The organism is Ureibacillus aquaedulcis (assembly GCF_030418165.1).
Taxonomy (GTDB): domain Bacteria; phylum Bacillota; class Bacilli; order Bacillales_A; family Planococcaceae; genus Ureibacillus; species Ureibacillus aquaedulcis.
The window spans coordinates 57672-115342 of sequence record NZ_JAUHTQ010000005.1 but is presented as its reverse complement, the minus strand read 5'-3'; the positions used below and the strand labels follow the sequence as shown (position 1 = coordinate 115342).

The following is a 57671-nucleotide window of genomic DNA, read 5'->3' as shown; positions in this document are numbered from 1 at the left end:
CTACCCTTCAACAAATGCGCTATATTACCCTCCCCGCACTAATGAGTACAGTCGTCACTTTATTTATTCTAAATTTGGGATTCTTTATGAGTGCAGGATTTGACCAAGTATTTAACTTGATGAACGACTCGGTACTAAGTGTGATCGATATCTTGGATACGTATGTTTATAGAATTGGGATTCTGAATGGTCAATATTCATATGCAACAGCAGCAAGCTTGTTTAAGGGTGTCATAGGCTTGATATTGATTTTGGGTACCCATTTCTTATCAAAACGCTTAACCGGAAAAGGCGTATGGTAGAGGGGGAGTGAAGGTGAGGCGATTTGGCATCACAAAGGCGGTTATTCAATTAATTTTATTTATTTTTACCTTGGCTGTCTTAATTCCTTTATTTAATATTCTCGCAATGTCGCTATCCGATCCTGCAAGAGTCAATGAATTATCGGGTCTTGGAGTGATCCCCAAAGGCTTTTCGCTTATTAACTATGAAATTATCATGTCCAATCCGTTTATAGTAAAAAGTATTTTCAACTCGGTTTTTATAACAATCGTGGGGACCTGTCTAAACCTATTTTTAACAGCCATTACAGCCTATGTTCTGGCCAGAACCGAGTTTGTAGGCAAACGACTCGTATTGGTTGTCCTGATTGCCATTATGGTTTTTGAACCATCAATGATTACGGAGTATTTGTTAATGAAGGATCTGCATTTGCTAGATTCATATGCTGCCGTCATTTTCTATAAAGCGATTAATGTCTATTATTTATTCATCTTGATGCGTTTCTTCCAGGAAGTCCCTAACAGTATATTGGAAGCGGCCAAAATCGATGGGGCAGGACATTTCCGAATATTCACGAGAATTATGCTGCCCCTGTCAAAGCCGGCCCTTGCCACATTAGCTTTATTTTATGGCGTTTATCATTGGAATGAATATTTCCGAGCAACAATCTACTTGTCAGATCCAAATAAATGGCCGCTTCAGGTGGTGTTGCGACAATTCGTTGTAACGCAGGATAATACGACACTGTTGAAGGGAGTAGAAGGTATGACACCTGAGCTGCTGGCTGCTCTTGATTTTGGCTCCCTGCAATCAGCCACGATTGTGGTGGCTGTTATTCCGATGTTATTACTTTATCCACTCATCCTGAAGTATTTTACAAAGGGGACAATGGATGGTGGAGTGAAGGAATAAAGGTGAATCTTCCAGCATTGGAGGATTTGCGAATCCAAAATGATCACTACAAAATTTAGGTGGGGGGTTTTAAGGTGAAGAAGATGTTAGGGGTAATCTTACTTGGATTGTTTGCGGTTCTGTTGGTCGCATGCAGCGATAAAGCGGAGGAGGAAGCTATTGAGCCCGAAGTAACAGAGGATGGAAAAACGGTCATCACGATTGCCTATAAAGATGATGGACCTTCGAGTGAAGCTTCCGTAAAATACTACGATGCTTTGGAGGCAGCATTAAAGGAACATCGGGACTTGGATGTAGAATTTAATATTGTTGAAATAGCCCAAGGTGATTATGCAGAAAAATTAAATTTGCTGCTTTATAGCGGAGAGATTCCCGACCTTATTTATTTCCAAGGCAGTGATGAACAAATAGCGGCACAGGGATTGCTGGAGGATTTAACGCCATATATCAAGGATTCCGAGTATTTAAAAGATATTTTGTATGAACATAATGCTACTAGATTAGATAACTATCCATATCTATTATGGGTCAAACCAATCAATCATAAGGTACCGGTCGTACGTACAGATTTCTTGGAGCAATTAACTACTTCTGAAAGCTTGCTTGCTGATCCTACAGTTGAAAACTACCAAGCTTTCTTTAAGGAGTTGGTAGATAAAGGACTGTCCGAATATGGGATAACTGTAGCTGGTGATATAGCGGAGCTGGATTTCATTTTTAATCGGGCATTTGGTGTTACTTCCACTTGGTTGGAGGATGGTACTGGTGGTTATGTGTACAAAAAAGTATCCGATGCCGAAAAGGAAAAACTCGCTTTTTATGCGGAACTTTACGCAGGTGGTCTACTGGATAATCAGTATTTAACAAAACAATGGGATGTAAAAGAAGATGATTTTTATAACAACAAAGCTGGGGTAATTGTCGGTACAAATGGTAAAGTTATTGATTTATATAATACCCGTACCAAGGCGGTCAATGGGGACAGTGCAGAGTTAACCGTATTGCCGAGTGCTGCCGGAGTTTCATCCGGCTATGCAGCGACCAGCGTTACCAAGGAGCCGCGGGGGCTTGCAATATCGTCACAATCGCCAAACAAAGGAATCGCATTTGAAATTTTGGATTTCCTTGCGAGTCCTGAAGGGATGGAGCTTGATTTGCTGGGTTATGAGGGGGAGCACTACAAGATCGAGAATGGTGAAGTTGTGTTAACAGATAAATTTTATTCTGAATGGTTCTCCAGGTTCTGGGAGCCTCAAACTGTAACGCTGGATACACCATTAAGTTCGGAAACACCATTATTAAGTCCTCCAGGGCAAGCATCCACAGATGCAGTAGTGGACACTTATGTGGCGGATAATGACTTCACAATTCCAGAAGAGTACATTAGCCAGTGGGATGCAATGGAAAACTTATATAAAGAATTTGCTGCCGATATTATTACAGGAAAAGTTTCAATTGATGAGTTTGATGCTTTTGTAGAAGAGTGGTACGGGGCCGGCGGAGAAGACATCACAAAATTGGCGAATGAAACGGTAAAATAAAGGACTGTTAAAAATGAATGCATTTGAAGATCGTGTGAAAGGTGTTTTAATTTCAGCGGCACTGGGCGATGCGCTCGGTGCTCCTGTTGAAAAACTGTCACGGGAAGAAATTGAAAAGGAATATGGCTATGTAACCACTTTGAAAACACGGTGGTATAAGGAAGCATTAGGGGAAGAGGCAACACTTGGGAAGCGACGCGGAAATGGAATTATTACAGATGATACCCTGATGACTATTGCCCTTTGCCGTGTTTATAAGAAGGAAAGGCGTCATCTGGATGCCTATGATTTAGCCAATGAATTTACGAAAGAAATTGCTTTTCGAAAAACTTTTATACCTGAGTTTGGTCGTGATTCGCTCATATTGGACCGCTTATTTTATCCGGAAAAACATATTTTCCTTCGCCATGCGCTGGCAAATTGCGAGCCCCGTGAAGGTGGAATCGGTAATATGGTGAACTGTGGTGCAGCGATGTATATTGCCCCCATCGGAATTGTAAACGCAGGAAACCCACTTGCTGCATATAATGAAGCAATAGCATTTGCTTCGGGGCACCAAGTAAGCTACGGCCTTGAAGCGGCTGGGGTATTGGCAGCATGCGTGGCGTGTGCATTCATACCCAATGTTACGGTGCAAGAGGTTGTTGATGCAGCAATATCTTTAGCCAAGGATGGTACAAAACAAGCAATCATAGCGCTTACAAAAGAAGCGAAAGAATTAAGGAAACGTAAGTGCTCCTACCGGGAGTTGGTGAAATGTTTGCATGAAAGCATTTCACCCTTTTCGCCAATGGGTGATGATGTGCATCGCAAAATAGAAAAGGTCGGTATTCCTTCAAATCATTATACACCCAGCCGATTGTTCTCTATTGAAGAATTGCCGCTTGCATTAGCCTTTATCGTATATAACGATGGAGAATATTATAAATCTATTTTGGATGGCATCAATTCCGGAAGAGATACAGATTCGATCGGTGTAATGGCGGGAGTGATCTTGGGAGCGATGTATGGAACGAAATATATTAATGAAGATGACATTCACTTACTTTCCAAGACCAATCAACTGGACTTTAATGAGGAAGCGGCTTCTTTTGCGGAAGTGGCAAAAGAAATTATCCTAAGAGATTTGCAAATCATTCGCAAACAGGAAGGAATTATTGGGCATTAATGGGGGGGCCATATGATGATCCCAAAAAATTATCTCGAAAAGGTTTATGGAAGTATTCTAGCGATGAATGCCGGTATACGTTTAGGTGCGCCGGTGGAACCACCTGAATGGACAGCGGAAATGATTCAGGATGTTTTTGGAGAAATTAAAGATTATGTGAAGGTATATAATGTTTTTTCGGCAGATGATGATGCAAACGGTCCCATATTTTTTATAAGGGCATTACTGGACCATGCAAAGAATCGTCACCTACAGCCAGAAGATGTTGTGAAGACCTGGTTAAATTATTTGCGTGAAGGGTTGGGCATGATTTGGTGGGGAGGCGACCAAATCAGCACGGAGCATACAGCCTATTTAAATTTAAAAAAAGGAATTGGAGCTCCACGTTCCGGGTCTATAGAACAGAATGGAGAGACCCTTGCTGAACAAATTGGCGGTCAAATTTTTATTGATTCCTTTGGTCTAATCTTTCCAAATAACCCTAGTATGGCGGCTCAATATGCCGAGATTGCAGCGAGTGTATCCCACGATCGAAACGGGATATACGGAGCTCGTTTCATAGCCGCCTGTATTGCTTTGGCATTTGCAAAAGAAACTGTTCAAGAAGTAATCTCGGAAGCGCTAAAACAAATTCCAGAAGAATGTACGTATGCAAAGGTAGTTCAAGCAGTGGTTGATTTTCATAAAACGAATCCCACTGATTTCCGTTCTTGCCTCAAATATTTGGAAGAGGAATGGGGATACGATAAGTACGGAGGAGTCTGCCATATCATTCCGAATGCCGGGGTGTGTATTCTAGCTCTTTTATATGGCGAAGGGGATGTCAGCAGAACAATCGAAATTGCCACAATGTGTGGATGGGATACTGATTGCAACGCTGGTACAGTTGGTTCAATTGTGGGAGCATTAACCGGGATAGATGGAATTGCTCCTAATTACCGTAAGCCCATCAATGATTCCATCGTTGCTTCGAGTGTGTCGGGTTATTTAAATATCGTGGATTTGCCAACATTTGCAAAACAGATAGCCTTACTGGGCTACCGTAAAGCAAATGAAGAACCGCCCGCCCATTTAGTAAAAAGCTATAATGAGAAGGAAATCTATTTTGATTTCACTCTACCGGGTTCAACCCATGGATTTTGCACAAGTTATCCCTTTAAGACATTTTTGCGAAACTCGGCGAATAAAGGATATTCCACAAGCGGCTCCTTGGAAATTATCGTATTTAGGATGTACGAGGGAGATTTATCCACGGTTTTTTATCGAACGTTTTATAGGCGAAGCCTTTTCATGGATGAAAAATATTCACCGACCTTTGCGCCGACAGCCTATAGTGGGCAAACTGTTTCCATGAAAGTAAGGGTAGAGCGGTTACATGGGAAAGCAGTTATTTTAACGCCATATGTGCGTACTACCTTCGATAAAAAAATAATCAAGACAAAGGAATTCATAATTGCCAATAATATTTGGCGAACGATTGAATTTATAATTCCCGATACTAAAGGTGATTTAATAGAAGAAGTGGGTTTAATGATCCATTCTGACTCTTCAAGAACAGAAAGGGCATTCAGTAAAATCTTCCTGGATGAATTTCGTATCCATGGGAGTCCATCCTATGAAATTGATTTCAGCAAACAAGCTGTTGAGTTTAGGTGTGTGACGCCGTTTGCCCACCATCGGGGAAAATGGAAGCTGGAAGAGGATAAAATGAAAATGGAGAGCAATGAAAGTTGCTTTAGTTTCACTGGGCATTATTATATGGAAGATGCGAGCATTGAAGCGCAGATCATTCCGGAAAGCGGAAATTCTCATGGAATTCTCTTTAGATCTCTTGGTACAGAACAATTCTATTATGCAGGTTTCGACTCCGAAGACAAAGTATCAATAGGTCTGAAAAATTTTGATGCGACTGTACTGGCCACAAAAAACTATAAGTGGCAGCACGGTGAGTTGTATCATTTAAAAGTGAAAGCAATGGATAATATTTTATCTTTATATATAAATGATGAGCTTTTATTGACTGTACAAGACGATACTTATCAGCATGGCATGTGGGGGTTTTATGCTTTTGAAGGTGGAGAATGCTCCTATGGCAATATTAAAGTAAATTAAAGAGAAGGTATAGCCCAATCTAATTTTTGGGTTATACCTTTTATAATGCAAATCTAAACATTGTTTTTTTAAAATAGGATAAAAGATACACAATTTACTACTATCTATTAATATAACTTTTGTTGTACTATATAAGAAATTAAGTGAAAAGAGGAATGGAAAGTTGTACAAAGCAAATCAATTGATCCAAAATATACTTCTAGCATTCGTCATGTCTTGTTCCATCACATCTATATTCAAAGCAACGTCCTATACATGGTTGAAAGCTGAAGTAATACATATTCCCTTATTGTTTATTGTGATGTTCGGTCTTTCGTTATTCATTGTGGAGGATGTTCGAGATAGCTTTAAAAAAGTATTGAAATTTGAAAGCAGAAAAGACAAAAGACCAATTTGGCAAGTTGGTGTAGGGATGATTTTTTACTTCACACAAGTAGGAATAGTAGAGGTATTTGCCCGCAGCCTAATGGTACACGATCTTGGTGGAATGCCGCTTTATCTAGTTTTCGCCTTCATGAACGCATTTTTACTGACAGTAATATACGAAGAAATTTTTTATCCGAAATTATCAAAAACTCAGTCTCCCAAAATACATGGTTGAGTTATTCAATAATCGTCCCTTATAGCACGTATTGGTCGCATTTTCGACTGATACGTGTTTTATAATGGAAAAAAGACGGTCGAAAGGATAAAGTAAAATAGAGACATTTTATATAAGAAAAAGATTTGTTTTGGATGAAGGAGAGCGTTTAATGACTAAAGATAAATTATTATTGCTAGATGGAAATAGCTTGGCATATCGTGCATTTTTTGCGTTGCCGCTGCTGGCGAATGACAGTGGGATTCATACGAATGCTGTATATGGCTTTACAACGATGCTGCAAAAAATACTAGAAGAAGAGAAACCGACAAAAATGCTTGTTGCTTTTGATGCCGGTAAGACAACCTTCCGTCACGATTCCTACGGGGAATACAAGGGCGGGAGACAGAAGACGCCGCCAGAGCTTTCGGAGCAATTTCCGTATTTGCGAAAGCTGATTGATGCCTATCAAATCAAGCGATATGAAAAAGAACTTTACGAAGCGGATGATATTATAGGCACCCTTGCAAAGCAAGCTGAAAATGAAAAAATGGATGTCATCATTGTTTCAGGTGATAAAGACTTAACTCAGCTCGCTACGGATCAAGTAACGGTTTATATCACCCGTAAAGGCATGACGGATATCGAAAAATATACACCTACGCATATAGAAGAAAAGTACGGGCTCTCGCCGTCTCAAATCATTGATATGAAGGGGCTGATGGGCGATGCTTCCGATAATATTCCGGGCGTACCGGGTGTTGGCGAAAAAACAGCCATCAAATTACTGAAGGAATATGGTTCTGTTGAGTCTTTATATGAACAGATTGAAGACATGAAGAAGTCGAAAATGAAAGAGAAGCTAGTGGAGAATGAAGAATCGGCAAAGCTATCCAAAAAGCTTGCTACCATTTTCACGGAAGCGCCTATTGATATCAAGCTGGAGGATTTAAACTATCCAGGACCAAATGAAGAAGAACTTTTAAATGTATGGCAGGAACTGTCTTTTAAATCATTAATTGAGAAAAGCGACTTCCAAGCAGAAGAAATAGAGACGGCTGAACTGGATTTTGACATTGCCCAGGAAGTGACGGAGGATATGCTGAAGGATGTAATGGCTGTTCATGTTGAAATTGAAAATGAGCATTACCATTCATGCAGAGTTTTGGGCTTTGCCTTTACGGATGGAGCAGAAACATTCTATCTTTCTTTTGAAGCGATGCAACAAAACGAAGCAATAAAAAATTGGTTGGAAGATGAAACGAAGAAAAAGTATATGTCAGATAGTAAATCAGCCCAGGCCATTTTAAATCGTGTAGGGATTACGTTGCGTGGTGTTGAATTTGATATGTTGCTGGCAGCTTATATTGTCAATCCAGCCATATCCGGTGATGATATCGCTACACTTGCAAAAGAGTTTGGCTATACGGATATTCAAGCCAACGAAACGATTTATGGAAAAGGTGCAAAATGGGCGGTACCAACAGAGAAGGTACTAGCTGAGCATGTTAGCCGTAAAGCCTTTGCCATCTGGTCGCTACAGCCGATTCTTGAAGAGAAGCTAAAGGAAAATGAACAGTTCGCGCTATATTACGATTTGGAGCTTCCACTTGCGTCAATTCTCGGATCTATGGAAAGTAAAGGAATCAAGGTTGATATTCCGACACTTGAAAAAATGGGCGAAGACCTGGAACAGAAAATTAGCGCTCTTGAAAAAGAGATTCACGACCTTGCAGGAGAGAAGTTTAATATTAATTCGCCTAAGCAATTAGGTGTCATTTTATTTGAGAAGCTGGGTCTTCCGGTAGTGAAGAAAACAAAAACGGGTTATTCAACAGCTGCTGATGTCCTGGAAAAGCTGCAAAGTGAACATAAAATTGTTCAATATATTCTAGATTATCGTCAATTGGCGAAGTTACAGTCCACTTATATTGAAGGGCTTATGAAGGAAGTTCACTGTGAAGACAGCAAGGTGCATACTCGCTTCCAACAAGCATTAACTTCTACCGGCCGATTAAGTTCAACAGATCCAAACCTTCAGAATATCCCGATTCGCCTGGAAGAAGGTCGAAAAATTCGGCAAGCATTTGTCCCATCAGAAGAAGGATGGGTATTATTTGCAGCAGACTATTCACAAATCGAATTGCGTGTACTGGCTCATATGTCCAATGATGAAGCTTTAGTGGAAGCTTTTAATGAAGGGATGGATATTCATACTCGTACGGCAATGGATGTGTTCCATGTGTCGGAAGATGAAGTGACTTCAAATATGCGCCGTGCCGCAAAAGCTGTTAACTTCGGTATTGTTTACGGGATCAGTGATTACGGCCTGTCCCAAAGCTTGAATATTACACGAAAAGAAGCCGGAGAATTTATCGAGAAATACTTGGAAAGCTTCCCGGGTGTAAAAGAATATATGGATACAATTGTACAAGAAGCGAAGTTAAAGGGGTATGTAACGACAATTTTAAATCGCCGCCGTTATTTACCGGATATTACGAGCAGAAATTTCAACCTTCGCAGTTTTGCAGAGCGTACTGCCATGAATACGCCAATTCAAGGGAGTGCAGCCGATATTATTAAAAAGGCGATGATTGATATGGATGCTCGCCTAAAAGATGAAGGCTTGAAGTCAAAATTATTACTGCAGGTACACGATGAATTAATTTTTGAAGCACCAAAAGAGGAAATTGAAATTTTAGAGCGAATTGTACCGGAAGTAATGGAACATGCAATCGAACTGGCAGTCCCGTTAAAAGTTGATTTCAATTATGGTCATACTTGGTACGATGCGAAATAAGGAAGTGGAATTATGCCTGAATTACCGGAGGTAGAAGGTGTTGTTCGGGCACTGGTGCCTGCTGTTGAAGGGAAGACCATTATGAAAGTGGAACTCTCGGACACGATCTACGCCTCTTTTGGACTAGGCAAACAATGCATTGTCAAGAATATTGAGCCGAACCTATTTGAGGAAGTAATGCAAGGAATGCATATCCAAAAAGTTACGCGTCGATCGAAATATATTTATTTTCATATAGAGAAAAATCAGGAAAGCTTTCTTTTTGTCAACCATCTTGGAATGACCGGAGCATGGTTTGTTGTTCAGACTTTGGGCGATATCACGGAAGAGAAGTTTCGTAAGCATGTGCATGCAGTATTTACGCTGGAAACGGGAGAACTTCTAGTGTATTCGGATATCCGAAGATTTGGCGAGCTTCGATTTATTAAAAAAGTCGAGGAGCATCCGCCACTTCTTCTAATGGCACCAGAACCATTTGATAGTGTCGCATGTGAATTCTTTTTAGATAAATGTGCGCTGCCAAAATATCAAAATAAGCCTATTAAGGAAGTCATCATGGATGGCCAAGTCATTTCGGGCTGCGGCAATATATATGCTACAGAGGCTTTGTTCAAGATGGGCATTCATCCTGCTCGGAAAACGAACCGCATTAGCAAAAAACGAAAAATTGAATTGTTCGAAGCAATTCGGACAATTCTACAGGAAAGCATCGAGATGGGTGGTTCTACAATCTCGGACTACCGCAATATTAACGGGGAAGCCGGGGGGATGCAAAACCGTTTGAAAATGTATGGTAAGAAATTTTGCCCTCAATGTAATACAGCTACAAAAGCATTAAGTATAGGTGGACGTACTTCGGTATATTGTCCAAAATGTCAGCATTAAAGGGTGTAGTGGAATGATTATTGGGTTAACAGGCAGCATTGCAAGCGGTAAAAGCACCGTTGCCAATATGTTGAAGGAGTATGGTCTGCCTATTGTCGATGCAGATGTAGTTGCTCGACTTGTAGTGGAACCGGGAACACCGACTCTCCAAAAAATTGTAGAGCTATTTGGTGAAGAGGCCCTGACTGAAAACGGTGCTATGAATCGCCAGAAAATCGGCGCCATCATATTTAATAACGAAGAAAAAAGAAAAGAGCTAAACAGCATTATTCATCCAGCCATCAGGCAAGAAATGCTTCGCCAACGCGATGAGCATGTTAAAAATGGTGCAAAAACGGTGGTTATGGATATTCCTTTATTGTTCGAAAGTAAGCTGCAGCATTTTGTAGAGAAAATATTGGTTGTATCTGTTTCAGAAGAAACGCAGTTAAAACGGTTAATGGAGCGCAATCAATTAACGGAACGGGAAGCCAAGGCACGTATTGAATCCCAGCTGCCGCTAAGTGTGAAAGAACAAGGAGCAGATGCGGTCATTAATAATAATGGAACAATCGAACAGACTGCAAAACAGTTGGGAAACATATTGCGTAATTGGAATGTTATTTAGCAATTAGAGCAATTTCTTGTACTTTAGGTGGATTATTTAGATAAATAGGTTATACAATTGGTCGACTGGATGGTCGGCCTTTTTATTTTCAAAATAAAGTTATTAATGGTAGCTTAAAGGGTAACTATAGAGTAAATAGGCTACCACTTGTGAAAAGGTTTAGTTCTATTCATACACTTTGCATTTTTTCAGAAAATAGAAACTTTTTAATTCTGAATAAATTGTGTTCACCTTTTAGGTAAATGTGTTATACTAATTGCAAGAGATAGAATAATATATTACTAACTGCAAATACAGGAGGATTTACAAACAATGACAGTTTCTATTGCTATTAATGGGTTTGGCCGTATTGGACGCATGGTTTTCCGCCAAGCAATTGCTCAAGATGAATTAAATATCGTTGCGATAAATGCTAGTTATCCATCAGAAACGTTAGCACATTTAATTAAGTATGACACAAATCATGGCCGCTTTGAAGGTACAGTCGAAGCGGAAGAGAATGCTTTAATTGTCAATGGAAAGCGTGTTCAACTGATTAGTGAACGTGATCCATTACAATTGCCATGGAAACAACTAGGTGTAGATCTTGTAATTGAAGCAACAGGTAAATTTAATGATCGTGAAAAAGCAGCAATGCATTTAGAAGCTGGTGCGAAAAAAGTTATCTTAACTGCTCCGGGTAAAAATGAAGATATAACACTTGTAATGGGTGTAAACGATGAGTTGTTGGATCTTGACAAGCATGACGTAATTTCAAATGCTTCTTGTACAACAAACTGCCTGGCTCCTGTAGCAAAAGTGTTGAATGATACATTCGGTATTGAAAACGGTTTAATGACAACTGTTCACGCCTATACAAATGACCAAAAGAACTTAGATAACCCACACAAGGATCTGCGTCGTGCGCGTGCATGTGCGGACAGCATCATCCCAACTTCAACAGGTGCTGCAAAAGCACTATCACTGGTATTGCCTGAACTAAAAGGCAAATTGCACGGAATGGCTTTGCGTGTTCCAACTTCTAATGTTTCACTGGTTGATCTAGTAGTGGATCTTCAAAGAGATGTAACGGTTGAAGAAGTAAATGAAGCATTCAAGGCAGCAAGTGAAGGTCCATTAAAAGGAATTTTAAACTTTACAATGGAACCATTAGTTTCAACAGACTATAATACAACAACATACTCATCTACAATTGACGGTCAGTTGACAATGGTTATGGGTACTCGCAAAGTGAAAGTGCTTGCTTGGTATGACAATGAGTGGGGATATTCTGCTAGAGTAGTAGACTTAACAAAGAAAATTGTAAATGCTTTAGAAGCAGTTAACGCGTAACTGTTTGTGCAACAAATCACAAAAAGGTAGGGGCATATGCTCCTATCTTTTTTGTTGTGAAGATATTCCACTTAGTTATCCGTTGTACTAATAAAAATACTAATAATTGTCCGATAGGTGCGTGGACGTAGCACACAAGCCGCAGAGCCAACTTGTGACTGTCTCTTCGATTTGTCTTTGGGGCCAATACGACGTTGGTCATGGTAAAAATGCAACACGATGTTGAGTTGTTGTCAGCGGCTTTTGTGAAAGGTCCACTCAGGCATTGTTAAACCTTCTTCTGAACCTTCTAGAGATATTGCGCAGCTTACATAGTAGGCTGCGCCTTCTCTTACAGATGCCTAATCTGGATATTTTATCCTAATTGTCTTTTATTTTTCATCACCAGAAAGTTAATAACTGCATGAAAGAAGAAAAATGTTAGAAAACCATGTTTTTCTGTTGCAAAATGTATTAGAATTGACTATTACGAACACAAAGTAACTGCTATTTTTCTATATAAATAAGATTTGTTATAATGGGAGTATAAGAGAACTTGGTTAAGTCGCCATTTAGCGATTCGCCTTAGTTGCAATTATACAGGCAAGACAGTTGTATAATTGCTTATCTGTCTAAAAAGAGTGAGACGGGAGAAATACTATGAGATGTCCAGCTTGTCAATATAACGGAACACGTGTTGTGGATTCAAGACCTGTTGATGATAATAAAGAAATTCGACGACGCCGGGAATGTGAGTCCTGTGGCGTTCGTTTTACTACGTTTGAAAAGATTGAAGAAACGCCTTTAATCGTCGTTAAAAAAGATGGCTCGAGGGAAGAATTTAGTCGAGAAAAGGTTTTGCGCGGACTGATTCGTGCTTGTGAAAAACGCCCGGTAACTTTGGATACTTTAGAAGGAATTGCCTTGTCCGTAGAAAAAGATTTAAGAAGAATAGGCAACTCCGAAGTGCGTTCTGACGATGTTGGCGAGAAGGTTATGAATTTGCTGGCAAAAGAAGACGAAGTGGCCTATGTTCGTTTCGCTTCCGTCTATCGCCAGTTTAAAGATATTAATGTATTTATTGCAGAAATGAAAGAACTGCTTCAACGTCAATCAGATTTGAAAAAATAAAGGTTTTTGGAGGGAATTAAATGGTTCATTTGTATAAGGAAGTACAGCCAACGGATCATTTTGAAATCAGTCTCCCTCATTTTCTTTCAACGAATGAACGCCAATTGTTAACATTATTCTATCAACCCTTGACTGGCCCTGAACCAATCAGTCTTTACTTAACTTTATGGGCTGAGGGGGAGGATTTACATAACAATCATCCGATGACCCATTACTATTTAATGAATGTTTTAAATATGCCGATCGGGAAAATATTTGAGGCACGAATTGCCCTTGAAGCGATTGGATTACTGCGGACCTGGCGAAAAGATGAAGATGATAGCCGCCAGTTTATTTATGAGTTAATTCGTCCGCTCGATGCACCGGCATTTTTTCAAGATCCCTTGCTCTCGATGTTCTTATTCTCAAAGATAGGTGAACAAGCTTATCGAAAGCTGCGCAGACGCTTTACGAGGGCCATCAATAAAGACACGTTCAAAGAGGTTTCCCGTTCGTTTATGGATGTGTACAAGCCTGTTCATATGAATGTGCCAAAGGATTTTGCCGAGGTGAATGAAGGAAAGAAACAGGATTACCCGTTTTATTTCGAACAGTTTGATTTCAATTTGCTGATGTCGGGGTTATCGGAAAACTTGATTCCTTCCAGCAGTATCACCGCTGAAGTAAAGGAAGTAATTGCAAAGCTTGCCTTTCTTTATCACCTATCGCCAATGGATATGCAAAAGGTTGTGATTTTGGCGCTGGATGATAACGTGCATATCTCGATTGACCGACTTAAAAAAGCAGCTGCAGACTATTATAAGCTGACTGTGTCGAAGGATGCCCCAAAAATGGAAAAGACCTTTGTTCAAAGTGAAAAGCCGCAAATGGCGCAAAAAACATCCAAGGAACAAGAGCTTCAAATCTATCTTGAAACAACGCCGCCGCTTCAAGTTTTGAAAGATATAAACAATGGCAAAGAACCGCTGCCATCTTCGGTTGAATTGGCCGAGGATTTAATTATGAAGCACGGGATGCCGGTGGGCGTAGTAAATGTTCTTCTGGAATATGTGATGCTCACAACGGATATGAAACTTCCGAGAAAATATGTGGAAAGAATTGCGGACCACTGGATGAGGAAAAACCTCAAAACAGCTAAAGAGGCAATGGATTTGGCACGAACTGAAAGAGATCAGTATACAAAGTGGAAAAACGAAAATAACACTAAAGCCACTGGTGCAAAGCAAAGTGGCACTGGCTATAAAAATCAAAGTAGACAAAGTAAAGAAATAATCCCCGAGTGGTTTTATAAGCGAAACAAACAGGAAGAAACCAAGCAGCCTGATATTGAAAAACAGAAGTCAACTGAGGAACGACGCAAAAAGATCTTAGAAGCGTTGGGACAATCAGATGGAGAGGTGAATTAAAATCGAACCTATAAATAAAGCCCTGAATAGAGTGATAAATATGCCCTCTTTTCAGGAACGATATGAGAAAATGAGACGTGAAATTCTTGAAAATGAACAAGTTCAAAAGTTTCTGGAAGAAAATGACACACTGGTCAATAAGGATATGGTCGAGCGGGGTCTGACAACATTACATGAATATATTACCCAAAACCCTTCTTGTTGCGGTTGCGACAATACGGATTATTGTACAAACAATTTAAATGGCTTCGTACCTAAGCTATCAATCATCCGTAATTCAATAGAAATTGAATACTATAAATGTGAACAAAAGCTGATTGAAGAAGAAAGACGCGAATCAGCGAAGATGATTTCGAGTATGTATATGCCAAAAGATGTGTTAAGAGCTAGAGTGAAAGATTTATTGGATAATGATTCGCAGATGGATGTAGCGGAGCTGGCATCCAGGTTCATTAAGAAAGTGAAGGAAACTGGTAAATTACCTTCAAAAGGGCTTTATATCTATGGCCCGTTTGGAGTGGGGAAATCGTTCGTCCTCGGTGCCATTGCGAATGAGCTGGCGAGCAGTAAAATCCGTTCTGTCATTGTTTTCGTTCCTGAATTCTTAAGTGAAATGAAACAAGCGATTTCGGATAATACTCTTCAGGATAAGGTAGACTTTGTCAAAAAGGCCCCGGTATTAATGCTGGATGACCTGGGGGCGGAAACTTTATCGACTTGGACGCGTGATGAAATTTTGGGAACAATCCTTCACTACCGAATGGCAGAAGAATTACCAACCTTTATTACGTCGAACTTTGATTATGATGGGTTGGAAAATCATTTGGCCAATTCCCAAAAAGGCGGCGTTGAAGTAGTAAAAGCTGCTCGTATTATGGAACGTATTAAAGCAACTACCACACCGATTCAAATGGAAGGGTCAAACCGAAGAATCTAAAAAATTTCAGCTGGTTGTTGCAATTTTAAAACTTCGGGCGTATACTACATTGTAATTAAGCTATATTTAAATGCTTTGATAAGGACAACAAGTTTGTGTATCCGGCTTAAAAAGAGAGGGAAGCCTTGGCTGGAAGCTTCCTAGTACGCACACATACTTTACTACCTTGGAGCATTGGCGGGGATAATCCGCCGACGTCATTCGGTACGTTAACCGACCTTGAGCTTCGTCTGATAACTTGTTTATCGGAAGGAAGAAGGGTGGAACCACGAGCATACGCGTCGTCCCTTTCATAGGGATGGCGCTTTTTTTATTGTCCAGCTTCCGCAGCTGGACAATAAATACCAGATGCTCTATAAACTCGATAAATTAGAAAAGGAGCAATAAATATGTCAGAATTAATTAAATTAACTTTCCCAGATGGCGCTGTAAAGGAATTTGAGCGTGGCACATCAACTGCTGATGTTGCAGGCTCAATCAGCCCTGGACTTAAAAAACAAGCGTTGGCAGGTAAACTGAACGGTGCGTTGATTGATCTAAAAACGCCGATTGAAGAAGATGGTGCAATCGAAATCATTACACCAAAATCCGAAGAAGCTTTGGAGATCCTGCGTCACTCAACTGCACACTTAACAGCACAAGCATTAAAACGTTTGTACCCAGGAATCAAACTAGGTATCGGACCGGTAATCGAAGGCGGTTTCTATTATGACGTGGATGCACCTGAACCAATTTCTGCAGATGATTTCCCTAAAATCGAGAAAGAAATGAAGAAAATCATCGCAGAAAACATTGAAATTGAACGCAAAGATGTTTCTCGCGATGATGCCCAAAAGATTTATGAAGAAGTCGGCGATGAATATAAATTGGAGCTTTTAGAAGCGATTCCAGCCGATGAGCAAGTTTCTATCTATTACCAAGGGGACTTTTTCGACCTTTGCCGAGGAATTCACGTACCTTCAACAGGCAAGCTGAAAGAATTTAAATTGCTTTCTTTAGCAGGAGCTTATTGGAGAGGAAACTCTGATAATAAAATGCTTCAACGTATTTACGGTACAGCATTCTTCAGCAAAGAAGACTTAAAGCATCACCTTCAAATGCTTGAAGAAGCAAAAGAGCGTGATCACCGTAAAATCGGTAAAGAATTAGAATTGTTTACTTTATCCCAGACAGTTGGACAAGGTTTACCACTATGGCTGCCAAACGGTGCAACAATCCGTCGTACAGTTGAGCGCTACATCGTAGATAAAGAATTGCGCCTTGGTTACAAACATGTATATACACCAGTTCTAGGATCAAAAAAGCTATATGAGACTTCCGGACATTGGGGTCATTACCAAGAAGATATGTTCCCACCGATGGAAATGGATAACGAAACGCTAGTGCTTCGCCCGATGAACTGTCCACACCATATGATGGTTTACGCAAGCAGCATGCACTCTTACCGTGAGCTGCCAATTCGTATTGCTGAGCTTGGCACAATGCACCGTTATGAATCTTCCGGTGGTTTATCTGGTTTACAACGTGTTCGCGGCATGACTTTAAACGATGCACATATCTTTGTACGTCCTGACCAAATCAAAGAAGAATTCAAACGTACAGTTGAATTAGTGTTAGATGTTTATAAAGATTTCGAGTTGACAGACTATAAATTCCGTCTATCTTACCGTGATCCTCAAGATACAGAAAAATACTTTGATGATGATGCGATGTGGGAAAAAGCGCAAAGCATGCTAAAAGAGGCAATGGATGATCTAGGTTTGGAATACTTTGAAGCAGAAGGTGAAGCTGCTTTCTATGGTCCAAAATTAGATATTCAAGTAAAAACTGCGATTGGTAAAGAAGAAACATTATCAACAGTTCAATTGGACTTCTTATTACCGGAACGCTTTGATTTAACTTATGTTGGTGAAGACGGAAAACAACATAGACCAGTTGTTATCCACCGTGGTGTAGTTTCAACAATGGAACGCTTCATTGCCTTCTTGATTGAAGAATACAAAGGGGCATTCCCAACTTGGCTGGCACCGGTTCAGGTTGAAATCATTCCTGTTTCAAACGAAGTTCACTTCGATTATGCGAAACAAGTTGAAGAGAAACTTGTAGCAGCAGGAATTCGTGTGGAAATGGATTATCGCGAAGAAAAACTTGGCTATAAAATCCGTGAAGCACAAATGAAGAAAATCCCTTACATGCTTGTATTGGGGGATAAAGAAATGGAAGCTGGCGACGTAAACATTCGCCGTTACGGCTCAAAAGATTCAGAGACGATTTCTTTAGATAACTTCCTGGAAATGATTAAAGCTGAAGCAAATAAATAAAACAAAAAACTTGGATGAAAAGTATTTTTTCATCCAAGTTTTTTTAGATTTTTTAATAGGCAGATTGATAAAAGTAGCTCCAGCCTTCCTGTATACCGGAAGCAAATGAGTCTTTTGCAAAATATACATTCGGCAGATATCTATAACGTTTGATTTCTTCTTGGCAGTTGCCGACAATGACAGCTGGTAAACCCAATCTCAGCATGTCCACGTCATTTCCCGAATCTCCGGCAACCAGTATCCTGAAATGTTCGGGTGCAAATTTCTGAAGAACGTATTTTAAGGCTTCTCCCTTATTTGTGTGAGAGGGTAGAATATCTACATCCTTGTTTGAACTGTACATTAAATAGAAGGCTATATGATAGAGTTTAAGCATTTCTTCTACCTCTTTCACATAACCTGGATCATCGTGAATAGTAAATGATAAGCGATAATCATTTGGCAATGGTTGACGTTTAAGCTTTTCGTATTTCTTTGTCACACTTAGAATGAGATCCGGGTTCCAATCCGCCGATGTAATGAGGCGCCATTGTTCATCTTCCTCCAAATTAGGGCCGATATGGATCGATGCACCTACATCACATATTAAAATACTAGGTTTCGGTAGTTGTTGCTCCTCTATGAGTTCCATGGCAGAAGCATAATGCCTGCCTGTTATATAGATTAATGAGATGGGAATTTGTTGTTCTTTAAAGTATGACCAAAGCTGATCGCACTTTTCTTTGTTGCCAACTAGTGTATTATCTAAATCAGTTGCTAAAATTTCATTACCTAACAGTCTCATATATCTTCTCCTCATAAAGGTGATTGATTTTTTGTGCGATATGCTGCCATTTAAATTCTCTTTGTGCGAACTTGCGCGCATTATTTCTTAACTCTGTCAGAACGTGAGGCTTAGTCAATAAAGTATGCATAGACTCGGCAAGTTTCGCAATATTTCCTTTTGTAACATGCAGTCCTGTCTTACCTGGAAGGACAATATCTTTCAGACCCCCTACTTTTGAAGCTATGACAGGGCAACCGCAAGCTTGTGCCTCAGCCGCCACCATACCGAATGATTCATAATAAGAGGGTACTACAGTAGCTAGTGCATCTTTAAAAAGATTTGCAAGCTCCTTTTCATTGCGCGGACCTAGAAATTTTATGCGATCTTCAAGACCTTTGATTTCCTGTCTCATTTTAGGGTCGTTGGGATAAAACTTATTTAGATCCACACTGGATTCCGTACCACCTGCAATAAGCAGTTTTATGTTTTTTGGTATTTGCTTTTTCTCAACCAACTCACGGAATGATTGGATTAATACAAAAATACCTTTTGATTCTTCCAAGCGTCCTACAAATAAAAAATAGTTTCCGAACTCAAAAGGTTTTGTATATAAGCGATGATAAGTATCAGCAACACCTATAGGCACGATATGGATGTTTGCGGGTGATTTAACGGTTTCAAGTATTAACTGCTTTTCATTAGGGGTTGTGGCGATAATCTGATCGACCGAAGACAAGATTTTTTCTTCATAATACAAGCGTCTTTTGTCTTTTAGGCCTGTCCCTAATTGTTTGGCAATTCCTAAAGAATGGTTCGTGTGAAACCAAGGTAAGTGGAACTCTTTTTTAATTCGTAAACCGAGTACGCCTGATAGCCAATAATGGGTATGAAGAATCTCATATTCCGATAGATCAAGTATATTTTTCATTTCTTTGTAGAAATTTGGCAGCAGTTTAAACAATTCATTTTTATCGACAAATCCTTTTTTGCCAGCCGCTAATCGAATAACGCGGCTATTTTTGCCGAAATGTTCAACTTGGGGAGCATCTTCTAGACACCAATGTGTAACAACATCCACCGCGTATCCCATCTCTTCTAATGATAACGCCAACTGACGAACATAATTATTTTGACCACCCGCCTGTTTGCTGCCGAGTGGAGCTAGGGGATCACCATGATCCGAGATAAATAGTACTTTTCTTTGAAGCATACTTATACCTCCGTTTGTTGTTATTTGATGTATTTTAATTTGCAAAGTTACTGAAACGCTCTCCTCTGGACATCCATCCTTTTCTTAAAAGAGTGAAGGGAATGTGTATGTTTTCTTCCCTTCAATTTTTCTTTGAAACATTTTTTGACAAATAAAATGCTTATTTTACAAAATTTTAATGATAATGAAATAGATTTTTAATAAGTCTTGTATTATAGTTGCTTTTCGTAAAAAAACATGGTTTAATTAATTCTTGTGAATATCGATACTATTTCTAAAGCTAGACACGAATTAAAGTGTTGACTTTGAGTCTAATAGCTGGTATTATTGATATGGTTATGAATACAGTTTGTGGTTAAAGTAGAGGCTGCCCGCTTCTCACCTGAATGACGCTTTTGCAGTTGACAGGTATTGACACGTTGAATTTTTTGCGCTGACTAATGAGCGTATGAATATATAGCGGGCGGACATCTTCTGAAATGTCCGTCCTTTTTTTATGGACATACTTAGGAAGTGTACCGTTCAACCGGGCATATTTGCTCTTAACTCATGTATTCCCGACACAAACCTGGAGGTGGATTCGTATTAGCAAAGACATGTATGTAAACGAAGGCATTCGCGCGCGTGAACTTCGTCTAATCGATCATAATGGTGATCAGCTAGGAGTTAAATCTCGTAACGAAGCGTTAGAAATCGCCGCTCGTGTAAACTTGGATCTTGTCCTTGTGGCCCCTCAAGCTAAGCCACCAGTCGCTCGTATTATGGACTATGGTAAGTTTAAGTTTGAACAGCAAAAGAAAGATCGCGAAATTCGTAAAAATCAAAAAGTCATCAATATGAAGGAAGTTCGTTTAAGTCCAACAATTGATGAACATGATTTCCAAACGAAATTGCGTAATGCGATCAAATTCCTTGAAAAAGGCGACAAAGTAAAATGTTCTCTACGTTTTAAAGGTCGTGCGATTACTCATAAGGAAATTGGTCAACGCGTTTTAGATCGATTTGCTGAAGCTTGTGCTGAAGTTGCAACGGTTGAACAAAAGCCGAAGATGGAAGGCAGAAGCATGTTCTTAGTTCTTCAACCAAAGAACGAGAAATAGTAACACCGACGAATAGTTTAGGAGGAAATTCAAAATGCCAAAAATGAAAACTCACCGTGGCGCTGCGAAGCGTTTCAAGAAAACGGGCAAAGGAAAATTAAAATTTGACCGTGCTTACGGAAGCCACTTATTCGCTAACAAATCTACAAAACAAAAACGTCACCTACGTAAAGCGAAAGTTGCTACATCTGGTGATTTCAAACGTATCAGATCTTTATTAACTTACATGAAATAATTTTTGTGTAAAAACGCACGTGATTTTAATTAAACATTCGGAAGAATTAGCAGGAGGTAATTAGTATGCCACGCGTAAAAGGCGGAACAGTAACGCGCAAGCGTCGTAAAAAGGTTTTAAAATTAGCAAAAGGTTATTTTGGTTCAAAACATACATTATACAAAGTTGCTAACCAAGCAGTAATGAAGTCAGGTCAATATGCATACCGTGACCGTCGTCAAAAGAAACGTGATTTCCGTAAATTATGGATCACTCGTATCAATGCAGCTGCACGTTTAAACGGTCTTTCATACAGCCGTTTAATGCACGGTTTAAAAGTAGCTGGAATCGAAGTTAACCGTAAAATGTTAGCTGACCTAGCTGTAACTGACGCACAAGCATTTGCTCAATTAGCAGATGCAGCTAAAAAAGCAGTAGCGAAATAATTAAATTTGCGGAGCAAATTTAATTATTTCTGCACCGAAAGCGAAAGCGACAGGTGCAAAATTATTTCTGCACCGAAAGCGAAAGCGACAGGTGCAAAATTATTTCTGCACCGAAAGCGAAAGCGGCAGGTGCAAAATTATTTCTGTGGCGAAAGCGAAAGCGGCAGGTGTAAAATTATTTCTGTGGCGAAAGCTTTAGCGGCAGCTGCAGAAATAACATCACATTTACATATTCAGGTGTAAAGTGAACATATAAATAAAAGGCTGGTAGGACATCCTATCAGCCTTTTTATTTAATAGAATTTTATCTTAAAGACAAGACGTCGATTTTTGGCCAAAATCGTGAAAGAAGGAATTTCCTATGGAATTAGCATTTTTAGCTTATGTTGTCGTAATGTCTATCGTACTTTGCATTTTTATGTATGTAGATAAATCCAGGGCAAGAAATCATGAATGGCGTATTTCGGAAAAATCCTTATTTACCCTGGCCATCCTTGGCGGAGCGTGCGGTGGGGTGTTGGGAATGTATCTATTCCGCCACAAAACAAAGCATAGCTCCTTTGCATTCGGATTCCCACTAATCGCCGCCATTCAAGTTTTTATTGTCGTACGGGCTTTTAATCTTTTTTAAATAATGCTAGAAACCCTATCAAAATGCCAATCACTTTAAGGTGATTGGCATTTTTATTTTGTAAGTGATGAATGCGAATCTAAGGGTGATTTGCGTTTCATAAGAAAGATGAGACGCGTTCCGAAGGGAAAACGGAAGTGGGATGCGTTATAGAAGTGGGATGAAACGCGTTTTTGAAGTGAAAACGGAAGTGAGATGCGTTATAGAAGCGGGATGAAACGCGTTTTGAAAGGAAAACAGAGGTGAATGCGTTATAGAAGCGGGATGAAACGCATTCTGAAAGGAAAACGGAAGTGGGATGCGTTATAGAAGCGGGATGAAACGCGTTTGAAAGGAAAACAGAGGTGAGATGCGTTATAGAAGCCGGATGAAACGCGTTTTGAAAGGAAAACAGAGGTGGTATGCGTTATAGAAACGGGATGAAAAGCGTTCTAAAAGGAAAACGGAAGTGAGATGCGTTATAGAAGCCGGATGAAACGCGTTCTGAAAGGAAAACAGAGGTGGGATGCGTTATAGAAGCGGGATGAAAAGCGTTTGAAAGGAAAACAGAGGTGAGATGCGTTATAGAAGCCGGATGAAACGCGTTCTGAAAGGAAAACAGAGGTGGGATGCGTTATAGAAGCGGGATGAAACGTGTTCTGAAGGGGAAATGGAAGTGAGATACGTTATAGAAGCGGGATGAAACGCGTTCTTAAAGAAAATTAAACAGGAGAAGCTTTTCAAAAAGTGAGGTCCAAGAAATGATTAAACAAGAAATTACCTATAAAAAAATCACCGAATATTCAACTATTGAAAAGCCATGAGTAAATGGATATAATTAGTAAAAAATTACAACTAAAAGGCGCTTGAGAAGGATAAGTAAATAAGAGGTAGTTTAAAAGAGAGCTTCTGACGGTGGAAATGAAGCAAACGAAACTTATTGAAAATGACCCTTCGAGCCTCGTACCGAAACGAAAGGAGTAGGCTACGACGAGAAGGCACTCGTTACAACAGCGGCAGTATGAACACGTACTGATGGAGGCAAATGGTGTAAGCTGTTTGCGAATTTAGGTGGTAACACGGGAACCCTCGTCCTAATCGTTTTTCGATTAGGGCGTTTTTTTATTGGTCAAAATCAAGAAATTTTATGAGAAGGAGCGGAAACTATGACAATCTTTATTGGTGGGGCATGGCCATATGCAAACGGATCATTGCACTTGGGGCATATCGCGGCATTATTGCCGGGAGATATATTGGCGAGGTATTATCGGCAGAAGGGTGAGAAGGTATTATATGTTTCGGGAAGTGATTGTAACGGAACGCCCATTTCCATTCGGGCAAATCAAGAAAATACAACCATCAAAGCAATTGCTGACAGATACCACGATGAATTCCAGCAAGTGTTTAACAAGCTTGGTTTTTCTTATGACTTGTACACTCGGACAGATGCATCCCATCATCACAAATCTGTTCAGAAAATCTTTTTAACATTATTGGAGAATCGCTATTTATATAAGAAAAAAATAGAACAGGCCTATTGTGAACAGGATCAACAATTTCTTCCGGATCGCTTTGTGGAAGGGATTTGCCCAAATTGTGGAGCAAGAGCAAGAGGGGATCAATGCGATAGCTGCTCCAAGATTCTAGACCCGCTGGAATTAATCGATAAGCGCTGTAAAATTTGTGGAACAGCACCCATTATAAAAGAAACGGAGCATTTTTATTTTTCCTTCAGTAAATTTGAAGAGAAGTTAAAAGCATATACTGCGAATGCCGAACAAGAAAAACTTTGGAGAGAAAACGCGATTAATTTAACAAAGAGGTATTTAGCAGAAGGATTGCCCGATCGAGCAGTCACACGAGACTTACCCAATGGGGTTGAAGTACCTGTTGAAGGATTTGAGGGGAAAAAGATCTATGTTTGGATAGAAGCAGTGGCAGGATACTTGACGGCAAGTATGGAATGGTCAAAGCTGAACAGGGAAAACCTGTCCGATTGGTGGAATGAAAACACCATTTCCTATTACATTCATGGGAAGGATAATATTCCTTTTCATACAGTCATTTGGCCAGCAATCTTGTTAGGAATTAAGTACTCGGCATTACCGACGCATATACTTTCAAATGAATATTTAACCCTGGAAAAACGGAAACTATCAACAAGCCAAAATTGGGCTGTTTGGATGCCTGAACTGCTGCAAAAATATGATCCGGATTCAATTCGATACTTTTTAACAGTAAATGCACCGGAGAATCGGGATACTGATTTTTCTTGGAGGGAGTTTATCTATAGTCATAATGGTGAATTGCTCGGAGCATTTGGAAACTTTGTGAATCGGACATTGAAGTTTATTGAAAAATCTTTTGAGGGGGAAATTCCTCAAGCAAAAACAGATGAGGACATTTATAGAAAAACAAAAGATTTGTACGATGAAGTTGGTGCTTTAGTCGAAGTAGGACACTTCAAAAGGGCGTTGGAAACATTTTTTTGACTATGTCCGTTTTGCCAATCGTTATTTTGATGAAAGAAAGGCTTGGATTCAGATAAAAGAAGAAGTTGAACAATGCAAAGAAACATTGTCCACTTGTATTTTGATCATTCAAAATCTTGCACAAATCTTACAGCCGTTTTTACCCTATGGAACAGCGAAGATAAAGGCAATGCTTGATATACAGGAAAATCTGTGGACGGTTCAAAGGAAATTGCCCCAAAAAATGCAAAACACCGAACCACTGTATGAACGTTTGGATGTTAGGTTAATTGAAGAAGAAATCGGTCAATTGATGGGAAGTTCCATTAAATAAATATAATTATTTTAAAAAGAGGAAGGATTGTCGAACTTGCATAGTTCATGCAAAGTTGGACAATCCTTATTTTCGGAAGCTAATCGTTAGTGCATTAGCTTTTCATCAAAAAAGTATAGTTAATTCTCATTCTTTTGTTCTTTCATTAACTGCTCGATCGGGTTTTTCCAGTTGATTTTAGCTTTAGGGTAGCTCATTTTAATTTCTTTCTCTAAATAGTAAAAGTCATCTTTCGTTAAGCCTTGGAGCTTCATGGAATCATGAACCCAAACGAAAATGGATACCACTTCAAATGCATTTTCCGTAGTTCCCAGATATTTCTCCCCCTCAAAAAGGGCACCTTTATAAGAAATGAAAAAATTTTTGCGAACATTTTTCACATCATCATAGAAATAATATTCGCCTTTATCAAATGCTTCATCCAGCTTCCGCTTAGGGTCTGTAAGGTAACGGACACCTTTATAAAATATGTAAACGACTAATACGATTATAAGCAAACGGAAAAGTAGAAGAGCCAAGTTAAGTTCCCCCTTGTAAAAACATTGTAAATTCCTTTACGATTAAGGGGGACATTAAGTTTCACTTTTATTTAGAAATTGAGGGATTTTTTTATGAAATTTGTAGAATTATTTAGAATGCAAAGAGAGTTGGATTCTTTTATTGAAAAAACTCAGAATGTTCAACGTGATGTGTTTAAGGAAAAAGGACTTGCATTAATGATTGAATTAGCCGAGTTGGCGAACGAAACAAGATGCTTTAAATTTTGGAGTACAAAAGGTCCTTCTGAACGCGAAGTGATTTTGGAAGAATTTGTAGATTCCATTCATTTTTTACTTTCCCTAGGAAATGCAAAAGGATTGTCACTGGAAGAGTGGCCAGAAGTAAAAAACAAAGAGGATTTGACAGACTGGTTTTTAAAAACTCAAGAAGCCATTTTGACATTTATTCAAAATCCTACTAAGAATAGTTATCAGGATGTATGGCAATATTATGGGGTATTGGCTTTCAATTTAGATTTTACTTTAGAGGATATCATTCAAGCCTACTTTGAAAAGAATGAAAAAAACTACGAACGTCAAAGAAACGGCTATTAAGTAAAACTACCTTGCATTTTCATTTCGCCAAAAGTAACGCAAATAGAATAATGTATTTCAATAACCGAAATAATAGAGGTATAATTAGGAAGAATTTATTTAGGAGGGAAAATGATGGTGCAATTAGATGATACATTAAAAATGTTAAAAGAATTAACTGATGCAAATGGTATCCCTGGAAATGAAAGAGCTCCCCGTGCAGTAATGCGCAAGTATATTGAGCCATTTGCAGATGAAATCGAGCAAGATAACCTGGGTAGTTTGATCGCCAAAAAAGTGGGCGACGAAAACGGTCCAAAAATCATGATTGCTGGCCACTTAGACGAAATTGGTTTCATGGTCACACAAATCGACGAAAAAGGATTTATTAAATTCCAGACAGTAGGTGGTTGGTGGAGCCATGTGATGCTTTCGCAACGTGTGACAATCACTACACGTTCCGGTGAAGAAATCATTGGGGTAATCGGTTCAAAACCGCCTCATATCCTGCCTGCCGACCAACGTAAAAAAGTAGTGGATATGAAAGAATTATTCATCGATATCGGTGCAACTTCAAAAGAACAAGTCGGTGAATGGGGAATTCGCCCAGGCGATATGATTACACCGTACTTTGAATTCAATGTGATGAAAAATGAAAAAATGCTTTTAGCAAAAGCATGGGATAACCGTATTGGTTGTGCAATCGCGATTGATGTTTTAAAAGCATTAAAAGATACAAAGCATCCGAATATTGTGTATGGCGTAGGGAATGTTCAAGAAGAAGTCGGTCTTCGCGGTGCTAAAACGGCCACATTTAAAATCCAGCCGGATATCGGTTTTGCAGTGGATGTGGGAGTAGCTGGCGATACACCTGGAATTACACCAAAGGAATCGACTTCAAAATTGGGTGACGGTCCGCAAATTATCATTTTCGATGCTTCGATGGTAGGACATAAAGGGCTTCGTGACTTTGTAGTGGATGTTGCCGAGGAAAATAATATTCCATACCAATTTGACTCAACGCCCGGTGGTGGAACAGATGCAGGCTCTATTCACATTACTGCAAACGGTGTCCCTGCAATGGCCATTGGCGTAGCATCTCGCTATATTCATTCTCATGCGGCTATTTTGCACCGTGATGATTATGAAAACACAGTCAAACTAATCGTTGAACTTGTGAAAAGATTAGATCGCGATACGGTCAATAAAATTATTTTTGATTAGAACTGTAACCCGGGAACAGATTAACTCTGTACCTGGGTTTTTTTATAGAAAAATGTCCTTCCTTTTTTTCGTTCAACTGGTATCCAAATTGAAGGTTTATGCATATGTATAGTAGGGGTAAAATGATGATGATTGAATTTTTATAAATGTAATATAAAAATATACATAGAAATATGTTTATTTATACAATTTAGGTGTATAAACTATATAAGTTTAAATGTTTGTTGAATAATAAAAATTCACTTGATTTCATAATTATACATATGTATAATGAATTCATCATCAATCGGAAGTTTGGGGGCAAAAAGTGTTATGAGATTATTGGAAGAGGTTCAGCTTAAGTTAGTGTCAAGCCTTAAAGGGAAGGACCTATTGACATTATTGGATTATACAAGCGAAGAAGTTCAAGATTTAATCAAGCTATCAACTCAATTAAAGAAAATTACGAAAGCTGGGAGATGTCCGAGATTACTGGAAGGTAAAACATTGGGAATGATTTTCGAAAAACATTCTACGCGTACACGTATTTCCTTTGAAGTTGGCATGAACCAACTTGGTGGAAAGGCGATGTTTATGCATTCGCGTGACTTGCAAATTGGACGTGGTGAACCTATTTCAGATACAGGCCATGTTTTATCTGGCTATCTTGATGCAATCATGATCCGTGCAAACTCCCATGAAATGGTGAAAGAACTCGCACATCACGCGTCAATCCCAGTCATTAATGGGTTGACTGATATCTATCACCCATGTCAGGCATTAGCGGATTTAGAGACGATTGCTGAAAATAAGGGCGAGTTAAAAGGGTTGAAGATTGCCTATGTAGGTGATGGAAATAACGTGGCACACTCTTTGGTGGTTGCAGCTGCACATGTAGGAATGGATATTGTTGTCGCAACACCGGTGGGCTATGAACCTAATGAAGAAGTGATTGCAAAAGCAAAAGAAATAGCAAAATTAAATGGCAGCCTTGTAACCGTGACAAATGATCCGGTTGCTGCTGTAAAAAATGCAGATGCAGTTTATGCGGATGTCTGGACTAGTATGGGCCAAGAGGAAGAAACGGCAAAACGTTTAGTAGATTTCAAAGGCTACCAAATTAATGATGAATTGGTTGCCCATGCGAAACCAGATTATATGTTTTTACACTGCTTACCTGCACACCGCGAAGAAGAGGTCTCTACATCGGTAATCGATGGTCCGAATTCCTATATTTTTGAGCAAGCGGAGAATAGACTCCATGCGCAAAAGGCAGTATTGGCTTCAATTTTAGCCTAAAAGCGTAATAGAAAACTGTTTAGCTCTGTGACGAAAGCCTGCGACAGTCGCAAGCGGAGAACCGTTTACATGCGCAAAAGGCAGTTTTAGCCTCAATTTTAGCCTGAAAGCGTAGTAGAATCTGATTGGCTCTGTGACGAAAGCCTGCGACAGTCACAAGCGGAGAATAGACTCCATGCGCAAAAGGCAGTATTGGCTTCAATTTTAGCCTAAAAGCGTAATAGAAAACTGTTTAGCTCTGCGACGAAAGCCTGCGACAGTCGCAAGCGGAGAACCGTTTACATGCGCAAAAGGCAGTTTTAGCCTCAATTTTAGCCTGAAAGCGTAGTAGAATCTGATTGGCTCTGTGACGAAAGCCTGCGACAGTCACAAGCAGAGAACCGTTTACAAGAGCAAAAGGCAGTATTGAAATTTTTGGTTAAAAAAGTGAAATATACGGGTGGTATATTTTACTTTAAATAATATAAATGAAATCTGTCTACGGGGGACTCGCTGTAGAGATTTCGAGCGATGAGGAATCCAAGATGGGGTGAGACATCGCTACATATGGAAAACAACCTGGGAGACGCTGGGTTGTTTTTATTTTGCTTTTAAAAAACAGCTCTTGAAAGTATGAAAACTTTTAAGAGCTGCTTGATGCTGGCTGTTTATTCATTTGTAAAGATCACTTCTTCCGTCAATCCCAGTAAGTGCTGAATTTTGTCTGATATTTCTTCTGTCGTTGTATTTAATGAAAGGGCTAGCTCCGAGAGTAATATCGTTTGCATTGACAATAAAAGCTTGCGGTCTTGTTCTGGAAATTTTTTATCCTGGTTTTCCAGCTCGTATTTTTTGACAAGCAGAGTGTTCATGACTTTTGCCATTTCTTTGCGATTACCCTTTCTTATGATTAGAGAATAGTTCTGTGTTCGTTGGTTGCCTTTTTCAATCCATTCAATACCAGGTTCTGTAAATAGATTCAAAATTTCTTCTGCTTCTTCTTTGACCATAAGCGTGGAAATGGTTTTATTATCAATGGGTGTACTAATTTCTAATTTTTCATTATCAAGCGGATGTAGCACATAGTAAGTTTTTGTGATACCAGAAAAAGTTTTTTCGCTAATACTGTCAATTTGGCATAATCCATGAGATGAATAAATAATTGTATCGCCAATTTTAAACATGATTTCGCCCCCATGTGCAATTTTGTCAACTAAGTTGACTAATTTCATTATACGTTATTTAAGGAATTGTGTCAACTTAGTTGACAAGTGGTATGTGTTTGAGTATATTATTCTCGAAAACGAAGTAGCAAGGGAATGGTTGAAGTGCAACAATTAGATTTATTTGATCTTATAAGTGAACGACATGGTACGATAAGAAGAATATTAGAAGAAAAATGGAATGAAATGAGCGATATATCCATATCCAATTCTGAATGGTATATTATGTCGAAGGTGAATCACTATCAACCAACAATATCGATGGTTGCTAAAAGCGTGCAAATATCGCGACAAGCAGCCCACAAATTTATCAAAAAATTAGAATCAAAAGGGCTGGTTGAAATAGTGCCGGGAAAAAATAACCGTGATAAATGTATTCAATTAACAGACCTTGGACAATTATGTGTCGATAAATATATCATCTTGAAAAAAGAAATTGAGTTGAAAATATCTGAAAAGATTGATATGGAACAACTAAAAATCATATTGAAAAGTGATTGGGGAATATAAGAGCAGAAGGCTGCCAAGACATGAATTTCAAGCAAGTCAGCCTCACGACTCTTCCTTAGTGTTGAAATGCTTTCGAAAGTTTTTCGGTGAATTCTTGTTGTTCATCAGCTGAAGAGGAATTCCACCATTTTTCTAGAAATACACCAAGACCAGGCAGTAAGTGCTCGTCTCCACGTGAAATCGCATCTTCTACAGTATCGCGGAATTCTGCAGCACTATCACCTTGTACATTTGCTGTAATGGCTTGTCTAATTTGAAAATTCAATACAATCGCCTCCTTAATGACTAGTCTGCTTCACTCTCCTGAAACTATACATAGTAAATTAAGTAACAAGGCCGAGTTTTTGTTTCACTAATAAAATTTAAAAATTGTTCATGATTCGTCAGTATGCAATAAATTCGATTTTTATTAATCCTGAAGAACATTTTTTACACCGACTGACTTTTCATGTAAAATTAGGCGATAGACGAAAAGGAAAAGGCGGTAACCGTACGATTATGAAACGAATTGAATCATCGCAAAATGCGTTAGTAAAGCATTGGAAAAAGATAGTGACGACAAGAAAAGAAAGAGAAAAATCGGGAGAGTTCATCGTGGAGGGCTTTCATTTAGTGGAGGAAGCATTAAAGAATAAAGAGCAAATCGTTCAAATAATCGTTCGCGAAGGAGTGGATTTGCCATTACTTTGGGATATCGATGATGTAGCGATGGTTGAAATAACGGGCTCGATTGCAACAGAACTTGCTGAAACGGAAAACTCTCAAGGCGTTTTTGCACATTGCAAACAGTTGGAAGTGGATGCTAATGCACTTACCAACTGGAGAAAACTGTTGCTTGTGGATGCTGTTCAAGATCCAGGGAATATCGGGACGATGATTCGCACGGCGGATGCTGCCGGGATAGATGCAGTTGTTCTAGGGAAAGGCAGTGCGGATGCATATAATCCAAAGACATTACGTTCGGCACAAGGCTCCCATTTTCATATCCCAATTATTCGTGGGGAATTAGCCGAATGGATAGAAGACTTGCAAGCACGTGATGTGAAGGTCTATGGAACAGCCCTGCAAGAGGCGGTTGTGTATACAGATGTTGAAACTTCCGGAAGCTTTGCTCTGATTGTAGGAAATGAAGGAAGCGGCATTCATCCACAATTACTGGACAAGACCGATCAAAACGTCATTATCCCGATTTTTGGACAGGCTGAATCTTTAAATGTTGCTGTGGCGACGGGGATATTACTTTATCAATTCGCGAAATAAGTTATAAATGTTAAAAGACACCGATTCACAAACTTGTGGTCGGTGTTTTGTATTTCTGGAAGATTCACTACGAAATTATTAAATCTGCTCCAAGTACGCCAATAACCTTATCTCCCTCTTGAATTGGCATGGATAGCGTTATGCATGCTTTTTTGGTTAAGGCGGAAACATAAATATCCGATACAAAGGTATTGCCCTGAGATGCTTCAATAAACCAAGGGCGTAATTTAGCGTTAACAAGTGCAGCGGTAGGGTTCGAATAAATAAAAGAACCATCTAAACGGTTGGACCATATAGCTTCGAGTTGTGCATTGGCCGATAGAATGCCATCCAAAAGTTTCTGATGAACGTGTGGATGCAATGAATTTAATTCTTTTGCATGGATAGGGTTTGAAAGAATAGATATAGAATCATCGATTACAGTTCGATCAATCTGCATATTCATGGTAGTTGGATCATTGTTTACAAGCGACTGAAGCTCTTCGGATGTATGGGTTAGAGCGGTACTGATAGAACGAATTTCTTGTACATTCACATGCTGTTTATCAAGATCATATGTAACTTGGTGGACATGCTCCTTATTTTCCATGTCCAATTGGGAAATTTCCTGCAGTAATTGAGAGATTTCTTGGATATTCTCACGTTGTTCTTCAACCGACTCCGTTGATTCGGATACCATACTAGTAATAGAAGTTAGCCGGGACTTGAAGGAGTGCATCGATTTCAAGATTTCCTTGAGTTCATTAGAGCCTTCTTCTATTTGTATTGTTTCCGTCTCTACCATGTTAGTAGAGCCATTGATCCCATTTAAAATAAGTTCCAGATTTTCGCGGGTTTGTTCTACTGCGGTAGAAGTCTGGGCAGCTAAATTTCCTACTTCGTTTGCCACGACGGCAAAGCTCTTCCCGTGATCTCCGGCTCTCGCTGCTTCAATTGATGCATTCAACGCAAGAATTCGCGTTTTTTGCGAAATGGATCCAATCGTATGGACGATATCATGAATTTTTTTTGAATTCAGTACCAGCTGATTCATCTGTTGCAGGAGGATATGATGACTTTTGTTTAATGCGTCAAATTTCCCTAGAAGTGACTGAAAAGATTCAACGGATATTTCAAGTTCTTCGTTTGAAGTTTGGCTGTTTGATAAAATTTCTTGTGAAAAAGCTGAAATATGTAAGGCGGAGGATTCAATTTCACTCATTTTTACAGTAACCTGGTGCGTATTTTCCGCAGTTTGCATACTATGTTCCAATAAAATGCTTATTTGATTTTTGCTTGATGAGGATGTTTTTTCTAGGTCCATCGATGCGATATTTACTTGTTCTACAATCCCTTTTAATTGATCGACCGCCACTTGAACTTGACCATCGAAATTTCGAGGAACTTCTTCTATTGAAGGTTGTTTGGCTTGTTCTTCTTTTCTTTTTAAAAATAACATGAAACCCCTCCTTGAAAATGATGTTATAAAATCTAACATGTGCTTTTTAAAAAATATACCATATAAGTAAATTTTTCTATATAGAAAGTATAAAATCATTCCCTTTTTCCTATTCTACAATTAAGAAAGTTTGATTACTTCTTCTTTGCAGTACTTGAAACGTTTTCCGTTTTGCCGTAAAATAATGAGGAATTAAAAATCAAATAACTTTTTAAATGCGTTAGCAGCGGGAAGAGTAAATAGTGAAGGACTCTCTAGGGAGCATAAGCCATAGACTGAGAGCTTGTGTAGAGTTGGAATTATTGAAGTTCACCCCGTAAGCAGCTTCCGGGAACATTTTTTTGTGAAAGGAAAGCCGGCCAATCGAGTCGTTATGTCAATGAAGTGATTGCAATTTTTATCTAGCAATAACTAGGGTGGTACCGCGAATCTAGTCCTCGTCCCTTTTTAGGGGCGAGGTTTTTTGTGTTTTTTGAAGGAAATTATGGTGAGAGTCGCACATTATGGTGCCGAAGTTGCACGTAGGTGTTTGAATCCACGAAAACAGGTGAAAGTCGCACGTAAAGAGAGAAAAGTCGCAAGTAAAGTGAGAGAAGTCGCACGTAAACAGGTGAGTGGCTCGTAACCAAGCGCAAGTCGCCCGTAAGAAGTGAAAACTCGCTTGTAAAGTAGGCGAACCTGCTCGTAAGGCGAGCAAACTCGCGCCTAAACTGGCCGAACCCACTCGTAAGCTGTAACTTACTACGAACGAGTCCAACTTCACCAATAAACTCAAAACCACCAACACAAAAATCAATGCGAATTCTATTAAGGAGGGTATACACGTGGAACAACAATTAAAGCAATTAGAACAAGAAGCATTAGCAAAGCTGCAAGCTGCCGCTAACTTAAAAGAGTTAAATGACGTTCGTGTTGCGTATTTAGGGAAAAAAGGTCCAATTACGGACTTGTTAAAAGGAATGGGGAAATTATCTCCGGAAGAACGTCCGAAAATGGGGGCACTCGTAAATGCAGTTCGAGAAAATGTAACTGCACAATTGGAAGAAAGAGTAGCCGTTTTAGAGGAACAAGCGATTCTTGAGCAATTGGAAAAGGAATCGATTGATGTCACTTTACCAGGACGTAAAGTGCGTCAGGGTAACCGTCATCCATTGACTCGTGTGATCGAAGAGATCGAGGATTTATTTGTTTCGATGGGTTATGAAATTGCAGAGGGTCCTGAAGTTGAGAAGGACTACTATAATTTCGAAGCATTAAATTTACCGAAAGGTCACCCGGCCCGTGATATGCAGGATACGTTCTATATCACGGAAGAAACACTTTTACGTACGCACACTTCTCCAGTGCAGGCTCGAACTATGGAGCTTAAAAAAGGTGAACCAATTCGCATTATTTGCCCAGGGAAAGTATTCCGACGCGATAATGATGATGCAACACACTCTCACCAATTCATGCAAATCGAAGGTCTGGTAATTGGTGAAAACATCCGCATGAGCGATTTAAAAGGGACACTTGATGCATTAGCGAAGAAGATGTTTGGTGATGATCGTGAAATTCGTTTACGTCCAAGTTTCTTCCCATTCACGGAACCTTCAGTGGAAATGGATATTTCTTGCTTCAAATGTGGAGGTAAGGGCTGTAACGTATGTAAACATACAGGCTGGATTGAGATTCTAGGTGCTGGTATGGTCCATCCGAATGTATTGGAAATGGCTGGCTATGACTCGAAAAAAGTTTCAGGCTTTGCATTTGGTATTGGTGCAGAACGTATCGCAATGTTGAAATATGGAGTAGATGATATTCGTCATTTCTACACAAATGATAGTCGTTTCTTATCACAATTCCATAGAACAGAAGGGTAAGGGGGTACAACTATGTTAGTTTCGTTAAATTGGTTAAGACAATATGTTGATATAGATGGCATCGCACCGGAAGAGTTGGCCGAAAAAATTACGCGTTCAGGCATCGAAGTGGATGCAGTAATCGATCGTTCCCAAGGTATGACAAATGTCGTTGTTGGGCATGTGGTTTCGAAGGAAAAACACCCAGATGCAGATAAGTTAAATGTTTGCCAAGTAGAAGTTGGCGAAGGTGATATCCGTCAAATTATTTGTGGAGCTCCAAATGTGGCTGCAGACCAAAAAGTGATTGTCGCTTTACCTGGTGCACGTCTACCAGGAGGCGTAAAAATTAAAAAAGCAAAAATGCGCGGTCAAGAATCAAACGGTATGATTTGTTCGCTGCAAGAACTAGGTGTGGAAGGTCGTGTTGTTCCTAAAGCATATGCAGAAGGAATATACGTATTGCCTAAAGATACTGTTCCTGGCAGTGACGCACTGGAACTAATCGGACTACGTGACACAGTATTGGAACTAGGATTAACACCGAACCGTTCTGATGCCTTATCTATGCTGGGTGTTGCTTATGAAGTAGCAGCGATTTTATCTCAAGAAGTGAAATTACCTGAGATTCAGTACCAAACTGTTTCGGAAAAAGCCGAAGATTATATTAAAGTTAGTGTAGAGGCAAAAGAGAATCCATTATACGCAGCGAAAGTTGTTAAAAATGTGAAAATCGCGGAATCTCCACTTTGGCTGCAGCATTATTTAATGGCTGCCGGCGTACGTCCGCACAACAATGTAGTGGATATTACGAACTATATTTTAATGGAATACGGCCAACCGCTTCATGCTTTTGACTATGATGCACTGAAATCAAGTGAAATTCTTGTTCGTTTAGCAAATGAAGGCGAAAAAATCGTTACATTGGATGATCAGGAGCGTAGTTTAAAAGCTCATAATCTTGTTATTACGAATGGCCAAGAACCAGTTGCCATTGCAGGTGTGATGGGTGGGGCGAACTCTGAAGTAACATCTGACACAACGACAGTAGTCATTGAAGCAGCTTATTTCGATGGTTTCTCCGTTCGTCGTACATCCAAGGAATTAGGTTTACGCTCGGATTCTTCTGCTCGTTTTGAAAAAGGAGTAGATCCAAACCGCGTACTTATTGCAGGAGAACGCGCTGCACAGCTTCTAGCGGAGCTTGCTGGTGGAGAGGTTCTGGAAGGAACTGTAGCAGTTGATGATCTAGATAAATCACCAGCACGTGTTGTTGTATCACCAGACTTTATTAACAACCGTCTTGGCATGAAAATCTCTTTGGAAGACATGCTGTCGATTTTAAACCGTCTGCAATTTGATGTGGAAGCGGCTAATGGGATGTTAATCATTGATGCACCGACACGCCGTCAAGATATTAAAATCGAAGAAGATATCGTTGAAGAGATCGCAAGGCTTTATGGATATGATGAAATTCCAATGACATTACCGGAAGGCAATGAGCAAATTGGTGGATTAACTCCTTATCAAGCAAAACGCCGTATCGCTCGTAATGTGATGGAAGGGGCTGGACTTTACCAGGCTGTTACTTATTCATTAACATCTGATGAGCTTGCTCAAAAATTTGCACTTAAGGCAGAAGATACGACTAAATTACTAATGCCGATGAGTGAAGAACGCTCTACTTTGCGTCAGAGCTTGATTCCGCATTTAATTGAAGCAGCTGGCTATAACGTAGCCCGTAAAGCAGATTCTGTTGCTCTATATGAAATCGGCTCTGTATTCCTTGGAAAAACTGAAGATGAACTTCCATATGAAGAAGAACATCTTGCCCTTGTGCTTTCAGGAAAATGGGTAGATCATGCATGGCAAGGCGAGAAGCTGACAGTTGATTTCTTCGTTGCAAAAGGAATTATAGAAAGCTTATTCGAAAAACTTGGCTTAACAGATCGCATATCTTTTGAAAAAGCGAATGTTGATGGGCTTCATCCTGGTCAAACAGCTGCAATCCTGCTTGACGGGGAAAAGGTTGGAATCATCGGCGGTTTGCATCCTATTGAACGCAAAAAATATGATCTGAAAGAAACATTCGTAGCAGAATTAAACTTAAAAGCCGTACTGGGTGCAGAAGTAGAAGAATTGGTTTACGCATCTGTTCCACGTTTCCCTGCCATCACGCGTGATATCGCTTTAGAGCTTGACCGTTCTAAACCAGCTGGGGAAATTATTGAAGTAATCCGTGCTGCTGGCACAAAATTATTAAAAGAAGTGAAAGTATTTGATGTATACGAAGGAGATAAAATGGAAGCGGGTAAAAAATCCGTTGCCTTCTCATTAACATACTTTGACCCAGAACGTACATTAACGGACGAAGAAGTAGTAAGTGCACACAATAAAGTGTTAAAAGCTTTAACTGAAGCTGGGGCAGAACTTCGATAAGCTTGTTCACAAAAATGAAGAAGAGTCGCACGAGTATTACTCGGGCAACTCTTCTTTTTTCGTTCCAGGTTTTACTACTCCAACCACCGCAGCTATGACACCAACAATGGCATGAATCAAGGCAAAGGTATAAAAGTTGAAATAGATTGTATATGTATATTCGTTTAACTTGGGGAGGGTGGGTCCAACGGCAGACCCGTCTAGTGCAGCTAAAACACCATTTTTATAATCTAGCGAAAAGTACAAAAGTACCCCTACCAGCAAAATTCCCCCAATTATTGAGAAAGACTTCATTAAGCGATCTGTTGTACTTCTTGTTAAAGCAAGAATATATCGAAATGTGATAAATATGCTTAATAATAAAAAAGGTAAAACAAATATAATCCCGATAAAACCCAAACTTCCATTATTCGCCGTTTCGTCGGGTTGGATAGTGAAGAAGTGCCCTATTATTAAAAAGCCGAGCAACGAAATTCCAAGACTAATTAACCAGCTTAATCGAATCAAAATATCACCCTTTCTAATAGTACTATACATGTCCCATCATTTTGTTTCAATTGGGATAGGAAGAAAGTATAGATTCATGAACACTCAAGTTGGAGAATTTTATATCTAAAATGAATGATATATAATAAGAAAAGTAGAAATATTGAACAAAGGGGATGGGAAAGATGCTTACAAAAGAAGAAACAGTATTGGTTTTGGTTGACATTCAAGGAAGGCTTGCAGAAATTGTTCATGACAGTGAACTAGTGATTTCAAATATTGTGAAGGTAGCAGAGGGCGCACAAATATTAGATTTACCTGTTTTATGGCTAGAACAATATCCAAAGGGACTTGGACCAACCGTGGAGAAAATTGCACAAGCCTTGCCAAATTATAAGCCAATCGAAAAAATCACATTCAGTGCATATGATACGCCGGAATTTGTAGAACAATTAGAGGCAACAAAACGTAAAAAGGTTCTGATAGCCGGAATCGAAACACATATTTGTGTCTATCAAACAGCAGCACAACTTATACACAAAGGGTATGAAGTGGAAGTGCTTGCAGATTGCGTATCTTCGCGTACAGATAAAAATCATGAAATTGGCCTTGATAAAATGATGCAGCTTGGTGTGAAGGTAACTTCCGTTGAAATGGCTCTTTTTGAAATGCTGCAAATCGCAAAAGGCGATCAATTCAAAGCAATTAGTAAACTAGTAAAATAAATAGATAGAATTAGGAAACCATACACTACTTGATTTTACAGGTGGTTGTATGGTTTTTTCCTCTAGAAAATGGGTATGTAGGATAAGTATGGAATAATCTGATTTAAGGGGGGAAACTAATGCTTGCAACATGGACCTGGATTGCAACGATCGTTTTAAGTTTATTTTTCATTGGAATGTCTTTGAGATTTAGAAAGAAGTCAAGCGAAAGCTTTTTGCAATTTGCAATTGCTGGAGGGACATTGCCATTTTTCTTACTATTATTCACTGACCTTGCAACAATCATGGGAGTCGGGAATTTTGTTGGCCACTCCTCAAAAGGGTTTGAAATCGGGGTTGCCAATATCCCGTTCATTATTGGGGAGCAAGGCGCAAAAATCCTTTTTGCCTTGTTATTTGCAGGGTTTGCTGCTAGGTTTACCTACAAAAGTATTGCAGAACTATTAAATGATTTAATTCTGAGAGATAAGATATCACGGGCGATTGTTGGCATTTTAACTTCTTCCATCATGATTGCCTGGATTGGCGGACAGGCAAAAGGAATGGGGCAACTTTTCTCCGTCTTTACAGGAGCAGATCCGCTGCTATTGATTTTCTTCTTTTCAGCAGTCTTTATCATCTATACAACGGTAGGCGGAATGTTATCCGTGGTTTGGACTGATTTTGTTCAGGGTGTTTTATTGCTGGGGATCGCCATTTGGTTTTATATAAAGGTTTACGCCAAAATTGATTTTAGTTATTCAAATCTAAAAACGATGCTAGCCGAAGTGGATGCCAGCGACTTAACGCAAATGAGTATTTCCGGCTGGGAAATCGTAACACTCTTTGTCACTGGATGCTTCGGGGTATTGGCGGCTCAGGTGTATTGGCAGCGATGCTTTGCAGCAGGAAATCCCAAAGCTGCCAGTCGTGCGATGTTGTATAGCGGTATCGGTGCCATCATCTTTACTATTTTAGCTTCTGTTTCGGGAATGATTGTGAAAGCAATGAACCCTAATCTGGAATCTGCAAATGCAATCTCTTGGCTCATCCTGAATGAAATGTCACAAACAACCGCACTTGTTTTCTTCATCTTAATCTTCCTGGCCGCCATATCGAGTGCATCCTCATTACTGCATTCTGCAGCCATTGTCATTGTAAATGATCTTGTCATCCCCTTTTCAAAGGAAATAAAAGATGAAAGGTTGATTGTCCTTTCTAAATGGCTGGTGGTGCTAGTCGGGATCTTTTCAACCTTGGCGGCGAATTTTTCCGAGTCGATTATCAACCTGTTCTCCTTTGCCTATACATTAACAGGTGGCGGGGTTGTACCGGTACTAATCGTTGGGCTTCTATGGAAGAAAAGGAAGTTCGAAAAATTTGAAATGGGATCACAAAATAGCCGGGTATCCGTTTGGGGAGGCAGAATCGGATTACTTTCAGGGGCTATTGCGTCTGTGTTGTTCGGAATCCTTTGGGGAGTACTGATTTCAACAGTTTTGACGATTATTGTGTCATTAATCCTTCCGAATAAAACAGAATTTAATAGAAAGCTTGAAGTTGGAAATGCTTAAAAATAAAAAGGAGAAACGCCGTTTTATGACGTTTCCCCTTTAGAGCTATTTCTTTTTATTTACTATCTTTCTGGCCTTTTCAGTATTGGCAAAATGCCATTTGGAGATTGATTTCAATGTTTCCTCGCCATGTTTCAACCAGATGCGTGCAGCCATCTCATCGACTTTGCCACTAGCGCCTTTTTGCAGATTCATTCCTGCTATTTTTGATAATCGATCCATTTCTTTCAAGAAAGCATAACGGGCCAGAATAGAGGCAGCGGCAACAGCAGCATGAAGCTGTTCAGCCTTTGTTGAAAATAAAACATTTTCGCGGATAATTTCTTTTTCATTTTTTATGTGATTATAATAAATGTTCCGCTCTGCAAATTGGTCAATCAAAATATACTGGGGCTTTTCAGGCTCTATTTTTGATAGGACGAGTTTCAATGCTTGATTGTGCAGCATTGCCTTGATTTTACCCTGTGAATATCCTTTTGCTTGAATGGCATTATATTTTTCGTTGCGCAGTGTCAGAATGCTATGAGGACAAACAGACATGATATCGGGAGCGATTTTAAGCATGATCTGATCATTTAACATTTTGGAATCCTTCACCCCGAGCTCATAGAGGAGTTCGATTTTATCTTTCGGTACATATACAGCTGCAACGGTAACGGGTCCGAAATAATCACCGGTTCCAGTTTCATCCGAGCCGAGGACGGACATGGCTGAGAAGTTTTCCGGGAGCCTATCTCCTTTTGTCATAATGGTTTTATGGGCACTTGTAGAAGATGTTGATTGGGAAGCAGTTGAACCTACTTCACCCCAGCGGCCTGCTTCCCTTGTTGCTCCACCGCCCTGGAACATTACTTTTCCGGATTTGTAGATTGTGATTGCAGTATCCGGTAGCTTTGCTGCAAAAATAACTCCTGGTGCATTTCGTTCTATGGTTGATGATGCATAATAGGATTTCACCTGATTCTGCACTTCACTTGAAAGCTGTAAGACAATATTAGACATTCGTTCAGTCCTTTCTTTCTCTGAGGTACACATCTTGAACATTTTCATCTGCTTTAAATTTTATAAAAGCGTTTGTTGCAGCCTTTATGGAATTACCATACATTATAGTGTTATTATAACGCGTTTTCTTTCATGACAATAGAAAAACCACCGAGCAGATAAATTAAAAAACGGATTGATTCTACCTTTAATAAATACATAATTATACATTCCAATCCAAGGTTTTGAAATTATTTAAGTGACCAAAAGTATTGATAGTATTGGTTTTGTAACCTGAATGTAGTTGTACTGTATAAAGTAAAGATGGTATGATATGTATTATAAATTTTATTAGTATACTCTACTGAAGTGTAAAATAACCAAATCTGCAATCATTCGCTTGTTTTAAATGGTTGTAAAATATTGAATTCATGATCGCAATGTTGTTTGTTAAAGTTGTTCTAGGAGGTATTGCATGGCTGACCAAGAAAAAAATCGAATATCCGTAGAAATTTATGGCCACTCATACAAAATGGTCGGGTCTGAATCTACGGGACATATGAGATTAGTTGCTTCTATAGTAGATGATAAAATGCGAGAAATACGTGTACATAATCCTTCATTGGATAGTTCGAAGCTTGCCGTTTTAACAGCTGTCAATACCGTACATGAGTTACTGAAATTGAAAGAACAAGTTGAGAAGCTTGAGGAAGAATTGAAAAAATTAAAGGGTTGAAGTAAATGCTGGATATTATATTACTGATTATATTTGCTGCTAGTATACTAGTAGGACTTAAACGTGGCTTCATTGTTCAGGCCATCCATCTTGTTAGTTTTTTTGTCGCACTCATTGTAGCGTATATCTATTATAAACCGCTTGCGGATAAGTTTGTTCTATGGATTCCGTATCCAGGAGTTTCTGAGGATTTATCGATGATGCTGGTCCTCGATTCGTTAAATGTGGACCAAACATTCTATCGAATCATTGCCTTTGCAGTTATTTTCTTTGCTGTAAAAATTGCACTGCAAATTCTTGGTTCCATTTTTGATTTCCTGACTTACTTACCGATCTTGAATTCCGTGAACCGACTACTGGGTGCCATCCTGTGTTTTGTTGAATTCTATTTAATATTATTTATTGCAATGTATGTGATAGCGCTACTTCCTGTAGGGCCGATACAGAATATTATGGATGGTTCCATCATTGCAAAGCTTATGTTAGAGCATACGCCAGTTTTCACAAGCATGGTTCAAGACTGGTGGTATATCTATAAAGAGCAATAAACATATGAGAGAAAGATTATCGTAGGTCGTAGATGATTGATTTTTAAGGAAATGTCCCAAAGCGACTTTTGGGGCATTTCCTTTTTCCACGAACAACGAAAGAATATTGGATGATTCAGTATTTATAGAGGGAGGACTATCATGAATAAAAAAATTGTCATTAAAACACTTGAAAAAATTGCACTGCTTTTAGAACTTCAGGGAGAAAATCCATTTAAAGTCTCGGCATTTCGTAAAGCAGCCAATGCACTTGAATTAGATGAGCGCAGTCTAAGTGAAATTGAAGATATAACGAAACTAAAGGGAATTGGAAAAGGTACGGCATCCGTTATTCATGAACTTATTGAAACCGGTGGGTCCTCTCAATTAAGAGAATTGGAAGAAGCAGTTCCCAAAGGATTAATCCCGTTATTGAAATTGCCGGGTTTAGGCGGGAAAAAATTAGCAAAACTTTATAGTGAGCTTGGCGTGGATAGTGTAGAAAGCTTAAAGGAAGCCTGTGAATCCCATAAAATACAAAAACTAGCCGGTTTCGGGCCAAAATCGGAAGAAAAAATTCTAAAAGAGCTGGAGCACTTCGGGGAACGCAGCGAGAGATTGCCGATTTGGTATTTGCAGGAAATCGTTGAAGAGTTAAATGAATTGCTGAAATCGATCGATGCCATCCAAAAATTCTCTGTTGCTGGAAGTTTCCGCCGCGTTAGTGAAATGAGCAAGGATATCGATTTTATTGTGGCCACGGAACAGCCTATACTGGTAAAGGATCAATTACTTAAAGGGCTTCCTGTAAAGGAAATTGTGGCAGCTGGAGATACAAAGGTGTCTGTTATACTAGAGGCAGAAGATCCAGTAAGTGTTGATTTCCGCCTTGTTGCCCTTAAGGAATACACCACAGCTCTTCATCACTTTACTGGTTCCAAGGACCACAATGTTCGTATGCGTCAATTGGCCAAGGAGCAAGGGAAGAAAATCAGTGAATACGGAGTGGAACAGCCAGATGGTTCCATCGTAACCTTTGATTCGGAAGCAGAGTTTTTTGACCATTTCGGATTGCCTTTCATTCCAACAACGGTCCGCGAATCCGGAAAAGAGTTGGATCGATTGGATGAACTCGATGGACTTGTAAGTTTGGAGCAGATAGTTTCAGATCTGCATATGCATACTACATGGTCCGATGGTGCCCATACTGTAAAGGAAATGGGAGAGGCTTTGATCGACCTTGGTTATACACATGGAGTAATAACGGATCATTCACAATATCTAAAAGTGGCAAATGGCCTTACACCGGAAAGATTAAAAAAGCAACGTATCGAAATAATTGAATTTAATGAAGCACATCCGGATTTCCGCTTATTTGCGGGAACTGAAATGGATATTTTACCGGATGCTTCTTTGGACTTTGATGATGAGGTTTTGAAGGAACTGGATTTCGTGATCGCATCGATTCATTCAAGTTTCTCGCAATCTCAGGACACAATCATGGAAAGACTCCACACAGCTATTCAAAATCCATATGTGCATATGATTGCCCATCCAACAGGACGGATTATTGGGCAACGGGAAGGGTATAATCCAGATATCCCGCAGCTAATTAAATGGGCAGCCCACTATGGCAAAATTTTGGAACTAAATGCCAGCCCGTACCGGTTGGATTTAAGGATTGAGCATTTAATGATGGCAATGGACCACAATGTGCCGATAGCCATCAACACAGATGCACATGCAATTGAACAGCTGGAAGTGATGGAAACCGGTACAAAATATGCTCAAAAAGCATGGTTGAAAAAAGAATTGATTGTTAATACATGGTCATTGCAGCAATTTGAAACTTTTATCAATAAAAACAAGTAAGTTAAATGAACGAATTGATAAGGCAGGAGGTGTTCAGGAGTGATTGCTGAACGCGCATTAAAAACATTGGAATATGATAAAGTTCGTGAGCAAGTTGCAAATTTCTGTACCTCATCATTAGGGAAAAGTGCAATAGAGCAACTTATTCCCGAAACTGATTTTGATACAGTAGTCGAACTTTTGGAAGAAATGGATGAAGGACTTTCTATTTTACGTGTAAAAGGAAATGTACCAATGGGCGGCATTTTTGATGTACGGCCCCAATCCAAGCGAGCGCAAATTGGCGGGATGTTAAGCCCGATGGAACTAATGGAGATAGCAAGTACAATTCGTGCAAGCAGAATTCTTCGTAATTTCCTTGATGACATTGAACAAGAAGATCATATTGCCATACCTCATTTTGTTGAAAGAAAAGAACAAATGCCCATCTTAACGGCATTACAGCATGAAATCAATAATTGCATTGATGATAATGGCGCGGTTTTGGACTCTGCAAGTACTGCATTGCGTTCGATACGACAATCTCTTCGAGCAGAAGAGGCGAAGGTCCGACAAAAATTAGAAAGCTTAACCCGCGGATCCAATGCAACTAAGATGCTTTCGGATGCCATTGTTACAATTCGGAATGACCGTTTTGTTATCCCGGTGAAACAAGAATACCGTGGACATTACGGCGGAATTGTCCATGACCAATCATCTTCGGGCCAAACTCTATTTATCGAACCTGAATCGGTTGTACAAGCAAATAATGAAATCCAACGTCTGAAAGTGAAGGAAAAAGCAGAGATCGAACGCATCCTGCTGGAATTATCGGCAAAAGTCCAAGAAGTTGCACACGATCTCTTTGTCCTGGTACAAATTTTGGGTGATATTGATGTAATCCTTGCTAAAGGCAAGTATGGTCAGGCAAATAAATGTACGAAGCCAAAGATGAATCAAGAAGGATTGATCAGATTAGTAAGAGCTAGGCATCCATTGATTTCAATCGAAGAAGCAGTCCCAAATACGATTGAGTTTGGACAAGATATTACAGCGATTGTCATTACTGGTCCAAATACTGGTGGTAAGACAGTTACCTTAAAGACAGTGGGACTGTGTACATTAATGGCACAGGCAGGGTTACCTGTACCGGCATTGGACGGCTCGGAATTGGCAGTCTTCCATCAGCTATTTGCAGATATCGGCGATGAACAATCCATCGAGCAATCTTTATCGACCTTCTCTTCCCATATGGTCAATATTGTTGAGATTTTGGGTAAATTCGATGAAAGGTCGCTTGTACTTTTTGATGAATTAGGTGCAGGTACGGACCCACAAGAAGGCGCAGCATTAGCGATTTCGATATTGGACGAAGTAGTAGGGCGCGGAGCTCGGGTAATGGCAACGACTCACTATCCAGAATTGAAAGCATATGGCTATAATCGCCCTGGAGTTGTCAATGCGAGTGTAGAATTTGATATAGAGACATTAAGTCCGACCTACCGATTATTAATCGGGGTGCCGGGACGTTCAAATGCTTTCGAGATTTCTAAACGTCTTGGTCTAAAAGATTCCATTATTCAACAAGCCCGCAGCTTTACGGGCTCAGATCGCCATGAAGTGGAATCGATGATTGCTTCATTGGAGGAAAGCAGACGATGTTCCGAACGCGAAGCGGATGAAGCTCATGCATTATTGGAGGAAGCTCAGCAATTGCATGAGCAATTGGAAGAACGGTTAAGAACCTACGATGAAAAGAAAGAAGCATTAGAGAAAAAAGCAAAAGAGAAAGCCCGGAAAATTGTCGATGAAGCGAAGAAGGAATCTGACAAGGTCATTGCAGAGCTTCGTGAAATGCGTGCAAATGCGAGTAAAGTTGTAAAAGAGCATGAATTGATTGAAGCGAAGAAAAAACTGGATGCAGCTGCTCCACAAGAAAATCAGGTCCTTAAAAAACAGGCACAAATTCGTGAACGCGCCCAGAACCTGAAGCTTGGAGACGAGGTAAAAGTACTAAGCTACGGTCAAAAAGGAACGCTGGTGGAAAAAGTATCGGATACTGAATGGGTTGTACAAATCGGCATCCTGAAAATGAAGCTGGAAGAATCGGATCTACAGTATGTAAAGCCGGAAAAAGAAAAACAGACGGTCGTTATGACGAATGTGAAAAATCGCAGTGGCCATGTTAAACTGGAATTGGATTTACGTGGTGAACGCTATGAAGAGGCAATTGCCAGAACGGAAAAATATATTGATGATGCACTTTTGGCGAATTATCCCCGCGTCTCGATTATTCATGGTAAAGGAACCGGAGCTCTAAGACAAGGTATCCAAAACTTCTTGAAAGGGCATAAACGTGTAAAATCTTACCGATACGGTGAGGCTGGAGAAGGTGGATTTGGAGTAACTGTAGTCGAGTTAAAATAACCTATCTTTCATCCAGTGGAAAATTAGCCTAGGACATTTTTGTTCTAGGTAAAATCCATATGATTCATAATGACCCTGCTGGATTTGCCCGGGTAAGATTAGGCACAAAAAATAAGCCAATGCACATTTCAAAGTGAAAAGGGAGTTGACTTTTATGCTGGATTCGAGGTTTTGGCAGCATCCTTTAGTCGAAACAGCCGGTTATTTTAGCGTAGTTGTTCTTTGTTTAATTGTTTCAATGGTGATATTCGAACTGGTGACAAAGTATAAGAACTGGGAAGAAATAAAAAAAGGCAACGTTGCTGTATCACTGGCAACAGGGGGGAAAATACTGGGTATATGCAATATTTTCAGGTATTCCATTGAAAGACATTCAACTTTACTGGAGATGATTGGGTGGGGATTGTACGGATTTACTCTATTAATCTTTGCTTATATATTATTTGAGTTTTTAACCCCCCGCTTTAAAGTCGATGAAGAAATTGCAAATGAAAACCGTTCTGTAGGCTTCATTTCATTTACAATCTCTGTAGGACTTTCCTTTGTCATCGGTGCAAGTATTTCGTAGGAGAACATATATGGAAAAATTAGCAAAAGTATTAATCGTGGTTTGTATATTATTCATCTTAGTGGGCATTTATTATTTAGTAACTTTATGAGCTTTTCCTCACAGTCTGAAAATTTTTTTAATATCGAAGAAAAGGCAAGTAGATAAGTCAAATCTGCTTGCTTTTTTGCATTTTCGTTGTGTCTTAAGCTTATTGAAGATCCAATAAATCTCTAAATATCAGGATTGAAAACTACTAGATATTGCACTTTGATAGTAAATTCACGCATTTTCTAGCAAAATAGCGATAGTTTTATAAAAATAATTTGAAAGGAGAATCTTTTTCCATTATAATGAATTGTAAGAATATTTAAAATGTTGAGCGAAGGGGAGTTGTAAATGACTGAGAAGGTTTGGCTTTCCCAATATCCGAAAGAGATACCTCACAGCATGACCTACGCAAATGTTCCTGTTCAAAGCTTTCTAACCATGGCCTGTGATAATTATCCGAACAAAATAGCGATACATTTTATGGGGAGAGATGTAACGTACAAAGAACTATATGAATCCTCATTAAAATTTGCCAACTATTTAATACGTCTGGGCATTGAAAAAGGGGACCGTGTCGCAATCATGCTTCCTAACTGCCCCCAATCCGTTATCGCCTATTATGGTACGCTATATGCGGGTGGGGTTGTCGTTCAAACAAATCCACTCTATACCGAACGTGAACTCCAATACCAAATGACAGACGCAGGGGTAAAGGTAATCTTGGCTTTGGATATTCTATATCCGCGAATTATGAAAGTGTTGAAGAATACAAAAATTGAAAACGTTATCATTACAGGTATTAAAGATTATTTGCCATTCCCCAAAAATCTTGTCTATCCATTTGTCCAGAAAAAACAATATGGTTTTAGCGTGAAGGTTGAGCATAAGGGTGGGACGCATTTATTTACTGAAGTCTTGCGCACTAGCCGACCGACACCGATTGACTACGGAGAGCTTGATATAGAAAATGAAATAGCGCTTTTACAATATACAGGAGGTACAACGGGCTCTCCAAAGGGAGTAATGCTTTCACATAAAAACCTGATAGCCAATACCAAGATGTGCGATGCCTGGATGTACCAATGTAAAAAAGGAGAAGAAATCATTTTAGGTGTATTGCCATTTTTCCATGTGTATGGAATGACAACGGTACTGCTTTTGTCGGTTATGCAAGGATTTAAAATGGTTTTGCTGCCTAAATTTGATGTGGGGCTTGTCTTGAAAACGATAGAAAAACAAAAACCTACTCTTTTCCCAGGTGCGCCTACCATGTATATCGGCTTGTTAAACCATCCGGAGATCGGAAATTATAATCTATCCTCCATTAAAGCATGCTTGAGCGGCTCTTCACCATTACCGGTTGACGTACAGCAAAAATTCGAGGCAATTACAGGCGGAAAGCTTGTAGAAGGCTATGGATTAACAGAGACATCTCCTGTTACCCACGCTAACTTCATTTGGGAAAATCGGGTAGCAGGTTCGATAGGTGTACCTTGGCCAGATACTGATGCAACCATCATTCGCTCTTCAGACGGTGAGCTTCTGCCTCCAGGTGAAGTGGGGGAAATTGCAGTCAAGGGTCCACAAGTGATGAAAGGTTACTGGAATCGGCCGGAAGATACAGCGATGACTTTTCTTAATGGATGGTTCTTAACCGGCGATTTAGGCTATATGGACAATGAAGGCTATTTTTATGTAGTAGATCGCAAGAAAGATATGATTATCGCGGGGGGCTTCAATATTTATCCGCGTGAAGTCGAAGAAGTGCTTTATGAACATGAAGCGATCCTGGAATGCGTGGTTGCAGGTATACCAGATCCATATCGCGGAGAGACTGTTAAAGCTTACATTGTGCTGCGGGAAGGGAAATCTGCAACGGAAGAAGAGTTGAATAAATATTGCCGTGAAAACTTGGCTGCTTATAAGGTACCCCGTCATTATGAGTTCCGCAAAGAATTGCCGAAGACCGCTGTAGGCAAAATATTAAGACGTGCTTTAGTTGAAGAGGAAAAACAGAAAATGAATTCATTGCAAGCGAAATAATTTCATGCAATGATTGACAGAATCTTTATTAAATTATAATATGAAAATATGAATGAATGACCATTCATATTTTCTTATTTTTTTTAGGCAACACAGTTCGTCTAGAAAAAAGTGAAGGCTAAACACGAAAAGTGTGTCAAAAGCCGAGTTTTTAATGGTGGTGAACAGCATGAAACGAGATAAACCCAAGTATAAACAAATCATCGATGCCGCTGTAATTGCAATAGCAGAAAACGGCTATCATCAAGCACAGATTTCTAAAATTGCAAAGCAGGCTGGAGTTGCAGACGGGACAATCTATTTATATTTCAAAAATAAAGAAGATATTTTGATTTCCGTCTTTCAAGAAAAAATGGGTGTCTTCGTAGAATCTCTACAGGAAATCATTTCAAATGGTGAGTCGTCTACTGAAAAATTATCAAAAATGATTGATAACCATTTTAATGTTTTAGCAAATGATCGCCACCTAGCAACAGTTACGCAACTAGAATTAAGGCAGTCTAACAAAGAAATCAGGTTGAAAATCAACTCCATTTTAAAAGAGTATTTGAAGCTTCTGGATGAGATTCTGATTGAGGGAATGTTAAAGGGAGAGTTCAATTCTACAATGGATGTGAGAATTGCTCGACAGATGGTGTTTGGAACAATCGACGAAACGATTACAAGTTGGGTCATGAACGAGTTCCGATACAATTTAATAGAGACGGCACCTAAAGTAAGAAATATGCTTCTGAATGGTTTAAAAGGTTAGCAAAACAGAGCCTTACATTGGGGCAATAGTTTTTACGGAGCCTTGTTTATCTACTATAGAGTAAATAAGGCTAAACCATTTGGATAAGACCAGTATTTTATTAATTAGATTACCTAAAAGCTAATCATCAAAAGGGGTAGAGGTTAGCCAGATTGTTTAAAGGGAGTGGGAGAATGGAGTTTCTAAGTTTGAAAGTTGAAGAAGGGGTAGCAATTGCAACAATTCAACGACCTCCTGCAAATGCATTATCGCGCGGTTTAATCTTGGAAGTCGATGAAATGCTGAGTGCTGTAGAAAATGATGATGAAATTCGGGTGATTGTTCTTAACGGGGAAGGCCGATTCTTCTCTGCCGGTGCAGACATTAAGGAATTTACCGAGATTTCTTCGGGTGAAGAATTTACTAAACTAGCTTTAGGTGGCCAGAAGGTATTTGAACGGTTAGAAACGTTCTCAAAACCGGTGATTGCAGCCATACATGGAGCTGCTTTAGGTGGCGGCTTAGAGCTAGCAATGGCATGTCATATACGATATGTCTCTGAGGATGCAAAGCTGGGGTTACCAGAGCTCCAACTGGGGTTAATCCCTGGTTTCGCGGGAACACAGCGCTTGCCTCGCTATGTAGGGGTTGCAAAAGCTGCAGAAATGCTCTTTACAAGTGAACCTATTTCTGGAAAGGAAGCGGTTCAGGTAGGCCTTGCAACACGGGCGTTTAATGTAGAGGAACTTCTGCCAAAAACTCTGGAGATTGCTAAAAAGATTGCCCAAAAAAGTCCGGTCACTTTAAAGGCAACGATTGAAATGCTCCAATTCGGTAAACACCAGGCATATTTTGAAGGTGTGAAGGCTGAGGCAGAAAGCTTTGGAACTGTATTCGAATCCGAGGATGCAAAAGAGGGTATTCAAGCATTTCTAGAGAAACGAAAAGCCACATTTACAGGTAAATAATTTGTTATTTTCATAGCTTAGCAGAATAAATCATAGATTGTACAAGCAATCAGATAATCGCAATTGGGAGGTTAGTGAAAATGAATATTTTTGTATTGGTTAAACGAACATTTGACACAGAAGAGAAAATTGTTATTTCAAATGGCAAGATCCAGGAAGATGGTGCTGAATTTATCATCAACCCATATGATGAATATGCTATAGAGGAAGCAATTCAGGTTCGTGATGCAAAGGGTGGAAAAGTAACAGTTTTAACAATCGGCGGGGAAGACGCTGAAAAACAACTTAGAACCGCTTTAGCAATGGGTGCAGATGAAGCAGTTCTTATCAATACGGAAGATGATTTGGATGAATTAGATCAATATTCTGCCGCTTATATTCTAGCAGAATATTTAAAAGATAAAGAAGTTGACTTAATTTTAGCTGGTAATGTAGCGATCGATGGCGGTACTGGCCAAGTTGGACCGCGAGTTGCAGATTTACTGGGCATCAACTACGTAACAACAATTACAGACTTGGAAATCGATGGTACAAATGTAAAGATTGTTCGTGATATTGAAGGGGATTCTGAGATTATCGAAACTTCTTTACCGTTGTTAGTAACAGCTCAGCAAGGGTTGAATGAACCACGTTACCCATCGCTGCCAGGGATTATGAAAGCGAAAAAGAAACCGCTTGCAGAGCTTGAGCTAGATGATTTAGATATCGATGAGGATGATGTAGAAGTAAAAATAGAAATTGTGGATATTTATCTACCACCTCAAAAAGCAGCTGGTCGTGTATTAGAAGGAGAACTTTCACAACAAGTGAAGGAACTTGTGAACTTACTTCATTCAGAGGCAAAAGTAGTCTAAATAAACAAAGACGGTAACGGAGGGATTTCAAATGGCAAACAAAGTATTAGTATTAGGCGAAGTACGTGAGGGTGCTTTACGTAATGTTTCATTTGAAGCAATCGCTGCAGCAAAGCAAATTGCTGATGGTGAAGTTGTAGGAGTATTGCTTGGAGATAGTGTTGCAAATCTTGCAGGCGAGTTAATTGCTTATGGTGCGGATCGAGTAGTAACAGTCGAGCATCCCCATTTAAAATCATATACATCAGATGGCTATAGCCAAGCATTCTTGGCAGTCTGCGAGCAAGAAAAACCGGAAGGCATAATACTTGGCCATACATCTTTAGGAAAAGATTTGTCTCCTAAATTAGCTTCAAGACTGAATTCCGGTCTAATTTCGGATGTTACTGAAATTGAAGGGGCCGGAGAGGATGCAGTTTTCATTCGCCCAATCTACTCTGGCAAAGCATTTGAAAAAGTAAAAATTAAAGAAGGCATTGTATTTGCGACAATTCGTCCCAACAATATTAAACCTTTAGAGAAAAATGCAAGTCTTACTGGTGACGTAGCATCAATCTCCGTAGACGTTCAAAATTTACGTACAATCATTAAAGACGTTGTTCGTAAAGCATCTACGGGTGTAGATTTATCGGAAGCGAAAATTGTAGTGGCCGGGGGACGTGGCGTAAAATCAGCAGAAGGTTTCGAACCCTTAAAAGAACTTGCCAACCTGCTTGGCGGGGCAGTAGGTGCATCGCGTGGTGCATGCGACGCTGACTATTGTGATTATTCACTGCAAATCGGTCAAACTGGTAAAGTTGTTACTCCCGACCTTTATATTGCGGCGGGAATTTCCGGAGCAATCCAGCATTTAGCAGGAATGTCCAATTCGAAAGTAATTGTTGCCATTAATAAAGATCCAGAAGCCAACATCTTCAAGGTAGCGGACTATGGGATTGTTGGGGACCTATTCGAAGTAGTTCCTATGCTAATTGAAGAGTTTAAAGCGCTAAAAGTAAACTCATAATTGAATGAATTCACAAGACCTCGCCAAAATATTGGGGAGGTTTTTGCATGGATTCGGACGCCCAAAGTTCTGGTTTGCGTCATTTAAATTTCATTATCGTTTACTATTTCACCATCAAGATTATAAAAGAATTGTAAATTTTATGTATCATTTTCAGTTCACTTTACTACCTCAATTATTTCTATCATGATATACTACATTCAGATGTTAGATTTAAGGAGGCAATAAAAATGGCAATTGTTCATGTAACAGATCAAAACTTTTCAGAAGAAATCGCTTCAGGCGTTGTATTAGTAGATTTTTGGGCTACTTGGTGTGGACCATGTAAAATGATCGCTCCAGTATTGGAAGAAATCGATGCAGAAATCGGCGACCAAGTGAAAATCGCTAAACTTGATGTAGACAATAACCAAGCAACTGCTGCTGAATACCAAGTAATGTCAATTCCTACATTACTGTTATTCAAAGACGGCGAGCTAAAAGCTAAAACAGTTGGTTTCCAACCGAAAGAAGCTTTAATCGAATTCATCAACGAAAACCAATAAGAGAGTGTCCCAAAAGTTTTAGTACTTTTGGGATATTTTTTGTTTTGCATTTTTGAAGTTTAATGATTGCTTATAAAGATTCTAATTTAGTGATCTTTGGGTGAGCGGGTCTTCGGGGCCAACAAGGGAACAATGCGACAGAACGTCCGCGTTTTTGCCCCGGCTTATGTAAAGGCCCGCTTAATTATCTTCTTTCTAGATATATTGCGCAGCTTACATAGTAGGCTGCGTTTTCTCTAAACTACTCAATTTTCTGTATGTAAACAGAAAGCATAAATTTGATTTGCAATAAGCTGAGAAACAAGTTTTCAATCGCCTAAACCTCTTTAAATCCATTATAATATTAAAAAAAGCTCGTAAGGGTGAGATAGATGAATGAAACGATTCAAAATAAATTAGCCATTCTGCCGGATGAGCCGGGCTGCTATTTAATGAAAGATCGTCAGGGCACCATTATTTATGTGGGGAAAGCCAAAGTGCTGAAAAACCGCGTTCGTTCTTACTTTAATAGTTCGCATGATGGCAAAACACAACGACTAGTCAGTGAAATCGTAGACTTTGAATATATCGTGACCTCTAGTGATTTAGAGGCGTTAATATTGGAATTGAACCTTATCAAGTTGCATGACCCGAAGTATAACGTGATGTTGAAGGATGATAAAACTTATCCATATATCAAAATTACCAATGAAAAGTATCCACGCATTTTAATAACTCGCAAAGTAAAAAAGGATAAGGCCAAATATTTCGGTCCATATCCCAATGCCTATGCAGCAACGGAAACACGAAAGCTGCTTGACCGATTGTACCCATTAAGGAAATGTATACGACTTCCTGACCGGGTTTGCTTGTATTACCATCTAGGTCAATGTTTGGCACCATGTGTAAAAGAGATTGAGACCGATGTTTACGGTGAAATGATTGAAGAAATTACGAAGTTTCTAAATGGCGGGTTTGAGGATGTTAAATTGGATATCGAGAAGAAGATGCTGGATGCAGCCGAAAATCTGGAATTTGAACGTGCAAAAGAATTCCGGGATCAAATCACCCATATTGAAACGGTTATGCAAAAACAGAAGATGATTACTGGAGATTTATCAAACCGTGATGTATTTGGTTATGCCGTAGAAAAAGGGTGGATGTGTGTTCAAGTATTCTTTGTCCGACAAGGAAAATTGATTGAACGGGACGTATCCATCTTCCCAATCTACCGGGATTCGGAAGAAGAATTCCTCACATTTGTCGGTCGCTTCTATGATATCCCGGAACATATCAAACCAAAGGAAATTTTCATTCCTTCACAGATTGATAAAGCACTTTTAGAAAAGTATCTGGATGTAAATGTCATCACTCCGAAGCGTGGTTCGAAAAAGGAACTCGTTGACTTGGCGATGAAAAATGCCCAAATTGGAATCCGCGAGAAATTCCAGCTAATTGAACGCCAGGAAGAGCGGACAGTCGGTGCTTGTGAAGAGCTGGGAGATGCAATGAATATAGCAGCACCCCTTCGAATCGAAGCATTCGATAATAGTCATATGCATGGAACGGATGCTGTATCGGCAATGGTTGTTTTTGTTGATGGGAAGCCAGCCAAGAAAGAGTACCGGAAATATAAATTGAGGGAAGCGGCAAAGCATGATGACTATGGAGCGATGCAGGAAGTAATCCGACGCAGGTACACAAGAGTATTAAAAGAAAACCTGCCATTACCGGATTTAATCATAATTGACGGTGGCAAGGGGCAAATGGAAGTTGCAAGGGAAGTGATTGAGGATGAACTTGGCTTATTCATTCCAATTGCAGGGCTTGCCAAAAATGAAAAGCATAATACTTCGCAATTGCTATTTGGCGAACCTCCAGTCCCAATCGAAATGAAAAGAACAAGTGATGGTTTCTACCTCCTGCAAAGAATCCAGGATGAAGTCCATCGCTTCGCTATTACATTCTTGCGTCAACAACATCAAACAAATGCGATTCAGTCTGTATTGGATGAAATTGAAGGCGTTGGACCAAAACGGAAGCAGCAGCTATTAAAGCACTTTGGTTCCGTTAAGAAGATTAAACAATCATCTGTAGAAGAATTGATGGCAGCGCATATTCCAAGTGCAACCGCTCAAGCCATCTACAATCACTTCCACAAAGATACGTTGTCAATGGAATAATTGTATGATAATGTTAATTTAAATTGCTGGAACAGATAAGGTGCAAGTTGCAATAGTAGACTTATCTGCAGGGGAGACAATCCCGCGTAAGGTTGGAGAAAAGGTAACTTGCAGAAGTTACAAGTCCATTGTCTCGATTTAGTTGCTGTTTTGCATTGAAGAAATATAAGATTGTCAGAATCAAACTAGGTTCTGGAGGGCTATCGCTTAACGTTCCGTTACATTGGGTATGTTTTCCAGACAGCTTTTCACGCTTTTGTGAAAAGCTGTTTTTTTAATAAGGTAAAGGATAAGAAACCTTATAGTAAAACGAATTTTCGGAATAGAAAATCTTTTAAAAAGGAGAGGTGTCGATGTCGATAATTGTAGTGAAAATAGACAGTGCAACCCTAACAACACCTGAAAAAATTGAACAAATCTCTGAAAGATTGATCCAACAAAAGAACGGAGGGAACCAAATCGTTGCAGTTGTTCCCCCGATTGAAAACTTGGAGGACAAGTTGCTTCAGTATTCACAGATTTTAGCGGATAATTCTTCGATACGAGAGCAGCATGCACTAACTGCACTCAATGCACAAGCAGCATGCAGCTTGCTCGCGATGTCGATTGAAAAGAAAGGAATAAAAGCTGTTTCATTAAATGGCTGGCAGGCAGGAATTGAAGTGATCAAATCCAACCAAAATGTCTTGATTCAGGGTATTGACCAGGGACATATTATGGAGCATTTGGCTGACGATAAACTGGTAATTGTTGCGGGTTCACAGGGGATTGACCGGAATCGCAACATTCTACTAATGGGCGAGGGTGGTCCGGAAACGACAGCGGTTGCAATCGGGGCAGCAATCAATGCCGAGCAAGTCGAAATCCTGACTATCCAAGATGGGATTTATACAGCGGATCCTTCTGTAGTCAAACAAGCCAGAAAGTTAAATCAGATGACATATGATGAGATGCTTGAACTTTCGAATCTGGGTTCTACATATATTCATCCTCGAGCGGTGGAGTTGGCAAAAATTGTTGAAATGCCATTAGTTGTTCGTTCTAGTACAGAAAACCATGCAGGTACATTGATCAAGGGAGAGGTAGACATGGAGAAAAATTTAATTGTTCGTGGTATAGCATATGAAGCAGACATAATTCGTTTAACAGTTGGTTATGATTCTTATGAACAATCATCCCTTGCTGATATCTTTACAACGCTTGCAGAACACCAGATTGATGTAGATATTATTGTCCAAGCAGTGATTGACGGCGTTAAGCCTACAATCTCATTCTCCATTGCAAAAGAAGATTTTGCAGAAGCTATTAAAGTATTAGAGAAAAATAAAGCTAGGTTAATGTTTAGTTTCGCGGATTTTGAGGTTGGCTTGGCCAAAGTATCGATCGTTGGGGCGGGTATGGTATCAAATCCAGGTGTCGCTGCCCGTATGTTTGATCGTCTGCGTAAAGAGAATATCCTGGTTAAAATGGTTAGTACTTCTGAAATCAAGGTATCTGTTGTCGTTCCACAAGACGAAATGGTTCGTGCAGCGAACGTTTTGCATGATGAGTTTAATCTTGTTGAGATCCTTGCTTAACAATAATGAAAAGCCAATTCTTGTTTAGAAAAGTGTTACAAGAATTGGCTTTCATTATTTATATGGAAGAAACGAGATGAAGAAAAACCATTGGGAAATGCTTTGATAGTTTCTGTTACTGGATTTTCTCTTTTCGATCCCATTTTACCGTAAATGTTATTTGCTGTTGCTTTTCGTTTTTTTCATCATAGCATTCCGTTAAGAAGCCATTGATGGATTGGATCTGTTGGGCAATAAATCCCGCTTCGATCCGAAAAGAGCGATCTGTAATTTTTAATAATTCGACATCATTTGTAAGTTGAAAAACATAGCCATCCTTTTCTTCCTCAGTCAATGTTAAGTTGCCCCACCCGGCATCTTGGAAGAAGGAGATAATTAGTTGGGTATCGGTACATGGGAATTTTCTTGCTAAGTCTTTACCTGCCCAATAGAGCACATCTTTTTCATGTTTTCCAAGAATAGTTGGCAGCAAGTAATCACGCAAAATATCATA

50 protein-coding genes, 1 pseudogene, 1 riboswitch and 3 other annotated features (2 of these 55 cut by a window edge) are annotated in these 57671 nt (G+C 39.5%); of the genes and pseudogenes, 42 read left to right on the top strand and 9 right to left on the bottom strand.

Features of this window, described 5'->3' with window-relative positions; genetic code table 11:
* The 14 genes from QYB95_RS08935 to thrS all read left to right on the top strand — a co-directional run.
* A protein-coding gene (locus tag QYB95_RS08935) for an ABC transporter permease (RefSeq protein ID WP_301137993.1) crosses the window boundary here: on the top strand, positions 1–302 show its end. The gene continues 601 nt to the left of window position 1, outside the view; only the last 302 of its 903 coding nucleotides appear in the window; the start codon falls outside the window, past its left edge; its stop codon occupies positions 300–302.
* 13 nt (positions 303–315) lie between these two features.
* Complete coding sequence (locus QYB95_RS08930) at positions 316–1194, top strand: carbohydrate ABC transporter permease (RefSeq protein WP_301137992.1); 879 nt, start codon at positions 316–318, stop codon at positions 1192–1194.
* Positions 1195–1277: 83 nt separating this feature from the next.
* Entirely contained in the window at positions 1278–2735 is a 1458-nt protein-coding gene (locus QYB95_RS08925; protein WP_301138094.1) for an extracellular solute-binding protein, read from the top strand.
* 13 nt (positions 2736–2748) lie between these two features.
* Positions 2749–3903: an ADP-ribosylglycohydrolase family protein gene (locus QYB95_RS08920; RefSeq protein ID WP_301137991.1), complete on the top strand. Its 1155-nt coding sequence runs from the start codon at positions 2749–2751 to the stop codon at positions 3901–3903.
* Positions 3904–3915: 12 nt separating this feature from the next.
* The gene (locus QYB95_RS08915) at positions 3916–6015 is read left to right on the top strand and encodes an ADP-ribosylglycohydrolase family protein (RefSeq protein WP_301137990.1); all 2100 of its coding nucleotides are present in this window, start codon (positions 3916–3918) and stop codon (positions 6013–6015) included.
* Between the two features lie 163 nt (positions 6016–6178).
* The gene (locus tag QYB95_RS08910) at positions 6179–6616 is read left to right on the top strand and encodes a DNA polymerase I (protein ID WP_301137989.1); all 438 of its coding nucleotides are present in this window, start codon (positions 6179–6181) and stop codon (positions 6614–6616) included.
* 151 nt (positions 6617–6767) lie between these two features.
* Positions 6768–9395, top strand: coding sequence for a DNA polymerase I (polA, locus tag QYB95_RS08905; protein WP_301137988.1), 2628 nt, complete (start codon positions 6768–6770; stop codon positions 9393–9395).
* Positions 9396–9407: 12 nt separating this feature from the next.
* The gene (gene mutM, locus QYB95_RS08900; RefSeq protein ID WP_301137987.1) at positions 9408–10280 is read left to right on the top strand and encodes a bifunctional DNA-formamidopyrimidine glycosylase/DNA-(apurinic or apyrimidinic site) lyase; all 873 of its coding nucleotides are present in this window, start codon (positions 9408–9410) and stop codon (positions 10278–10280) included.
* 13 nt (positions 10281–10293) lie between these two features.
* The gene (gene coaE, locus QYB95_RS08895) at positions 10294–10887 is read left to right on the top strand and encodes a dephospho-CoA kinase (protein ID WP_301137986.1); all 594 of its coding nucleotides are present in this window, start codon (positions 10294–10296) and stop codon (positions 10885–10887) included.
* A 312-nt stretch (positions 10888–11199) separates the two neighbouring features.
* Positions 11200–12219, top strand: coding sequence for a glyceraldehyde-3-phosphate dehydrogenase (locus QYB95_RS08890; protein ID WP_301137985.1), 1020 nt, complete (start codon positions 11200–11202; stop codon positions 12217–12219).
* A 639-nt stretch (positions 12220–12858) separates the two neighbouring features.
* Positions 12859–13329 carry a transcriptional regulator NrdR gene (nrdR, locus tag QYB95_RS08885; protein WP_301137984.1) on the top strand — a complete coding sequence of 157 codons (471 nt, stop codon included), beginning with the start codon at positions 12859–12861 and terminating at the stop codon, positions 13327–13329.
* Positions 13330–13349: 20 nt separating this feature from the next.
* The gene (locus tag QYB95_RS08880; protein WP_301137983.1) at positions 13350–14735 is read left to right on the top strand and encodes a replication initiation and membrane attachment family protein; all 1386 of its coding nucleotides are present in this window, start codon (positions 13350–13352) and stop codon (positions 14733–14735) included.
* A 1-nt stretch (position 14736) separates the two neighbouring features.
* Positions 14737–15672, top strand: coding sequence for a primosomal protein DnaI (gene dnaI, locus QYB95_RS08875; protein ID WP_301138093.1), 936 nt, complete (start codon positions 14737–14739; stop codon positions 15670–15672).
* Positions 15673–16061: 389 nt separating this feature from the next.
* Positions 16062–17993, top strand: a complete 1932-nt coding sequence (thrS, locus tag QYB95_RS08870; protein ID WP_301137982.1) for a threonine--tRNA ligase — start codon at positions 16062–16064, stop codon at positions 17991–17993.
* Between the two features lie 52 nt (positions 17994–18045).
* Here thrS and QYB95_RS08865 read toward each other — a convergent pair whose 3' ends face one another.
* A complete protein-coding gene (locus tag QYB95_RS08865) occupies positions 18046–18777 on the bottom strand; it encodes an HAD-IIB family hydrolase (RefSeq protein WP_301137981.1) in 732 nt (243 codons plus the stop codon).
* Positions 18761–19969, bottom strand: coding sequence for a glycosyltransferase (locus tag QYB95_RS08860; RefSeq protein ID WP_301137980.1), 1209 nt, complete (start codon positions 19967–19969; stop codon positions 18761–18763). The genes QYB95_RS08865 and QYB95_RS08860 overlap by 17 nt, the downstream gene beginning before the upstream one ends.
* Before the next feature lie 352 nt (positions 19970–20321).
* Positions 20322–20470 (top strand) — a sequence feature (ribosomal protein L20 leader region).
* A 95-nt stretch (positions 20471–20565) separates the two neighbouring features.
* Between QYB95_RS08860 and infC the strand changes: the two genes are divergently transcribed.
* The 5 genes and pseudogenes from infC to metG all read left to right on the top strand — a co-directional run bounded on the left by infC (position 20566) and on the right by metG (position 25144).
* On the top strand, positions 20566–21069 hold the full coding sequence (infC, locus tag QYB95_RS08855) for a translation initiation factor IF-3 (protein WP_137729396.1): 504 nt from the start codon (positions 20566–20568) through the stop codon (positions 21067–21069).
* A 34-nt stretch (positions 21070–21103) separates the two neighbouring features.
* Positions 21104–21304: a 50S ribosomal protein L35 gene (gene rpmI / locus QYB95_RS08850; protein ID WP_097072856.1), complete on the top strand. Its 201-nt coding sequence runs from the start codon at positions 21104–21106 to the stop codon at positions 21302–21304.
* A 65-nt stretch (positions 21305–21369) separates the two neighbouring features.
* Positions 21370–21729 carry a 50S ribosomal protein L20 gene (gene rplT, locus QYB95_RS08845; RefSeq protein WP_301137979.1) on the top strand — a complete coding sequence of 120 codons (360 nt, stop codon included), beginning with the start codon at positions 21370–21372 and terminating at the stop codon, positions 21727–21729.
* A 361-nt stretch (positions 21730–22090) separates the two neighbouring features.
* Positions 22091–22360: a DUF1294 domain-containing protein gene (locus tag QYB95_RS08840; RefSeq protein ID WP_301137978.1), complete on the top strand. Its 270-nt coding sequence runs from the start codon at positions 22091–22093 to the stop codon at positions 22358–22360.
* 835 nt (positions 22361–23195) lie between these two features.
* Positions 23196–23439 (top strand) — a binding site (T-box leader).
* A gap of 66 nt (positions 23440–23505) precedes the next feature.
* A pseudogene (gene metG, locus QYB95_RS08835) lies at positions 23506–25144 on the top strand (methionine--tRNA ligase).
* Positions 25145–25263: 119 nt separating this feature from the next.
* Here metG and QYB95_RS08830 read toward each other — a convergent pair.
* Complete coding sequence (locus tag QYB95_RS08830; protein ID WP_301137977.1) at positions 25264–25662, bottom strand: sigma-w pathway protein ysdB; 399 nt, start codon at positions 25660–25662, stop codon at positions 25264–25266.
* Between the two features lie 93 nt (positions 25663–25755).
* Here QYB95_RS08830 and QYB95_RS08825 point away from each other — a divergent pair, with 93 nt between their 5' ends.
* The 3 genes from QYB95_RS08825 (at position 25756) to argF (ending at position 28719) form a co-directional block, all read left to right on the top strand.
* Positions 25756–26238 (top strand): dUTP diphosphatase, encoded by a 483-nt coding sequence (locus tag QYB95_RS08825; protein ID WP_301137976.1) that lies wholly within the window; start codon positions 25756–25758, stop codon positions 26236–26238.
* 114 nt (positions 26239–26352) lie between these two features.
* The gene (locus QYB95_RS08820) at positions 26353–27441 is read left to right on the top strand and encodes a M42 family metallopeptidase (RefSeq protein ID WP_301138092.1); all 1089 of its coding nucleotides are present in this window, start codon (positions 26353–26355) and stop codon (positions 27439–27441) included.
* 312 nt (positions 27442–27753) lie between these two features.
* Positions 27754–28719 (top strand): ornithine carbamoyltransferase, encoded by a 966-nt coding sequence (argF, locus tag QYB95_RS08815; protein ID WP_301137975.1) that lies wholly within the window; start codon positions 27754–27756, stop codon positions 28717–28719.
* Between the two features lie 647 nt (positions 28720–29366).
* On the opposite strand, the gene QYB95_RS08810 is transcribed toward argF, so the two are convergent.
* Positions 29367–29882, bottom strand: coding sequence for a CarD family transcriptional regulator (locus QYB95_RS08810; protein ID WP_301137974.1), 516 nt, complete (start codon positions 29880–29882; stop codon positions 29367–29369).
* Positions 29883–30017: 135 nt separating this feature from the next.
* Between QYB95_RS08810 and QYB95_RS08805 the strand changes: the two genes are divergently transcribed.
* Complete coding sequence (locus QYB95_RS08805) at positions 30018–30431, top strand: MarR family winged helix-turn-helix transcriptional regulator (protein WP_301137973.1); 414 nt, start codon at positions 30018–30020, stop codon at positions 30429–30431.
* Positions 30432–30486: 55 nt separating this feature from the next.
* Here QYB95_RS08805 and sspI read toward each other — a convergent pair whose 3' ends face one another.
* On the bottom strand, positions 30487–30696 hold the full coding sequence (gene sspI, locus QYB95_RS08800; RefSeq protein ID WP_301137972.1) for a small acid-soluble spore protein SspI: 210 nt from the start codon (positions 30694–30696) through the stop codon (positions 30487–30489).
* A 233-nt stretch (positions 30697–30929) separates the two neighbouring features.
* Here sspI and QYB95_RS08795 point away from each other — a divergent pair, with 233 nt between their 5' ends.
* On the top strand, positions 30930–31691 hold the full coding sequence (locus tag QYB95_RS08795) for a TrmH family RNA methyltransferase (RefSeq protein WP_301138091.1): 762 nt from the start codon (positions 30930–30932) through the stop codon (positions 31689–31691).
* Positions 31692–31758: 67 nt separating this feature from the next.
* Here QYB95_RS08795 and QYB95_RS08790 read toward each other — a convergent pair whose 3' ends face one another.
* Complete coding sequence (locus QYB95_RS08790; RefSeq protein ID WP_301137971.1) at positions 31759–33129, bottom strand: methyl-accepting chemotaxis protein; 1371 nt, start codon at positions 33127–33129, stop codon at positions 31759–31761.
* A gap of 211 nt (positions 33130–33340) precedes the next feature.
* Positions 33341–33577, top strand: a binding site (T-box leader).
* A 36-nt stretch (positions 33578–33613) separates the two neighbouring features.
* On the opposite strand from QYB95_RS08790, the gene QYB95_RS08785 reads away from it, so the two are divergent.
* The 3 genes from QYB95_RS08785 (at position 33614) to pheT (ending at position 37409) form a co-directional block, all read left to right on the top strand.
* A complete protein-coding gene (locus tag QYB95_RS08785; RefSeq protein ID WP_301137970.1) occupies positions 33614–33754 on the top strand; it encodes a hypothetical protein in 141 nt (46 codons plus the stop codon).
* A gap of 199 nt (positions 33755–33953) precedes the next feature.
* Positions 33954–34991, top strand: a complete 1038-nt coding sequence (pheS, locus tag QYB95_RS08780; RefSeq protein ID WP_301137969.1) for a phenylalanine--tRNA ligase subunit alpha — start codon at positions 33954–33956, stop codon at positions 34989–34991.
* 12 nt (positions 34992–35003) lie between these two features.
* Positions 35004–37409, top strand: coding sequence for a phenylalanine--tRNA ligase subunit beta (gene pheT, locus QYB95_RS08775; protein WP_301137968.1), 2406 nt, complete (start codon positions 35004–35006; stop codon positions 37407–37409).
* A gap of 36 nt (positions 37410–37445) precedes the next feature.
* Here the strand turns inward: pheT and QYB95_RS08770 are convergent, their stop codons facing one another.
* Complete coding sequence (locus QYB95_RS08770) at positions 37446–37916, bottom strand: nucleoside-diphosphate sugar epimerase (RefSeq protein WP_301137967.1); 471 nt, start codon at positions 37914–37916, stop codon at positions 37446–37448.
* Between the two features lie 164 nt (positions 37917–38080).
* On the opposite strand from QYB95_RS08770, the gene QYB95_RS08765 reads away from it, so the two are divergent.
* Together QYB95_RS08765 and QYB95_RS08760 are read left to right on the top strand one after the other, a co-directional pair.
* Positions 38081–38620, top strand: coding sequence for a hydrolase (locus QYB95_RS08765; RefSeq protein ID WP_301137966.1), 540 nt, complete (start codon positions 38081–38083; stop codon positions 38618–38620).
* A 119-nt stretch (positions 38621–38739) separates the two neighbouring features.
* On the top strand, positions 38740–40173 hold the full coding sequence (locus QYB95_RS08760; RefSeq protein ID WP_301137965.1) for a sodium:solute symporter family protein: 1434 nt from the start codon (positions 38740–38742) through the stop codon (positions 40171–40173).
* A 45-nt stretch (positions 40174–40218) separates the two neighbouring features.
* On the opposite strand, the gene rnhC is transcribed toward QYB95_RS08760, so the two are convergent.
* A complete protein-coding gene (gene rnhC / locus QYB95_RS08755) occupies positions 40219–41175 on the bottom strand; it encodes a ribonuclease HIII (protein ID WP_301137964.1) in 957 nt (318 codons plus the stop codon).
* Between the two features lie 454 nt (positions 41176–41629).
* On the opposite strand from rnhC, the gene zapA reads away from it, so the two are divergent.
* The 13 genes from zapA to QYB95_RS08690 all read left to right on the top strand — a co-directional run bounded on the left by zapA (position 41630) and on the right by QYB95_RS08690 (position 57178).
* Complete coding sequence (gene zapA, locus QYB95_RS08750; protein WP_301137963.1) at positions 41630–41890, top strand: cell division protein ZapA; 261 nt, start codon at positions 41630–41632, stop codon at positions 41888–41890.
* A gap of 5 nt (positions 41891–41895) precedes the next feature.
* Positions 41896–42438, top strand: a complete 543-nt coding sequence (locus QYB95_RS08745) for a CvpA family protein (protein ID WP_301137962.1) — start codon at positions 41896–41898, stop codon at positions 42436–42438.
* A gap of 141 nt (positions 42439–42579) precedes the next feature.
* Positions 42580–44289, top strand: coding sequence for a DNA polymerase/3'-5' exonuclease PolX (polX, locus tag QYB95_RS08740; protein ID WP_301137961.1), 1710 nt, complete (start codon positions 42580–42582; stop codon positions 44287–44289).
* 39 nt (positions 44290–44328) lie between these two features.
* Complete coding sequence (locus QYB95_RS08735) at positions 44329–46695, top strand: endonuclease MutS2 (RefSeq protein WP_301137960.1); 2367 nt, start codon at positions 44329–44331, stop codon at positions 46693–46695.
* Between the two features lie 154 nt (positions 46696–46849).
* The gene (locus QYB95_RS08730) at positions 46850–47263 is read left to right on the top strand and encodes a DUF350 domain-containing protein (protein WP_301137959.1); all 414 of its coding nucleotides are present in this window, start codon (positions 46850–46852) and stop codon (positions 47261–47263) included.
* A 378-nt stretch (positions 47264–47641) separates the two neighbouring features.
* On the top strand, positions 47642–49336 hold the full coding sequence (locus tag QYB95_RS08725; RefSeq protein WP_301137958.1) for a long-chain-fatty-acid--CoA ligase: 1695 nt from the start codon (positions 47642–47644) through the stop codon (positions 49334–49336).
* A gap of 169 nt (positions 49337–49505) precedes the next feature.
* The gene (fadR, locus tag QYB95_RS08720; protein ID WP_301137957.1) at positions 49506–50087 is read left to right on the top strand and encodes a fatty acid metabolism transcriptional regulator FadR; all 582 of its coding nucleotides are present in this window, start codon (positions 49506–49508) and stop codon (positions 50085–50087) included.
* A gap of 173 nt (positions 50088–50260) precedes the next feature.
* On the top strand, positions 50261–51034 hold the full coding sequence (locus tag QYB95_RS08715) for an enoyl-CoA hydratase (RefSeq protein WP_301137956.1): 774 nt from the start codon (positions 50261–50263) through the stop codon (positions 51032–51034).
* Positions 51035–51114: 80 nt separating this feature from the next.
* Positions 51115–51888, top strand: coding sequence for an electron transfer flavoprotein subunit beta/FixA family protein (locus QYB95_RS08710; protein ID WP_301137955.1), 774 nt, complete (start codon positions 51115–51117; stop codon positions 51886–51888).
* A 31-nt stretch (positions 51889–51919) separates the two neighbouring features.
* Positions 51920–52894: an electron transfer flavoprotein subunit alpha/FixB family protein gene (locus QYB95_RS08705; protein ID WP_301137954.1), complete on the top strand. Its 975-nt coding sequence runs from the start codon at positions 51920–51922 to the stop codon at positions 52892–52894.
* Positions 52895–53085: 191 nt separating this feature from the next.
* Positions 53086–53439: a thioredoxin gene (gene trxA, locus QYB95_RS08700; protein ID WP_301138090.1), complete on the top strand. Its 354-nt coding sequence runs from the start codon at positions 53086–53088 to the stop codon at positions 53437–53439.
* Between the two features lie 371 nt (positions 53440–53810).
* A complete protein-coding gene (uvrC, locus tag QYB95_RS08695) occupies positions 53811–55601 on the top strand; it encodes an excinuclease ABC subunit UvrC (RefSeq protein WP_301137953.1) in 1791 nt (596 codons plus the stop codon).
* Between the two features lie 28 nt (positions 55602–55629).
* Positions 55630–55812, top strand: a riboswitch (Lysine riboswitch).
* A 142-nt stretch (positions 55813–55954) separates the two neighbouring features.
* Positions 55955–57178, top strand: coding sequence for an aspartate kinase (locus QYB95_RS08690; RefSeq protein WP_301137952.1), 1224 nt, complete (start codon positions 55955–55957; stop codon positions 57176–57178).
* Between the two features lie 115 nt (positions 57179–57293).
* Here QYB95_RS08690 and QYB95_RS08685 read toward each other — a convergent pair whose 3' ends face one another.
* A protein-coding gene (locus QYB95_RS08685; RefSeq protein WP_301137951.1) for a YslB family protein crosses the window boundary here: on the bottom strand, positions 57294–57671 show its 3' portion. 39 nt of this gene lie beyond the right edge of the window; 378 of the gene's 417 nt are visible here — the last part of the coding sequence; its start codon lies beyond the right edge, outside the window; the stop codon is at positions 57294–57296.

Excerpts from the sequence above, each read along its gene's own strand:
- QYB95_RS08925 (WP_301138094.1), top strand. The coding sequence starts at position 1,278 with ATGTTAGGGGTAATCTTACTTGGATTGTTTGCGGTTCTGTTGGTCGCA.
- QYB95_RS08920 (WP_301137991.1), top strand. The coding sequence starts at position 2,749 with ATGAATGCATTTGAAGATCGTGTGAAAGGTGTTTTAATTTCAGCGGCA.
- QYB95_RS08915 (WP_301137990.1), top strand. The coding sequence starts at position 3,916 with ATGATGATCCCAAAAAATTATCTCGAAAAGGTTTATGGAAGTATTCTA.
- polA (WP_301137988.1), top strand. The coding sequence starts at position 6,768 with ATGACTAAAGATAAATTATTATTGCTAGATGGAAATAGCTTGGCATAT.
- mutM (WP_301137987.1), top strand. The coding sequence starts at position 9,408 with ATGCCTGAATTACCGGAGGTAGAAGGTGTTGTTCGGGCACTGGTGCCT.
- coaE (WP_301137986.1), top strand. The coding sequence starts at position 10,294 with ATGATTATTGGGTTAACAGGCAGCATTGCAAGCGGTAAAAGCACCGTT.
- QYB95_RS08890 (WP_301137985.1), top strand. The coding sequence starts at position 11,200 with ATGACAGTTTCTATTGCTATTAATGGGTTTGGCCGTATTGGACGCATG.
- nrdR (WP_301137984.1), top strand. The coding sequence starts at position 12,859 with ATGAGATGTCCAGCTTGTCAATATAACGGAACACGTGTTGTGGATTCA.
- QYB95_RS08880 (WP_301137983.1), top strand. The coding sequence starts at position 13,350 with ATGGTTCATTTGTATAAGGAAGTACAGCCAACGGATCATTTTGAAATC.
- thrS (WP_301137982.1), top strand. The coding sequence starts at position 16,062 with ATGTCAGAATTAATTAAATTAACTTTCCCAGATGGCGCTGTAAAGGAA.
- QYB95_RS08865 (WP_301137981.1), bottom strand. The coding sequence starts at position 18,777 with ATGAGACTGTTAGGTAATGAAATTTTAGCAACTGATTTAGATAATACA.
- QYB95_RS08860 (WP_301137980.1), bottom strand. The coding sequence starts at position 19,969 with ATGCTTCAAAGAAAAGTACTATTTATCTCGGATCATGGTGATCCCCTA.
- infC (WP_137729396.1), top strand. The coding sequence starts at position 20,566 with ATGTATGTAAACGAAGGCATTCGCGCGCGTGAACTTCGTCTAATCGAT.
- rpmI (WP_097072856.1), top strand. The coding sequence starts at position 21,104 with ATGCCAAAAATGAAAACTCACCGTGGCGCTGCGAAGCGTTTCAAGAAA.
- rplT (WP_301137979.1), top strand. The coding sequence starts at position 21,370 with ATGCCACGCGTAAAAGGCGGAACAGTAACGCGCAAGCGTCGTAAAAAG.
- QYB95_RS08840 (WP_301137978.1), top strand. The coding sequence starts at position 22,091 with ATGGAATTAGCATTTTTAGCTTATGTTGTCGTAATGTCTATCGTACTT.
- QYB95_RS08825 (WP_301137976.1), top strand. The coding sequence starts at position 25,756 with ATGAAATTTGTAGAATTATTTAGAATGCAAAGAGAGTTGGATTCTTTT.
- QYB95_RS08820 (WP_301138092.1), top strand. The coding sequence starts at position 26,353 with ATGGTGCAATTAGATGATACATTAAAAATGTTAAAAGAATTAACTGAT.
- argF (WP_301137975.1), top strand. The coding sequence starts at position 27,754 with ATGAGATTATTGGAAGAGGTTCAGCTTAAGTTAGTGTCAAGCCTTAAA.
- QYB95_RS08810 (WP_301137974.1), bottom strand. The coding sequence starts at position 29,882 with ATGTTTAAAATTGGCGATACAATTATTTATTCATCTCATGGATTATGC.
- QYB95_RS08805 (WP_301137973.1), top strand. The coding sequence starts at position 30,018 with ATGGTTGAAGTGCAACAATTAGATTTATTTGATCTTATAAGTGAACGA.
- QYB95_RS08795 (WP_301138091.1), top strand. The coding sequence starts at position 30,930 with ATGAAACGAATTGAATCATCGCAAAATGCGTTAGTAAAGCATTGGAAA.
- QYB95_RS08790 (WP_301137971.1), bottom strand. The coding sequence starts at position 33,129 with ATGTTATTTTTAAAAAGAAAAGAAGAACAAGCCAAACAACCTTCAATA.
- QYB95_RS08785 (WP_301137970.1), top strand. The coding sequence starts at position 33,614 with ATGGTGAGAGTCGCACATTATGGTGCCGAAGTTGCACGTAGGTGTTTG.
- pheT (WP_301137968.1), top strand. The coding sequence starts at position 35,004 with ATGTTAGTTTCGTTAAATTGGTTAAGACAATATGTTGATATAGATGGC.
- QYB95_RS08765 (WP_301137966.1), top strand. The coding sequence starts at position 38,081 with ATGCTTACAAAAGAAGAAACAGTATTGGTTTTGGTTGACATTCAAGGA.
- QYB95_RS08760 (WP_301137965.1), top strand. The coding sequence starts at position 38,740 with ATGCTTGCAACATGGACCTGGATTGCAACGATCGTTTTAAGTTTATTT.
- rnhC (WP_301137964.1), bottom strand. The coding sequence starts at position 41,175 with ATGTCTAATATTGTCTTACAGCTTTCAAGTGAAGTGCAGAATCAGGTG.
- zapA (WP_301137963.1), top strand. The coding sequence starts at position 41,630 with ATGGCTGACCAAGAAAAAAATCGAATATCCGTAGAAATTTATGGCCAC.
- QYB95_RS08745 (WP_301137962.1), top strand. The coding sequence starts at position 41,896 with ATGCTGGATATTATATTACTGATTATATTTGCTGCTAGTATACTAGTA.
- polX (WP_301137961.1), top strand. The coding sequence starts at position 42,580 with ATGAATAAAAAAATTGTCATTAAAACACTTGAAAAAATTGCACTGCTT.
- QYB95_RS08730 (WP_301137959.1), top strand. The coding sequence starts at position 46,850 with ATGCTGGATTCGAGGTTTTGGCAGCATCCTTTAGTCGAAACAGCCGGT.
- QYB95_RS08725 (WP_301137958.1), top strand. The coding sequence starts at position 47,642 with ATGACTGAGAAGGTTTGGCTTTCCCAATATCCGAAAGAGATACCTCAC.
- fadR (WP_301137957.1), top strand. The coding sequence starts at position 49,506 with ATGAAACGAGATAAACCCAAGTATAAACAAATCATCGATGCCGCTGTA.
- QYB95_RS08715 (WP_301137956.1), top strand. The coding sequence starts at position 50,261 with ATGGAGTTTCTAAGTTTGAAAGTTGAAGAAGGGGTAGCAATTGCAACA.
- QYB95_RS08710 (WP_301137955.1), top strand. The coding sequence starts at position 51,115 with ATGAATATTTTTGTATTGGTTAAACGAACATTTGACACAGAAGAGAAA.
- QYB95_RS08705 (WP_301137954.1), top strand. The coding sequence starts at position 51,920 with ATGGCAAACAAAGTATTAGTATTAGGCGAAGTACGTGAGGGTGCTTTA.
- uvrC (WP_301137953.1), top strand. The coding sequence starts at position 53,811 with ATGAATGAAACGATTCAAAATAAATTAGCCATTCTGCCGGATGAGCCG.
- QYB95_RS08690 (WP_301137952.1), top strand. The coding sequence starts at position 55,955 with ATGTCGATAATTGTAGTGAAAATAGACAGTGCAACCCTAACAACACCT.